This is a genomic window from Micromonospora arborensis, assembly GCF_003205615.1.
GTDB lineage: Bacteria > Actinomycetota > Actinomycetes > Mycobacteriales > Micromonosporaceae > Micromonospora > Micromonospora arborensis.
The window spans coordinates 56,752-110,984 of sequence record NZ_PYBV01000025.1 but is presented as its reverse complement, the minus strand read 5'-3'; the positions used below and the strand labels follow the sequence as shown (position 1 = coordinate 110,984).

Genomic DNA, 54,233 nt, shown 5'->3' with positions numbered 1-54,233 from the left:
GTGACCGACGGTCACCGCCGACTGCCGGCTGCGCCCACAGCCCGGGCCAGGGTCAGGACCTACTCGTCTAGTGCTGGTGCCCGGCGTGGTCGTGGTCGTCGTCGTCGAGCTCCAGGAACGGGTGCTCGTCGAGCCGGCCGACCAGCCGGTCGTCGGCCGCCGGCTGGAACGGACCGACCGCGTCGTCGTCGTCGAACGACTCCAGGTCGACCGGGGTGCCCACCTCGCTGACCATGACCACCCCGTCGAGCGGTTCCAACTCGGGGACGTCCAGCGCGCCGAGCGAGCCGTCGCCGCTCTGCAGCAGCTCCAGCACCGCCTCGCCGACCCCCTCCACCGGTGCCGGCTCGTCGTCCTCCGGGGTGCCCTCGCGGCGGGCCACCTCGGCGACACGCAGCAGCGCGGCCACGCTCGGCACCCGGTAGTCACGGCGCTGCCGCACCGAGATCACCCGGGGGTGCGGGTCGCTGGCCTCGGCACCCTCGGCGCCGCCGAAACGCTCGTCGGCTTCGTCCGGGTCGATCGAGTCGACATCCCACGGCGTCACCTCGCCGAAGGCGTCGAGCAGCCGCTCGTCGTAGGCGAAGGAGGCGTTGTTCAACGCCACGTACGCCTGCCAGACGTCGTCGTCGTCGACGCGGCCCTGAGCGGCGCGTACGGCGGCCAGGTGGTGGCGAGCCGCTTCGATCACCCGCTCGAGAGCGGCGTCCAGCTCACCGTGCTGGTCGGTCATGTGGGGCAGTCCCTTCACGTTGGGGAGGTTGCGCGCCGGCGGCAACTGCCGGCCGCGGCTAGCAGGTGCGGAGGAACCGGTCGAGAACCCGCACGCCGAACTGTAGTCCGTCCACCGGAACGCGCTCGTCGATGCCGTGGAACAACGCCGAGAAGTTCAGGTCGGCGGGCAGCTGAAGCGGCGCGAACCCGAAACAGCGGATACCGAGCTGTGAGAACGCCTTGGCGTCGGTGCCGCCGGAGAGCATGTACGGCACCGGTCGCGCCCCCGGGTCCTCCGCTCGCAGGGCCGCCGACATGGCTTCGACGAGGTCCCCGTCGAAGGTGGTCTCCAGCGCCGGCTGGCGCTGCACGTACTCGATCGCGATGTCCGGGCCGACCAGCTCGCGCAGTTGCCGCTCCAGCAGCTCCGACTGGCCGGGCAGGCTGCGGCAGTCGATGGTGGCGGTGGCCCGGCCGGGGATGACGTTGTCCTTGTAGCCGGCGTCCAACCGGGTCGGATTGGCGGTGTTGCGGATGGTCGCGCCGATGATGTTGGCGATCGGGCCGAGCTTGGCGATGGCCGTCTCCGGGTCGTCCGGGTCCAGCTCGATGCCGAGCACGTCGGAGACCTCGGTCAGGAAGGCCCGCACGGTGTCGGTGACCACCACCGGGAAGCGGTGCCGGCCGATCCGGGCGACCGCCTCGGCGAGCGCGGTGACCGCGTTGTCGTCGTGCATCATCGAGCCGTGCCCGGGGCGGCCCTTGGCGTGCAGCCGCAGCCAGTCGATGCCCTTCTCGGCGGTCTCGATGAGGTAGAGCCGCTGGCTGTCGCTGACCGAGTACGAGAAGCCGCCGACCTCGCCGATCGCCTCGGTGCAGTCGTCGAAGAGGTCACGGTGGTGCTCGACCAGGAAACGTGCGCCGTAGTCGCTGCCCGCCTCCTCGTCGGCGGTGTACGCGAGCACGATGTCGCGCGGGGGTCGTACGCCGGTGCGCTGCCAGTGCCGCACCACGGCGAGCACCATCGCGTCGAAGTCCTTCATGTCGATCGCGCCCCGGCCCCACAGGTAACCGTCGCGCAGCTCACCGGAGAACGGGTGCACCGACCACTCGTCGGCGTCGGCGGGCACCACGTCCAGGTGACCGTGCACGAGCAGGGCGCCGCGGCTGGGGTCGGTGCCCGGGATGCGGGCCACCACGTTGGCCCGGCCCGGCGCGGACTCGTGCAGGACAGACTCCACGCCGACCTCGGCGAGCTTCTCCGCCACGTACTCGGCGGCGCGGCGCTCGCCGACGCTGGTGTCGTTGTCTCCCGTGTTGGTGGTGTCGATACGCAGCAGGTCGCGGCAGAGGTCCACGACCTCTGCGGTGGGGTCCGGTCGGGCGGAGGCCGCATCGCTCGTCATCGGCTCTTCATACCAGCCGGGGCTGGCCGCCCGCCCGGCGCACCGGTGCGGACGGGCCCGCGCGCCGGTGGCCGCGGACCGACCCATCGACGGGCCCGGTTTCGCCGGGAACCCGTTCGGGTACCGCCGCCCTTGACCGCACGTCCCTGCCGGAGCTTCCGCCCGCCAGTCGAGGAGGGCACCATGTCCGCCGTTCCCCTGCCGCCGCTGCCGCCCGCACCCGAACCCGCGGAGGGCTACCGGCCCGGTGGCCCCAACATCGCCGACATCGTCGACCAGGAGCACCGCCAACTGCTGGCGCTGCTGGACCAGCTGACCGGCCCGGACGCCACCGGGCAGGAAGGGCTGGCGGTGCTCACCGCCGCGCTGTCGCGGCACCTGTCGGCCGAGGAGCAGTACCTGCTGCCGGCGGTACGCGCCGCGCTGCCGCACGCGTCGGAGCGGGTGGACGCCGAGATCAACGCCGACGCCAGCCTGCTCAACGCCCTGAAGGGGTTGACGGACGAGGCGGTCACCGAGGTGGCCGAGCGGGTCCGCCGGCACGTCGACGGGGTGGGCTCGCTCGTCACCGAACTGCGCGCGGTCGCATCCGAGGAGGAGCTGATCCGGCTCGGCAACCGGCTGGAGATCGCCGAGGAGGCGGCCCCGACCCGGCCGCACCCGGGCACTCCGGCCACCCCTCCGTGGAACCGGATCGTGGAGCCGGCGGTCGGGGTGGTGGACAAGGTCCTCGACGCGGTGACCCGCCGGCCGACGTACCTGGCGGACCTGCCGGAGCCACCGCGCGACTGAGGGGCGGCGACGGCCGCCAGTGCATTCATTATCACCAATCCGCTCGGGCTATTCCGCCGGCTGACGCGTAGTCCTACCGTCACCCTATGAACCTGGAGCTGCGTCACCTGCGGGTGGTCTGCGCGATCGCGGAGACGGGGAGTGTGACGAAGGCGGCGTCGGCCCTCGGCCTGGCCCAGCCGGCGCTCACCGCCCAGCTCCAGCGCATCGAGCGGACACTGGGCGGCCCGCTGTTCGACCGGGACCGGCGCGGTGCCCGGCCCACCGCACTCGGTGAGCTGGTGCTGGCCCGGGCCCGGGTGCTGCTGCCGGCGATGAAGGGGCTGCAGGACGAGGCGGCCCGTCTGGCCGGGTCCGGCGACGCCCCGCCCTGTTATCGGCTCGGTGGAGTGAACAGCCCGATCCTGGGCCGGATGGTGCACCGGTTGGCGGCCGAGCAGCCCTCCGCCCAGATCACCACGTTCGCCTCCTGGTCGGTGGACGAGCTGGCGCAGTTGGTGGCCGGCGGGCGACTGGACTTCGCGCTCGCCGGTGTGTGCGGCGACGCCAGCCCGTCGGCCGGGTTCGGGTTGAGCTGGCAGGAGGTCGCCATCGACCCGGTGCTGGTGCTGCTGCCGGAGACGCACCCCCTCGCGGCGCACGACGAGGTGCGCCTGGACGACCTGCGCCACGAGCAGTGGGTCGCCGCGCCAGGCGACGGCTGCTTCGCCGACTGCTTCGCCGCCGCCTGCGCCCGCGCCGGCTTCACCCCGCGCAAGGTGTACGAGACCGACATCCGCGGCTGCGTCGACCTGGTGGAAGCCGGCGTGGCCGTGGCGCTGTGCCAGGCGACGTTCCGCCCGGTGGCCGGTCTGGTCACCCGTCGACTCGCCGGCATACCGTTGCGCTGGCGACTCCTGCTCGGCTGGCATCCGGACTCCCCCGCCGCCCGGGAGGCCGACCTGGTGTTGGAGACGGCCAAGGCAGCGTACGTCGACTCGTTGGCGCCGCACCCCGCGTACCTGGCCTGGCTGCCGCGCAACCCGGGGTTCGGCGTCCGGCAGACCAGCGGGGTCCGACCGGGCTGAACGGGGAGGTAACCCGGTCGGTGGCGGTGCGAACCGCCGCTGTCCGGGTATCTGGCGAACATGACCGATCTCTACCCGCCCGCCGACGACCGGGAGCTGCTCCGCCAGGCGGCCGCCGCGCACACCGCCGCCACCCGTGAGGTGGAGGCGTTCCTGCGCCGCCTGCCGACGGTGCCCGACCCGGCCGACGTCACCGAGTACGCGAATCTGCTCACCCGGGAGGACCAGACCCGTTCCGAACGGGACGCTGCCGCCGACGCGGCGGGGTTGACCATCGCCAGCCTGGAACCCGACCAGGGCCAGTAGCCGAACGCGACGGTGCCGTCCCCGCCCGGGACGGCACCGTCGTGCGTGGGACCGCTCAGCGTTCGACGAGCGGGTCGTGACCCAGGTCGAGCAGCGAGTGCCGCCACGTGTCGTCGGCGTTGCCGCGCGACGGCTTGGCGTCCATCAGCTCGCGGATCCGTTCGACCGCCTCCCGCATCACCTCGATGTCCTCCGGGGTGAGGTCGACCTTGCGCTTGTTCAACACCTTGAGAATCTCCCGGCCCGGCTGGGGCAGGTCGAGGTTCGGGTTCGGGCTGAACGAGTCCTCCCCGGACCCCCGGGTCAGCAGCCACGTCCGCAGCTGCTCCGACGGGACGTTGACCTCGGCGTGGAAGTCCTCCCAGAGCACTTCCACCTCGGGGTCGAGCCGCGCTTCGCGTACCATCAGGTCTCCTCTTCGGGCGGCGGCCCGGACGTCTCCGGGTCGTCCTGGTCGGTCTTCGGATGCAGGCCCTCCGCGGGCACCCGCGTCCTGCGGGGGTTCGCGGTGGGCGGCGCCAGGATCGGGTCGGGATGGTCGTCCTCGTCCCGGGGTTTCGCGGACTCCGCCGGCTCGTGCGGGTCCTCGTGTTCACCTCGTCGCGCCGGCCCGCTCATCGCGGGTGTGTCGTCGTGGCGGCGGTGTACCCCCGCTCGCCCGCGGTCACGTCGAAGCTGAGCGCGCCGTCGCGGACGTCCACGACGACCTTCTGGCCGGGTGAGATCGCCGACTCCAGCAGCATCCGCGACAGGTGGTTGTCCACCTCCCGCTGGATCACCCGGCGCAGCGGGCGGGCACCGAACTCCGGCTGGTAGCCGTGCTCGGCGAGCCAGTCGATGCCGGCGGTGGTGAACTCCACCTGCAGGTCCTGGGCGTGCATGCGGCGACGGGTGTCCTCCAGCAGCAGCGCGGTGATGTCGCGCAACTGCTCGGCCTCCAACCGGCGGAAGATGATGACCTCGTCGATGCGGTTGAGGAACTCCGGGCGGAAGTTCTCCTGCAGGCGGCGCATCAGCCGCTCCCGCAGCTCGTCGCTCTCCTGGTCGCTGCCCGGCGCCCCGGCGCCGAACCCGACGCTGCGCTGGCTGCCCGTGATCAGCTCGGAGCCGAGGTTGCTCGTCATGATCAGTACGGTGTTCTTGAAGTTCACCGTGCGGCCCTGACTGTCGGTCAACCGCCCGTCGTCGAGCACCTGGAGCAGGATGTTGAACACGTCCGGGTGGGCCTTCTCGATCTCGTCGAGCAGCACCACCGCGTACGGGCGGCGACGCACCGCCTCGGTGAGCTGGCCGGCCTCCTCGTAGCCGACGTACCCGGGTGGGGCGCCGACCAGCCGGCTGACCGTGTGTCGCTCCTGGAACTCGCTCATGTCCACCCGGACCATCCGGTCCGCCTCGCCGAACAGCGCCTCGGCGAGAGCGCGGGCCAGCTCGGTCTTGCCGACGCCGGTCGGGCCGAGGAACAGGAAGCTGCCCATCGGGCGCTCCGGGTCGGCCAGCCCGGCTCGGGAGCGGCGGACGGCCTCGGCGACCGCGGTGACCGCGTCGTCCTGGCCGACCACCTTCTGGTGCAGGTGACCCTCCAGACGCAGCAGCCGGTCGCGTTCCTCCTCGGTGAGCTGGCTGACCGGGATGCCGGTGGCCCGGGACACCACCTCGGCGATCTCCTGCGGACCCACCTCGGGCACCTGGGAGCTGGACGAGCCGTCCTCGCCGTTAGCGCGACGGATGTCCTCCTCCAACTCGGCGATCCGGTCGCGCAGCGCCGACGCGCGCTCGTACTGCTCGTCGGTGACGGCCTGTTCCTTGTCCCGACGTACCTCGTCGAGTTCCTGCTCCAGCTCCCGCACGTCGGAGGCGGGCGTACGGGTCCGCAACCGCACCCGCGCGCCGGCCTGGTCGATGAGGTCGATGGCCTTGTCCGGCAGGAACCGGTCGGTGACGTACCGGTCGGACAGCTCGGCGGCGCTGACCAACGCCTCGTCGGTGAAACGCACCTGGTGGTGTGCCTCGTAGCGGTCGCGCAGACCGCGCAAAATGGCGATGGTGTCGTCGACGCTGGGCTCGGGCACCAGCACCGGTTGGAAGCGCCGGGCCAGCGCGGCGTCCTTCTCGATGCTCTTGCGGTACTCGTCCAGCGTCGTCGCGCCGATCACCCGCAGCTCACCGCGGGCCAGCGCCGGTTTGAGCATGTTGGACGCGTCCATTCCGCCCTCGCTGCCGGCACCGCCGGCCCCGACCAGGGTGTGGATCTCGTCCATGAAGATGATCAGCTCGTCCCGGTGCGCCCGGATCTCGTCGATCACCTTCTTCAACCGTTCCTCGAAGTCACCCCGGTACCGGGTGCCGGCGACCAGGCCGGCGAGGTCGAGCTGGACGACCCGCTTGCCGAGCAGGGTCTGCGGAACGTCACCGTCGCAGATCCGTTCGGCCAACCCCTCGACGATGGCGGTCTTGCCGACGCCGGCCTCGCCGATCAGCACCGGGTTGTTCTTGGTACGCCGGGACAGGATCTCCACGGCCTGCTCGATCTCGTCGGCCCGTCCGATCACCGGGTCGATCTGATCGTTGCGGGCCAGGTCGGTGAGGTCCTGCCCGTACTGGTCGAGGGTGGGCGTGCCGCGATCCGGCTTCGGCCCGGTCATCGGCCCACGCTCGGCGTTGGCGGCCTGCAACGACTCGGGTTGGATCCGACCGGCGGCCAGCATCCGCCCGGCCGGCGACTCCGGGTTGAGCGGCAGCGCCATCAGGATGTGCTCGGGGCCGATGTAGTTGGCGCCCATCGCCCGGGACAACTGGTGGGCGTCGAGCAGCGCCCGCTTGGCGGCCGGGGTCAACGACAGGTTCGGCGGCACCTCCCCGCGCGGTGCCCCGTCGCCTTTTCCGCCGAGGGCGTTGAGCAGGGTGTCCGGGTCGGCGCCGGCCCGGCGTACCAGGTCACGCAGCGGTTCGCGCTGCAGCGCCGCCCAGAGCAGGTGGTCGGTGTCCAGGTCGCTGCTGTGGCGTTGGGCGGCCCGCCGGGCCGCGTCGGCCAGCATCTCCCGGGCGTCGGCCGTCATCAGGCGGGTGATGTCGACCCGGTGTGGCGGTCGGCGCCCTCCCTCGCCCCGGCCGAAGTACCTGGCCAGGAATTCGTCCCACGGGTCGGAGCCGGTCTCACCGGGTCCCATCATGTCTGTCCTCCGCAGTAGGGCGCGGCATGGTCGGCAGGGGCTACCCGGCGCGCGCCCCGACAAACGCCGCAGGAGGCGGGAGCACCGGCATTCCGGGAGTGGCGTCGGGCCCGCACCGGCCGTTGGTGGCAGGCTGACGGGATGAATGAGACCCCGCTGCTGATCGTGGATGGCGCCAACGTCGTGGGCTCCCGCCCGAACGGGTGGTGGCGCGACCGTGCCGGGGCCGCTGCCCGGTTACGCGACTCCCTCGCCCCGGTGGCGACCGTGGGGCTGCCGGCGCGTCTGCCCGCACCGGTGGAGGTGGTGCTGGTGGTCGAGGGGGCCGCGCGGGACGTGCCGGGCACCGAGGGCGTCCGGGTGGTCTCCGCCGCCGGCTCCGGGGACGACACGGTGGTCGAGCTGGTGGAGGGGGCGCCGCGCCGACGCCGGCTGGTGGTCACCGCCGACCGGGAGTTGCGCGGCCGCGTGACCGCGTTGGGCGCCGAGGTGTACGGCCCGCGGTGGCTGCGCGAAGCACCGACCAGTAACTGAGAAAATCTCGGACCGGGACTCCCACAGAACGGACTCCCGGCACTTCCGGGCCTCTTCCGGACAGGCGGGCAGGAACACCGACAGGGCGGATGTTCTTTCGCGACCGCCGATAGGCTCTAATGGAGATCTCCCCGCCCCCAGGAGGTTCCGCCGTGGCCAGCGTCGCTGAGCTGAAGGCTGCCATCGATGTCGCCCTCCAACAGATCGGCGACGGGCAGACAGCCGTACAGGCCGCCGGCGAGAAACTGGCCGAGGCGCAGCAGACCCTCGCCGGCGCCCTGGAGGGCAGCGGGCACGAGACGGTGGAGGCGGCCCAGGCGTCCCTGACCCAGGCCAGCCAGGAGCTGGAGGAGTGTCTCGCCGCGACACTTGTCGCGGTCGAGCAGGCGCAGCTCTACGTCGCCACCCTGTAGGCCGCCATGTCCATCATCGAGGACGTCGGTGGGCAGGTCCGTGCCGCCAGCGAAGAGTTTCCGGTCGCCCTGCTCGGGCAGGCGCTGGAGAAGTTCGGCCTGGCCACCGAGCGGCTGCGCTGGGTGCGCCAGGAGTCGGCCAACCCGATGGGTGTGCCCGAGTTGTCCGCCGCCACCGAGCACGCCGAGAGCGCCGGCTACGCGCTGCGGGTGGCGCAGGAACAGCTGTCGGCGTACCTGGCCGCGATCGGGCTCGCCGCGGACGGCGCCCCGGCCCCCCGCCCACAACAGCGCGAACCCCGGCACGACAGCCCACCGGCGGCCGGGCCGACCGAAGTGGCCCCGGAGCCGGCCGAGCAGGTCCGGCTGCGCCGCTGGTGGTCGGTGCGGGTCGCGGAGCTGACCGGCGGGCAGGACAGCGGCACCGACGAACCCGACGAGCACCTGGGTGACTCCCAGGAGCTGCTGCGCCGCGTGGTCGGCGGGGTGCGCGCCGGCGACCGGGACCGGCTGCGGAAAGAACTGCGCCGAGCCCCGGCCGACGTGGGGCTGGGCATGGCGGCGCTGACCCCACCGCTGCTGCGTGAGCTGGCCGGTGAGCTGTTGGGGCACCCACCGCGCGCCACCGACCTCGGGCGGCTGCGCGGGGAGTTGGGCGGGCGCGTACGCGACCTGTTGCCGGGGCTCCCGCCGCCGGTGCTGGAGACGCTGCTGACCCGGGTGTGCCGGATGCCGCCGCCACGGGCGTCCGGGGAACCGCCGCACGCCGCCGACTCCGCGGTGACCGCCGGTGTGGCGACCGGGCTGCTGCTCGCCCGCCTCGGTCGGGACCTGCCCTCCGGCGCCCGCCCGCCGGCCGGCGACGCGGGCCAGCCGGGCGGCGGGTCGCAGCCGGCGGGCGGAGGCCGGCCGCCGGGCACGGGACAGCCGGGCGACGTGGGCCAGCGGCCGGGTGGGTCCGGTACGCAGCGCTCCGCCGGGCAGCGCTCCGCCGGGTTGCCGCCGCGCTCGGGTAGCCCGTGGCAGGACGCGCCGACTCGTCGGGGCTCCGATGGCTGACCGGCGCGGGCAGTTGGCCCGCCGGGTCCGGGACACCCTCGCCGAGGCGTTGGGCGCCACCCGTACCCGCCTGTCCGCCGCCCAGGCTGAGCTGACCGCCGGGCGGGAACGGCTGGCCCGGGTGCAGCGGGCGGCGGCCGCCGTACCGGAGCGGGTCGGCGCCCAACGGGACCGCCGCATCGCCGAGATCGACGCCCGTTACTCCACTCGGATCGCCGAGCTGGCCCGACGCGCCGCCGACGCCGCCCGTGCCGAGGCCCCCGGTTGCGCGGGGGCCGACTGGGCGGGGTGGGCACCGACGCCGGCCCGCCGGGCGGAGCCGCCCGGCGCGCTGCGGGTCGGCACGGTCCGGATCGACGGCGTCGACCCGGTGCCCGCACTGGTGCCGCTGCTCGACGCCGGGCACGTACACCTCTCCGGCGACGATCGCGCCGGCTGCGACGCGGTGGTCTCCGCGTTGCTGCTGCGGGCCGCCGGCCGCGCCGACCCGGGGGCGGTCCGACTGATCGGGTACGACCCGGAGCAGCTCGGCGGCGGCCTGGCCGGGTTCGCCCCGCTCGGCACGGCGGGGTTGCTCACCTTCGTCGGCCCCGGCGGGCTGAGCCCACTCCTGGACGACCTGGTGGAGCAGATCCGCCGGATCAACGAGACGGTGCTCGCCGGCGAGTACGCCTCGTTGCGGGAACTGGCCGCGGCGACCGGCCGACGACCCGAACCGTGGCGGGTGGCGGTGCTGCTCGGCGGCGACGAGCTGAACCGGCACGAGCGTGGGCAACTGGACCGGATCGTGCGGGCCGGCGCGGCGTGCGGTGTGCACCTGGTGGTCCACGGTGTGCCGCTGCCCGACGATCCGACGGTGACCCGGGTGGTGGCCGGGGTGTCCGGCGCGCGGATCGGCGGGTCGGCCGGGCTGCCGGTCCGGTTGGACCCGCCGCCACCGGCGACGCTGGTCACCGAGACCTGCCGGGAGATCGCCGCCCGGGTGAACGCGGGCCCACCGCCGACGCCGTTCGGCGACCTGCTGCCCCCGCCCGAGCTGATGTGGCGGGAGGACTCCGCCGACGGGCTGACCGCGCCGATCGGTGAGGGTCCGCACGGCCGGCCGGTCCGGCTGACGCTGGGCGACTATCCCCCACACGCGCTGATCGGCGGGCCGTCCGGCACCGGCAAGACCAACCTGATCTTCGCGTGGATCGGTGCCCTCGCCGCCCGCTACTCCCCCGCCGAGCTGGAGTTCTACCTGCTGGACTTCAAGGAGGGGGTGTCCTTCGCGCGGTTCGCGCAGGGCCGGCGCGATCCGAGCTGGTTGCCGCACATGCGTCTGGTCGGCATCAACGTCAACACCGACCGGGAGTTCGGGCTGGCGCTGCTGCGCTTCCTCGCCGAGGAGCTGCGCCGGCGTGCCGACGCGGCGAAGAAACACGAGGTGACCAAGCTGGCCGAGCTGCGGGCGGTCGACCCGACCGGGCACTGGCCACGGATCGTCGCGGTGGTCGACGAGTTCCAGATGCTGCTGGCCGGCCGGGACGTGGTCGCCCGGGAGGCGGCCGACCTGCTGGAGGACCTGGCCCGCCGCGGCCGGTCGCAGGGCATCCACCTGGTGCTCGCCTCGCAGGACGTGCGGGGCATCGAGGCGCTGTGGGGCCGACCCGCGCTGGTCGCCCAGTTCACCCTGCGCATCGCGTTGCCGAAGGCACTGCGGATTCTCGCCGAACGTAACGACGCGGCGCAGTCGCTGCCCCGCTGGCACGCGGTGGTCAACGCCGAGTCGGGCATGGTGGAGGGCAACGAGATCGCCCGGATCCCGTCGGCCAGCGACTGGGAGACGTGGAGCGGGCTGCAGCACCGGCTGTGGCGGATGCGCCCGGCCGACGCGGCGCCGGCCCGACTCTTCGACGGCGACGCGATCCCCCGGCTGGCGGACGCACCGGATTTCCGGACGCTCGCCGTACCCCCGGACGGGACCGTGCCCCGCAACCCGGTCGCCCTGCTCGGCGAGATCATCGACGTGCAGTCCCGTTCGGCGGCGCTGCGGCTGCCGCGCGCTCCGGGGCGCAACCTGGCGGTCCTGGGCACCCGGGTGGACGAGGCGTGCGCGGTGCTGGACGCGGCTGCCCGGTCGCTGGCCCGCCAGCACCCGCCGGGCACCGCCCGGTTCTCCATCGCCTGCCTCGACCCGGACGCCGACCCGATGGCCCGCGCGCTCTACGACGACCTGGCCGACGACGCCGCCTGGTACGACGAGGAGACCGTGGGCGAGCTGATGGCCGAGACGGCCGACGGGCTGACCGGGCCGGGCACCCCGCACTACCTGCTGCTGTTCGCGGTCGATGCGGCAGCCGGCGCGCTGGCCGCCCGCGCGGGTCGGCGCACCGGCCTGGAGCAGCTACGCCGGATCATGCACGACGGGCCGGAACGCCGGACGCACGTGCTGGCCTGGTGGCGGGGGGTGGCCCGGATGCGCGCCGACCTGGGTGGGCCGGCCGCCCGCACCGACCAGATCGGCGCCTGGGTGGCGCTGGACGCGCACGGCGGTGAGCTGGGCGCTTCGCTCTACCCGGGCACGGGCGGCCCGGACTGGTATCCCCGCCCCTGGCGGGGGCTCTTCTTCGACCGGGCGGTCCACCGCACCGGCCAGGTCATCATCCCGTATGGACCGTCGCGATGAACGAACCAGTGGCCAGTGAGACGTACTCGGCGCAGTTGCGGCGGTTGGCCGACCTGACCGCGCGGGTGCGCGAGCAGCGCGCCGAGGCGCACACCTGGCACGAGCGGCAGTGCGCCGCAGCCGAACGGGCCGTGGCCGAGGCCGCCGAGCAGGTCCAGCACGCCGAGGAGGAGCTGGTCGCCGCGCGCGAGCAGCAGGAACGGGTCGACGCCGAGGTGGCGCACCTGTGGCAACAGGTACGCACCCGGCTGGGCGCCCGCCGCCTCGGCGGCCCGCCCGCCCCGGCGAACGGCACCGGGGCCACCGACCCGGTGCTGCTGCTCGGGCGGGCTCGGGACCTGCTCGACCGGGCCGGGCAGCCGGGTGAGCTGCCCGGCTCGGTCAACCCGCTGCTGGCGCTCTGCGGGGTGGCCGGTGCGGTACTGGCGTACGCGCTGGGAGCCGGCGCCCGCGCACTCGGCGTCGGGTACGGCGGCGACCTGGCGGTCGCGATGCCGGTGCTGGCGCTGGTGGTGACCCTGCTCGGGCCGTTGGTCGGCGTGGTGCCGGCGCGGGTGCTGGCCGACCGCCGGCACGCGGTGCTCGGTCCCCGGCCGATCAGCGTGGTGGTCGGCGCGGGGGTGCTCGCCACCGGGTTGCTGCTGGCACTCGGCCGATGACCGAACTGGTCGAATCAATCCACAAGGGGCTGTCGAATAGCCGACCGCCGGCGCGGCGAAAATCAGAGCGCGATCTTCGATACGGTACGTGAAATGGTCAGCTTCTTGCTCAGCTACCGCGCCGGCGACGACAACGTCGTCGCGCGCGTGCTCGATGACGCGCTGACCGGACGATTCGGCAGCGTCGTTCGCGACGATTCGATGGCGTTCGTGTCCTCCGCCGAGCTTCGGCACCGCCTGTCCGCCTCGGCGGCGTTCATCGTCGTGATCGAACCTCGTCTACTCGGCGCTCCGGCAGGCTGGTTGGAACGACTTCCGGGTAGCGCCCGCCGGACGATCGAAACCGCCTTCGAACAGCAGGTCCCGGTCATCCCGGTGCTGGTGGACGGCGCTTCTCTGCCACCCGAGGCGGACCTTCCCACCGCGCTCAAACCGCTTGCCCAGCAGCACTACCGGCGGGTCGGCACGCACACCGTCCAGGCGGACGTCCGGCACCTGGTCGACGACCTGGTAACCAATTTCGGCGCGGAGACCGACACTGCCGGGCCCGCGATCCCGGTGATCCTCAGCGTGGAGCCGGTGCGCTGGTTCATGCCGCCCCCCACGCACGGGCCGGCGGCGATCGTCTACTCGACCCGCCAGGGTGCTCTGGAGGTCGCCGGCAGTGGCCGGCCGATGGCGTGGTGGCACCCGGGGTTCGTAGCCCGCTACTCGACGCGCTACGAGGTGGACACCGGCAACCACTGGCTCGTCTACGACACTCGGCTGCCCACCAGAGGCGGCGCGTACGCCTTCGAGGCGTCGATCGCCGTCGGCTTCCGGGTGACCGACCCGGCGCAGATCGTCCGACGCGGGATCACGGACGCCGCGGCCCTGGTCCGCGATTTTCTGCTGGACGCCTGCCGGCCCATCACTTCGCAGTACGCCGTCGACGAGGTGGCCCAAGCGTCGACAGCCATCGACCGACGGCTCACTCAGGACACGTCCGCTCTCGGCGGCATCACGCTTCACCTGCGGGACACGCGGCTGTCCCTCGACGAACGAGCCAGTCACTACGTGCGCGAGCGCGAACTGGAGCGGCAACGACACGACCTGGAGGAACGAGCGTCGTACCGGCGGGGACGGATTCGGCCGGACCTGATCGCCCCTGAGGCTGACGCTTCGGAGTCCGCCGACGACCTCGACATGCCGGTGTTGCTCAGCAGGAGGGTGATAACGACGTATAACGGGCCGTCAACCACGTCCTTCCAGGGCGTCACCCGGGCACCGGAGCGGCTGCTGGTGGCGCGCGCGCCCACCCAGGTCCCGGCGGGTCGGGACCTGACCGTCGACGTCCGGCTCGTCACCGAAGGACGGCCGGTCCACCCGGACGCCGTGACCTCGCCGTTGGCGAACTTCCTGGTCAGCGACGACGGCACACCGGTGACGGTGACCGTCCACGCGCCGGCCGGCCTGCACGCCGAGGGCCCGCTCCAGCAGACCGTGCTGGTCCTGCCGGACGAGGATCCGAACCCGATCCGGTTTGGTTTCGGGGCGCGTACCCCCGGTCTGCATCGCATCGACGTGACGGCCTGGGCCGGCGGCACGTTCCTCGGCGAGGTTTCTGTGGAGGTCTCCGTCGCGGACGGTGGGCCGTTCCGCGACGGCCAGCCGAAGACGGCGCCGATGGGTGCCCCGCAGGCACGACCGGGCGAGGTCACCATGGAGGTGCGCTTCGACGGCAGCCGCTACACCTTCCAACTGCGCTCCGACGCGGCGCTGTTCGCGCCGGTCGTCGAGTCGATCACGAACACGCCGAACGCCGCGGTGGAGAATGCGATCAAGGAGTTGCAGCAGCTCGCCGGGGGTGGTTCCCGCTACAACGCGACGATGACCCGCGAGGTCATCCGGTCGGCGGGTATCCAACTGTGGTCGGAGATGGTGCCGGCCGACGTGCGGGACCAGTTCTGGCAGGTCGGCGCCGACATGAGCGCCTTCACGATCGCCACCGACCACGACGTGGTCCCGTGGGAGCTGCTCTATCCGCTCAGCGCGCAGCGGGATGCCGGTTTCCTCGTCGAGCAGGTCCCCGTGGTTCGCCGCACCTATGGTCAGCGCCGCAACGCGAAGGTCGGCCTGCGCAACCCGCGCTTCGTGGTGCCGCCGAAGGCTCCGACCGGCGCGCACGAGGAGATCGCCACCATCGGCGCGATCCTCGGCGCGGCCGCCAGCGAGCCCATCACCAGGGCCGACGAACTCCTCGCCCTGATCAACTCGGGGACGCTGGGTGCGACCCACTTCGCCTGCCACAACACGTTCTCGTCGGACGGCTCGTTCATCGACATGGATGGCGGCCGGTTCAAGCCGGCCCTGCTCGCCGAGGCCAGCATCCGGAAACTGCTGGCGGAGGCCGGCCCCCTCGTGTTCATCAACGCGTGCCGGAGTGCGGGCGTGGCACCGACGTACACGAAGATGCTCGGCTGGGCGCAGCAGTTCATGTCGTCCGGAGCGGGCGCGTTCGTCGGCACCCTCTGGGCGGTGCGTTCGGACAGCTCGGCCCGTTTCGCGACCGCGTTCTACCAGTCCCTCGCGGACGGCGCCACGCTCGGCGCGGCGGCCCTCGCCGCGCGGGTCGAGCAGCAGGACGATCCGCTCGACCCGACCTGGCTGGCCTACACCGTGTACGGCGACCCGTTCGCCACCGCGGCGGTCTGACCGGTCGGCAACTCAACTCGCGCAGAAGAGGTTGGTGCGGCATGGACGTGGTCGACTACAGCGTGCCGGTCGAGGAACTGGTGTCGGCGGTGAAGGACGCGGTGAAGCAGGCCGGCATCTCCACGACCGACAAGGGCCGGGACCTGCGGGTCGGCTCGGTTCAGCTGATCCTGAGCGCGGTCGTGACCACGAAGCTCGGCGGTGGCGTGGACTTCCGGGTCCCGGTGATCGGCTGGAAGGTCAAGGTGGGCGGCAGCCACTCCCGACAGAAGACCCACACGATCGACATCACCCTCGTCGCCGAGGATCTCCACGATCGGCACGAGCTGCGCCACGGCGCGGTCGAGGCGACCCTCGTCGACGCGATCACCACGATCCGCGCGGTGGTCGCCGCCGGCGCCGGGGGTGATGACCCGCTGGTGTTGAAGGCCAGCACCGTGGAACTCGTCTTCGGTGTCACCGACCAGGGCACGATCTCGGTCGGCGCGGAGGGTGAGCTGACCGACGAGGTCACCAACACGCTCCGGATCGAGCTGCTCGCGGCCCCGATCGGCTAGGTCAGGCCGGGACCAGGACGGCCTCGCGGAGCAGTCGACGGGCCAGGGTGATTCGGTCGGCGTCGTCGGGCAGCCCCGGCAGGTCACCGACCCGGGTGACCGTGCCGCTGAGCACGGCGCGGACCGCCGGCTCGCAGTCCGCGGGCAGGGTGATGGTGCGGTCGAACAGCCGAAGCGCCACCGTGTCCGAGCCGTGCGGCACGAGTTGCCAGCGCAGGCCCGAGCGCAGGGTGACCCGGGAGTCGGCGTCCACCGCGGCCAGCGCCTCCGCCTGGGCGAGCGGCCGGATGGGTGCCGGGCGGGCAGCCGGCCACGCGCGTTGCCGCAGTCGCGCGGCGACCGCGCTCGGGTCGGCGCGCAGCAGCCAGTCCCGCAACGCCTCCACCGTCTCGGTCAGCTCCGGCTCGATGGCGTCCGGGTCGGCCACGTCGGTGCCGAACGGCAGGCTGGCCCGCAGCCGCTGGTCCTCGGCGGCCAGCGTGAGCAGCTCCTCGACCAGGGCGTACCGGGTAAGGGCACGGATGCCCACGGTCAGGTGCAGCGAACTCGCGTCCTGCGCCTGCGCGCTGTGCAGCCAGCCCCGGGGCAGATAGAGGGCGTCGCCGGGGGCGAGCACCACGTCCAGGGCGGCCGGGCCCTGTGCGGTGGCGCCGACCTCGTCGGCGCGGCCACCCCACGGCTGCTTCTCCAACGGATCGGGCAGCACCGGCGGGTGGATCCGCCAGTGCTTACGGCCGTCGACCTGCAGGACGAACACGTCGTGCGTGTCGTAGTGGGTGGCGAATCCCTGGCTGCCGGCCGGCGTGAGGTAGGCGTTGATCTGCAACGGTTGGTTGAGCGCGAGGCCCAGGTCGCGGGCGAAGTCGACGAGCGGTGGCCAGATCCGGTGTAGACCCTGCAACACCAGCGTGGCGCCGGCGGCGTACTGCTCCAGGACCCGCTCGTCGAGCACCTGGTCGCCGATCTCGGCGCCGGCGCCGCCGCCGCCGGTCCAGCGCGCCGCGGGCACCAACTGGCCGTCCCTGGCGACGCGCAGGAAAGGGGTACGCAGACCGCGCCGGCTCAACAGTTCGTCGGCGTCGGCGGGGCTGAGCAGGTCGGTGAAGCCGGACGGGTCGGGCAGCTCGGCCGCGCGGGACAGCAGCGGAGTGTGTCCCCAGTGCGCGGCGGCGAACTTGGCCGGTTCGACCGAGACACAGCGCGCCAGGGCGGCGGTGGCGTGGGCGGACGAAACCGCCGGGCGGCCGTGGCCGCCCGGCGGGTCGAGGTGTGTCATGGTGTGCCGCTACCGTGCGCTGCCGTCGGCGCCACCGTCCTGCTGACCCGGCGTCGCACCGCCGTCGGCGGGACCTTCCGCGCCACCGTCAGCGCCACCGTCCTGGTGACCGGGCGTCGCGCCGCCGTCGGCCGGGCCCTCCGCGCCACCGTCAGCGCCACCGTCCTGGTGACCGGGCGTCGCGCCACCGTCGGCCGGGCCCTCCGCGCCACCGTCAGCGCCACCGTCCTGGTGACCCGGCGTCGCGCCACCGTCGGCCGGACCCTCCAGACCGCCGCCGCCCGTGGTCTGCATGTCGTCGTCGTTGAGTGCCATCGGTACTCCCTCGGGTGTGCCGCCCCGCCGTGCGCCGGGCTCCGTCGTGGTGCGGGTGGTACCCCACGCGCGATCTTCTCTAACCCTCACCGTAGACGCCGAACCGGAACGACACGGGCGGTTCGCGAGCGGCGGCGCAGAGTGCCAGGATGGGGTGGTGATCCTGGTGGGCACGTCCGGTTGGCAGTACCGGGACTGGCGAGGCCGCTTCTACCCGCAGCAGCTGCCGCAGCGACTCTGGCTGGAGCACTTCGCGGCCGGGTTCGCCACGGTCGAGGTCAACAACGCCTTCTACCGACTGCCGGAGCGGGACACCTTCGCCGCCTGGCGGGCACGGACTCCGGCCGATTTCTGTGTGGCGGTGAAGATGAGCCGCTATCTCACCCACATCAAGCGGCTGCGTGATCCGGCCGAGCCGGTGGCCCGGTTCCTCGGCCGCGCCACCGCACTCGGTGACCGGCTCGGTCCGGTGCTGCTGCAACTGCCACCGAACCTGCGCGCGGACGTCGAGGCGCTCGACGCGACCCTGCGATTGTTTCCGGCGGAGGTGCGGGTCGCGGTCGAGCCCCGGCACCCCTCCTGGTGGACCGACGCCACCCGGGCGGTGCTGGAACGGCGTCGGGCGGCGCTGGTCTGGGCCGACCGGTTGGGACGCCCGGTCGCCCCACGCTGGCGCACCACCGACTTCGGGTACCTGCGGCTGCACGAGGGCCGCGCCCGCCCCTGGCCCCGCTACGGCCGCGCCGCCCTCACGTCCTGGGTGGGCCGGCTGACCGACGCCTTCGGCGCGGACGAACCGGCGTACGTCTACTTCAACAATGATCCGGGCGGCGCCGCGATCGTGGACGCCATCGCGTTCGCGGCGTTGGTCGGTGCGGCTGGGCAGCCGGTGTCGCGGGTGCCGACCGCCGCCGAGGCGGACACGTCCGGCGGCTGAGCCCGCCCGACAGGTCGTCGGGCGGGCTCGGGGCGTCAGGCCGTCACGGCATCATCGTGGCCAGGTCGGCCGGCATGGTGTCCTTCACGTCCTGCCACTCGCCCTGGGTGACGTGGCGGCGCAGGGTGTCCAGCACCACCTGCGTCACCCGCTCCGGGCCGCCCTCCGCGTCATACGGGAAGCCCTGACGGACCTCGTACAGGAAGTCGTCCCGGTTGAGCTTGACCGGCACGTCGGACGGAACCCAGCCGTCGAAGTAGATCCCCCGGACCAGCACCGGCAACTGCTGGGCGAACTCCACGCTCTCGTCCACCGGCAGCCGGTCGCGCAGCAGGTGCAGCACCGTGCGCAGGGCCGCGTACGACTGGTTGCGCCGATCCTTCGGCCAGCCGTAGGCGTTCTCGATGTCCTTGAGAATGAGGTTCGTCTTGTCCAGCGAGGACTCGAACGCTGAGATCATCGCGTCAGCCATCGGTCGACCCCCGTTCCGTGCTGTCCCACCGTCGGTCGTCGGTGCGGCGCGGCGGCCCCACCGGGCCGCGTCGGGCCCGCACCGGGCTGCCCTGCGGGGCACTCCGGGCGTTGTCGGCCGTGCCGACCACGTGCAGGACGGCACCACGCCGTCGATCCGTCACCACTCGAACCGTCATCCCCCACCTCCGTGTCGTCTCCGGCGTCGGCCACCCTCGGGCGGCCGTACCCACCGCGTCCACCCTGCCGGCGGGTCGGGTGATCCGGCCCCACCCGGATCGGGTGAAGTCAGTCGACGGCGAGCAGACCTGCGAGGGTGGTGGCGTTGGTCTGCGCGTAGTCGCGGTAGCAGTTGTTCATGAGCACGTGGGTCTGGCCTGCCTCGTCGGCCAGCTCCCGCAGCTTCGGCGCCCAGTCGGCCAACTCCCGCTTGGAGTAGTGGTAGCCGAACTTCTCGTGGATGTCCTTGCTGGTCCACTTGTCGCTGTGACCGTGGAAGCGCATCACCGCGAGGTCCGCGGTGGCGGCCAGCACCGGGGGCAGCGACGAGCGGTGGCCCTGCGGCATGTCCACGCAGACGTACGGCAGTTCGTGCTCGCGGAGGAAGCCCAGGGTCTCCTCGGCGTTGTCGCCGTCGAACCAGGAGGCGTGCCGGAACTCGTAGACCGCGCGCAGCGGCGCGCAGCGCTTCGCCACCTCCAGCAGGTACTGCTTGTTGGCCCGCTTGATGGTGAACCAGGGCGGGAACTGGAACAGCAGCGCGCCCAGCTTGCCCGCCTCGACCAGCGGGTCCAGCGCGGACAGGAAACGCGTCCACACCTCCTCGTACGCCTGCGCGGGCAGGTCGTCGGGGTAGACGTTCTTCTTGTCGGTCTCTGGGCGAAGGTCCTTGTAGAGGGCGCTGACCCGGGTGGGATGCCCGGTCAGCAGGCTGAACGCCTTGATGTTGAAGGTGAAGCCGGCGGGGGTGCGCTCGGCCCACAGCCTCGCGGTCGCCTCGGCGGGCGGCGAATAATACGTCGCGTCCACCTCGACCAGCGGGAACTGCCGGGCGTAGTAGGCCAGCCGTTTCTCCGGGGTGTCCGCAGTCTGCGGATACCATCCCGAGTCCAGCAGTGTGCGGTCGGTCCAGGACGCGGTGCCCACCAGGATGTCACCCATGGGTGAAGTCCATCGCGTCGCGGACCGGCCGGCAACCGCTGGCGTCGCTCAGGCCGCCCGCCGTTCGCGGGTCTGCTTGCACGTCACGCAGGTGGTGGCGGACGGGAAGATCTCCAGCCGCTCCACCGGGATCGCCGCCGCGCAGCCCTCGCACCAGCCGTAGGTGCCCTCGTCGAGTCGGGCGAGGGCGTGCTCGTACTGGGCACGGCGGTCGAGGATGGTGCGCAACAGGGACTGCGCGGTGTCCCGCTCGGCCGTCTTGGTGCCGCTGTCGGCCTGGTCGTCGCCAGCGGTGTCACCGACCTCCACGAGGCGCAGCACCTGGCTCTGCAGCACGGCCTGGTCGTACTCGGCGGTCAGCTCGTCGTAGTGCGACTGGAGGGAGAGCTTGATCTGGTCGATCTCCGTCTGAGGACGGGTCGTACCGACCGTGTCGTGGGCGACCATCGCTGCCTGCCTTTCCTGGGCCTGAGGCTCAAGGTGAACCGGGTTCCGGCGGCGTCAGGCCCCGGTCACGGTCGCAGTGGGTGCGCGGGCGACCACCCGCGCTCTGTGAGCCGGGCGAGTACCCGCCGGATCAGCCGCACAAACCGGCGAGTTTTCGGCGATTGTCAGTCGTCGCCGTCGGGCTCCACGAGCGCGGGGCGGCGGGGGTCGTCGGCCCGCACCACCACGTCGGCGAAGCTCGCCGGGACGACCTCCTCGGCGTACCGGTCGAAGGCCGGCAGCGCCCATTTCTGGTCCGGTTCGGTACGCCGACGCAGCGCCGCCGGGGTCATCTCCAGGTGGACGGTGACGTCGAAGGGAAGGCCACCGCCGAGCAGCAACGAACCGCTGACCAGGACGACGCCCCCGGGTGGCAGGTCGACGTAACGGGCGCGGCTGGCCCGATCGGCGTCGGCGTCCCAGAGCGACGGGAGCAGCCGTCCGGTGCCGCCCGGGCCGGCCGGGTCGAGCACCTCCCGACGCAGCCCGGCCTCGTCGACCCAGTTCTCGTAGTAGGAGTCCGGATTGGTGCGGCCCAGCTCGAAGCGCAGCGACGCGGGGCGGAGGAAGTCGGTGGCGCGGATGTGCAGCACCGGGCGGCCCCGGGCACGCAACGGGTCGACGAGCGCGGCGGCCAGACTGTCGACGCCTGCCGCTGGAGCGCCGTCTACGGCCACCCGCAGCCGCGCGGGCCCGGCGGCGGCGCGGATCGCCGCGTCGGCCAGCCGGGCGGTCAGCTCGTCGACGAGCAGGTCGGGCGAGATGGGGCGGATACGCACCGGACCATCCTGCCCGGTGCCCGGTGGGGTCGGTGACGCCGGTCAGCCGGTGCGGTCGATGGTGACCCGGGCATCGTCGGCCAGCCGGTAGCCCACGCCGTAGACGGTGGTGACCAGGGGTACGTCGACACCGACCTTGCCGCGCAGCCGACGCACGTGCACGTCGACGGTGCGTACGCCGGCGTGCTCGTAGCCCCAGACGGCGTTGAGCAGTTGCAGCCGGGTGAACACGCGGCGCGGATGGGCGACCAGGTGCAGCAGCAGGTCGAATTCCAGCCGGGTCAGCGGCAGCGGCTCGTCGTCGCGCAGCACCGAGCGGGACGAGGCGAGGATGTGCAGGGCCGGGATGGTCGGGCTGAGCGCGCGGGTCGGCGACCGGTGGGTCGGCACCTGGTCGGGGCGGCGGTCGGCCGGCACGGCCCCGATGATCACGCCCTCACCTCGCTCGAGCATCTCGCGCGCGGCCTCCAGCAGTCGACGTGCCGCCGGGGTCAGCGACTCCTCACAGGCCAGCGGGATGGACAGCGTCACGGTGAGCATGGGCGCGGCGGTGTTCGCCGGGCGACGCTGACCGCCGGGAGGTCGACCGGGCACCGAAGGTTGGGACGTATGCCATCCGGCGCGCGACGAGGCGGGGCTGACCGACATGGTCCTCCTTGGGCTGGTCCGGGTATCTCCCCACGGCCCGGGACGCCGCTTCATCGATGTTTCCCGGCGCTCGGGCGAGGGTCAAGAGGCGGCCGCGTTGCAGGAATGTGACAATTGACGAACGCATCGGAGCCGGATGCTCGCTCTGCGTACGAGGTCTGATGATTACAGCAGAGCCCTCGAGATGCCCCGATACGGGGGTCCCCGTCCGGTTCACCTGGGCGTTCGCACGATCTCCGGGCCAGGGGTCAGCGGCTGTGGTCCACGCTGATCCGCGCCTCGTCGGCCAGTCGGTACCCGACCCCGTAGACGGTGGTGACCACCTCCGAGCCGGCCAGTTTGGCGCGCAGCCGACGGACGTGCACGTCCACCGTCCGGGCCACCGCGTGCTCGTAACCCCAGACGCTGGACAACAACTGCAGGCGCGTGAAGACGCGACGCGGCCGCTCGGCCAGGAACAGCAGCAACTCGTACTCGATGCGGGTCAGCGCGACGACCCGGTCGCCCCGGCGGACGATCCGCGAGCCGGCCAGGATGTGGACCTGGTCCGCGTCGGCGGACGGCTCGCCGACGGCCAGGCTCGGGGCCGGTCGCGGCCCCGGCGCGACGTCCCCGACGGTCCGCAGCTGCCCCTCCCCCGACTCGGCCAGCTCGCCGAGCAACTGCACCAGCCGGGCCAGCCGCGGGCTCAGTGGCCCCGGGACGAGGTCGAGGGTGATGGTCAGGGTCGGACCGGTGCGCGGGCGGGGTGGGCGTACCCCCGGGTGACGGCGGGTGGGAATGGCGACGACGGACATGGTGCCTCCTGAGTGGCGGTACGCCCGCCACGCCCGGTGGGGCGTGACGGTCAGCGGCGTGCCCACCCGGTGTTGACCGGGGGCGCGAGAGGGGGGGCGCGGTGCAGTGGGGTGGGGCCGAGGGCCGGGAGGCCGGCGATCCGCCAGGCGGCGAACCCGCCGATCACGTCGGTGGCCCGGTGCAGGCCGACGTCCTGCAGGGCGGCGGCGGCCAGCGACGAGGTGTAGCCCTCCTGACAGAGGATGATCACCGGTACGTCGTAGTCGACCGCCTGCGGCAGTCGGGCCGGACAGCGGGGGTCGAAGCGCCACTCCAGCACGTTGCGCTCGATCGCGAGCGAGCCCGGCACCACCCCGTGCGCGGCCCGCTGCGCGGCCGGCCGGATGTCGACAAGCAGTGCGCCGGCACGGCACGCCAGGTGCGCCCGTTCCGGGTCCAATCGGTGGAGCTGGGCGCGCGCGGCGGCCAGGATCTCGTCGATGCCCCGGGAACCCGGCGGCGGCACGGGGGCTGGACGGTGCTCGGCGGTTACCTGCATTCTCGGTTCCTTCCGGTGACAGGGGGTGGGTCGTTGCTCGCCGTGCTCACCAGGACCGGCCGGCTTCGGCGACCTCGGCGATTCGCAGCCGCCCGTCCACGAGGTGGTAGCGGGTCATCCGCAGCAGCGCCGGACGGTAGACGTGCACGCTGACCGCCGGTGTCGCGCCCTGGTTGGTCACCTGGTGCACGTGCCGGGGGCCGAAGCGGCGACCGGCGCCGGCGGGCAGCAGCCGTGGGCGTAGCCGACCGCCGGCGATCGTCTCCTCGGTGAGCGCGCCGGCGACGACTCGGAACGCCCCGGCGGAGCCGCCGTGGTCGTGCAGGTCGGTGCCCTGCCCGGGCAGCCAGCTCAGGGCCCACACCTCGTGGTCGTCGCCGCTGGCGAGGCGGGCGTACCAGCGCTCGGCGGGGTCGAAGCGCAGCGTGACCGGCCAGCAGGCCGGGTCGACCCATCGAGCGGCGACGGTGAGCAGGTCGGACTGGATCATGGCGGTTCCTCGCGGGTCGTTCGGCGGGGTGCCCCCGTACTCTAGACGGCAAACCCTATAGGTTTAGTAGGTAATTCCGCCTGTTGGGACACGGGCTGCCTTTCCGGCAACCGCGTGGGGTGCGGTTTTCCACACCCGGGCTGCTGTGGTCGGCCTGCGGAGGACGGCGGTCGACCTCATGGTCCGGACCGCGGTGAGTCCATAGCGTCGTCGGCATGATCCAGAAAGTCATCAGCATGGGCCGCGCGCCGTTCGCCGCCCGGATCGGCCGGTGGAGCGCCAACCATCCCTGGCTGGCGATCACGGCCTGGCTGTGCTTCGTGGTGGCCAGCGTGGTCGGTGGCAGCCTGGTCGGCACGGTGCAGGCCACCCCGCAGAACAGCCTGCACGGGGAGCTGGCCCGCGCGGACCGCATCGAACAGGCCGGCGCGTTTCCTGACACCCCGGCAGCGGAGAGCATTCTGATCACGGCGCGGGCGGGCGATCTCGATCTCCAACGTGCGCAGGCCGTGGCGATCGACCTGTCCGCGCGGATGCGCGTCCTGCCCGAGGTGGCGAAGGTCGCCGACCCGGTCACCTCCCCCGATCGCGACGCGGTGCTGGTCGAGGTGGAGATGACCGGTTCGGCGAACGACGCCGACGCACGCGTTGGACCGCGGCTGGAGGCCACCACGCAGGCGCAGCAGCGGTACCCCGACCTGTGGGTGGAACAGGTCGGGTCGGCATCCCTGGGGAAGGCGCTGACCGAGACGCTGGCGGCGGATTTCGTCCGGGCGGAGCTGATCAGCGTGCCGGTGGCGCTGCTGATCCTGCTGTTCAGCTTCGGCGCGTTGATCGCCGCCGGAGTGCCCGTCGTGCTGGCGTTGTCAGCAGTGGCCGGTGCGATGGGGCTGGCACAGTTCGCCTCACACATCTTCCCGGCCGGAGAGCTGGTCAGCAGCATCATCCTGCTGATCGGCATGGCGGTCGGCGTCGACTACTCGCTGTTCTACCTACGCCGCGAGCGGGAGGAACGAGCACGCGGGCATGACCATCGCAGCGCGGTCGAGATCGCGGCCGCCACCTCGGGGCACGCGGTACTGGTCTCCGGCGTCGCCGTCCTGGTCGCCATGGCCAGCCTGTTCCTGGTCGGCGACAACACGTTCAGCTCGATGGCGATTGGCTCGCTCCTGGTGGTCGGCGTCGCGGTGGTCGGCTCCCTCACCGTGCTGCCCGCGATCCTGGTCACCCTCGGGCGCTGGGTGGACCGGCCACGGGTGCCCTTCCTCGGTCGGCGAATCCACCGGGCGCAGCGGAGCCGCTTCTGGGCAGCGGCCCTGCGACCAGCGCTACGCGCGCCGCTGGTGACCCTCGTGATCTCCGTCGGAGCACTGGTCATCGTCGCCGTCCCGGCGCTGGACATGAACCTCAAGAAGCCGACCTCCACCGACCTGCCCCGCTCGATTCCGATCCTGCGCACCGTCGACCGCCTGGCGCAGGCGTTCCCGAGCAACGACCTGGGCACCAGCCACGTCGTCGCGGTCCGCACCAACGCCGCCGGCGGTCCGGCGGTGGAGCGGGAACTCACCGAGCTTTCCAGGCGGATCACGGGCGACAGCCGCTTCGCTCAGGACCGTCCCCCGACCGTACGCAGGTCCGCCGACCGAACCGTCTTCCTGGCCAGCGTCCACGTCTCGGGCGCCACGGACAGCGGCGCGGCGACGCAGTCGCTGCGACGGCTGCGCGGCGAGTTGCTGCCCCAGACCGTCGGCACCGTCGCCGACACAGAGTGGGCGGTCGCCGGACGTACCGCCAGCGACGCCGACTTCCGCGACCGGATGGCGGCGGCACTGCCGCTGGTTGTCGCGTTCGTGCTCGCCATGACGTTCCTGATCATGCTGGTCACGTTCCGGTCGGTGGTGGTGGCGCTGACCTCGATCCTGCTCAACACGATCTCCGTGGCCGCCTCGTACGGGCTGCTGGTGCTGGTGTTCCAGCACACCTGGGCCGAAGGCGTGCTCGGGTTCACCTCCAACGGCGCGGTCGTGTCCTGGCTGCCGCTGATGCTGTTCGTCATCCTCTTCGGGCTCTCGATGGACTACCACGTGTTCGTCGTGAGCCGCATCCGCGAGGCGGTCCAGGGCGGCGTACCCACCCGGCAGGCGATCGAGCAGGGCATCGTCTCGTCGGCGTCCACGGTCAGCAGCGCCGCGATCATCATGGTCGCCGTCTTCTGCGTCTTCGCCACGCTGTCGGTCGTCGAGTTCAAACAACTCGGCGTGGGGCTCGCCGCCGCGATCCTGATCGACGCCACCATCATCCGCGCGGTCGTCCTGCCGTCCCTCATGCGGCTGCTCGGCGAAGCGAACTGGTGGGCCCCCCGATTCCGCACCCGCCGCCCTGGGACCGCGGTCACACCCCGCGACGGTGACGCCGACACACAGGTCATCATGGCGGTCGTCGACCGGTAGTCAGGTGGGGTGGCGGCCGGGCACGCGGTACTCGTGACCGGCCGCCATTCGACCCGAGACGACACGAGCTACGGAGGGACGGCCTGATGGCAGAGCGCGCGGCGCACGGTCGGCGATCGTGGATCGCCGCCGTGGCCGGCCCGACGGCGGGCGTGGTGCTGGGCGTCCTCACCGCGGTGGCCGAGGTGCTGTTCCTGCTCCTCGCCGGGCTCGTCGTGGTCGTGGTCTCGCCGGCGCCGGCGGCCCGCCGCCGCATCGGCACCACCACCATCCGGTACGCCAGACGCATTGCCGAGTGGGAGCAGCACCGCCTGGCTGTCAGCGCCTCGCAGCCACCCCCTCCCCCGGTCCGGGCGAGTGGACCGCGCGTGCTCGGCTACCTCGCCGCCCGTCTCCTGCCGGCGGCGCTCGGTTTGCTCACCGCCGGCCTGCTCGTGGTCGGTGCCGTACTCGCCGCCATCGTGGTGCGCTCCTTCGTCGCGGGCACCATGACCGCGGCCGGCTTCCTGCTGCAGGGGCTCATCGGGGCGGCCCTGCTGCTGGTGAACCTGCAAGCGATCGCCAGCGTCGCCACGCTGGACCGGTGGCTGGCCCGCGGCCTGCTCGAATCCCACACCCGGGCGGCGCTGCACCAACGGATCAGCGAACTGACCGTCAGCCGGGCCCGCGTCCTCACCGCGGTCGACGCCGAACGCCAGCGCATCGAACGCGACCTCCACGACGGGCTACAGCAACGCCTCGTCGCGCTCGGCATGCTGCTGGGGCGCGCGCGCCGTAGCCGCGACCCGGACAAGGCGGGCGCGCTTCTCGTACAGGCGCATGAGGACGTTCAACGCGCCATCGACGAGCTGCGGGACGTGGCCTGGCGGGTCTACCCGTCCGCGCTCGACCACACCACCCTGGACGAAGTGCTGGCGATGGTGGCACAACGATCCGCCACCCCTGTCCAGATCAGCTATGACGTGCCGGTCCGGCCCGCCCGACCGATCGAGACCGTGCTCTACTTCGTGGCCTGCGAAGCGATCACCAACACCACCAAACACGCCCGAGCCACCCTGATCACCATCGAGATCGAGAAACGGGACGCGAGAATCGAGATGCGCGTACGCGACGACGGCACCGGCGGCGCCGACCCGCACGGCAGCGGCCTACAGGGGCTCGCCCGCCGGGTCACCGCGCTGGACGGGCAGTTCGACCTGCACAGCCCACCCGGCGGCCCGACGACGATCCGGGCGGTGCTGCCATGCGCATAGTCCTTGCCGAAGATTCCACCCTGCTCCGCGAAGGGCTGGCCCGCCTCCTCGCCGACGAGGGACACCAGGTGGTCGCCGCCGTCGCGGACGCCGACCAGCTCGTCACCGCCGTCGAGCAGCACCGCCCCGACGTCGTCGTCACCGACGTCCGCATGCCGCCCACCAACACCGACGACGGGCTACGGGCCGCGCTGGAGATCCGACGCCGCTGGCCCGACATCGCCGTGCTCGTCCTCTCCCAGTACGTCGAGAAGCGCTACGCCGCGAAACTCCTCGCCGACCGGTCCGAAGGCGTCGGCTACGTCCTGAAGGACCGGGTTGCCCAGGTCGAGGACTTCCTCGACGCGCTCGACCGCGTCGCCGCCGGCTCCACCGCCCTCGACCCCGAGGTCGTCCGGCAGCTCATCTCCGCGACCAGCCACACCGACCCGCTCAACCGTCTCACCCCACGGGAACGCGACGTGCTGCACCACATGGCTCAGGGGCACACCAACGCCGCCATCGCCGAGCGCCTGCACGTCTCGCAGAGCGCGGTCGAGAAACACGTCAACACCATCTTCGACAAGCTCGACCTCACCCACGCCACCGGCTACAGCCGCCGCATCCTCGCGATCCTGCAGTACCTCGGCTCCTAGACGAGCAGGTCCTAACTCACGACGGGGCTGGGGTCGCAGCGAAGGGCGCTCGTCATCCGCTTTGGCTGCCCGCCACGTCGATGTGCTGTTGAGCGGTATACCTCAGAGGTATGAATATGACTCTCAGGTATACCGGTCACTACCGCATCCAGCCCCACGGAGGTGACCGGCAGTCACCGTCGGCCGCTGGCGAGGAAAGCCGATCAGTGCAGGACCGGAGGGTCCACCCGGTAGCCGGGCAGGGACGGCCACCGCACTGTCAGCACCACCGACGCGCGCTCGGCGAACCAGGAGTGGTCCACCCCGCGGGCCCACACCACGTAGTCGCCCGGCGCGGCCAGCCGTACCGTCCGGTCCGGAAGCTCCACCCGAAAACACCCCTCGACGAGTACGAGCAGAGTGGTTCGCCGTTCCCCGGTCGCCCACCGCGACCGGGCCTGCCCAGGCGGATGCACGCCCCACTTCACCTCGACGTCGGTGCTGTGCCGGATCTCCCCCGGCGGCGCGAAGTGCCCGAGCAGCCAGCCGGCGTTGGTGGCACCGTCGACACCCGCGTTGCCCACGTACACCGTCTCACCCATCGGACCCTCCCCAGCGCACCGGCCGAGCAACCTATCAGGGCCGGTGCGACTAGCCTGGACCGGTGACCGACGACCTCGACGCCGAGACGCTGGCATTCGCGCACCGGATGTTCGACCTGGCCCGGGCCGGCTCCACAGCGGAGTTGGCCGCGCAACTCGACGCCGGCCTGCCGGTCAACCTCACCAACGACAAGGGCGACACGCTGCTGATCCTGGCCGCCTACCACTCTCACCCGGACACGGTGGTCGCCCTGCTCAGTCGGTGCGCCGACCACTCGCGGGCCAACGACCGGGGTCAGACCGCGCTGGCCGCCGCGGTGTTCCGCAGCAGCACCGAGGCGGTCCGCGCGCTCCTCGCCGCCGGGGCCGACCCGGCCCACGGCAACCCGTCGGCACTCGAGACCGCCCAGTTCTTCGACCTGGCGGAAATGGCGGAGCTGCTGCGCGCCGGCTGACACCGGCGCGGATCTGCCGGTATACAGGGTCGGTGGAAGATCCCCTGCCCGAGCAGATGCGCGCCGCCAGCACCACGCTGCTGGCCGCGCTCGACCCCGCCACCCGCGACAGCGCCGTGCACCCGTTCGACGACGAAGCAACCCGGCGTTGGCTGGAGTACCGGCCCCGACCTCGCCCCGGCGTCTGCCTCGCCGAGTTGGACGTCGCCGGCCGCAAGGCCGCCCACCGGCTGCTGGCCACCGCGCTCAGCCCCTCGGCGTACGCGCAGGCGATGGCGATCATCGCGCTGGAGGAGGTCCTCGATCGGGCCGAGGGCTGGCACCGTGGGCGGCACAGCGGCGACTACTGGGTGGCCGTCTTCGGCGATCCGGCGCGCGACGACCGCTGGGCGTGGCGGCTCGAAGGACACCACCTGTCGGTGAACATGACCGTGGTGGACGACCAGGTGTCCCCCGCGCCGATCTTCTTCGGTGCCAACCCGGCCGCGGTCCGGTACGCCGGCCGTCCGGTCTCCCGCCCCCTCGGTGTCGAGGAGGACCTGGCCCGGGCCCTGCTCGACGCGTTGGGGCCGGCCGAGCGGGCCGCCGCGATCATCGCCGACGAGGCGCCGGGAGACATCATCAGCGCCACCCGCGGGCGGGTCGACGGACCGCTGGAACCCCTCGGCGTGCCGGCGGATCGGTTGGGGCCGACCGGCCGCGCGTTGCTCGACCAGGTGGTCGCGCTCTACCTGGACCGGCTGCCGCCCGAGCTGGCCATCCGGGAGGCGACCCGGCTGGACGCCGGCCAACTGCACTTCGCCTGGGCCGGCCCCACCCACCCCGGGCAGCGGCACTACTACCGGGTGCAGGGCGACGACCTGCTGATCGAGTACGACAACACGACCGCGGACGGCAACCACGCGCACACCGTGCTGCGCCGCCCCGCGAGCGATTTCGGTTCCGACATCCTGGCGACCCACCACCAGACCCACCCCCACTGACCACCCACCCAACCCCGCTGCGCGGTCGATCATGAAGTCGTGGTGGGCGGCTTGCCTCGATCCGCGACTTCCGCGCGGCACCACAACTCCATGATCGACGCTCGCTCCGAAGTCAGGGGCGGGTGGCCTCGATGAGGAACCGTTGGGCGTGGGCCACGAAGGGGCCCTCGTCGGTGATCTGGCGGTGCAGGTCGCGCAGTTGTTCGCGATAGCGGTCGACCGTGAACCCGGGCACCGTCCAGATCACCTTGCGCAGGAACCAGACCACCGCCCCGATGTCGGAGAACTCCGCGCGCAGGGTGGCGTGGCGCAGGTCGACCACCCGCAGGCCAGCGGCTTCGGCGGCGGCTACCGCGTGCTCGGGGTGCCGCTGGGTCGGCGCCGGCAGTGGCCCGAGGATCGCCTCACTCAGCTCCCGCATGGTGCCCGCACCGATCTGCTGCGACAGGAACGTCCCACCGGGCCGCAGCACCCGGGCCGTCTGCGTCCAGTCGGTACGCACCGGATGCCGGCTGACCACCAGGTCGAAGGACGAGTCGCGGAACGGCAGCGGGCCGTCCGGGGCGACCGCCACCACCGTCGCGCCCACCCGGCGCAGGGTCCGCCGGGCGACCTCGACGTTCGGCGGCCAAGCCTCGGTGGCCGTCAACAGCCTCGGCGGGCGCGGCACCTCGGCGAGCACCTCCCCGCCGCCGGTGTCCACGTCCAGTGCCGCGTCGACGCGCGCCATCCGATCGGCGACCAACCGGGCGTAACCCCAGGGCGGGCGTTCCTCGGTGGCCCGGCCAGCCAGCCAGCCGAACCCCCAACCGTCGACCGGTGCGGCGGCCGCGTCCGCGATCAGGTCCTCGGCCACACGCTCAGCGTTCATGGCGGTCAGCCTCGCCGGCCGGCCGCACGGCCGGCAACTCATTTGCCGCCGGGCCGAAGCGGACCGCCGCAGACCCGGGCCCGCCGCTGACCCGGGCCGCCGCAGACCCGGGCCCGCCGCTGACCCGAGCCGCCGCAGACCCGGGCCCGCCGCTGACCCGAGCCGCCGCAGACCCGGGCCCGCCGCTGACCCGGGCCGCCGCAGACCAGGCCCGAAGCGGACCGGGGCCGAGCCGCGGAGCGCCGAGGCGGTGCAGCCCTGCCGCGGACGGAGCACCGCTAAGAAGCCAAGCCAAGCGGCCAAGCCAAGCAGCCAGGCCAAGCAGCCAGGCCAAGCGGACCGGCCCGGTTAACTCCCAAGGCTCGGGAGGGCCGGTGGTCCGGCGGCGTCGGCGAGCGTGCGCGCCTTTTGTGGGCAGCGGCAGTCTCAGCCGAGTCCCAGGTTGTGCTGTTCGAGGGCGGCCTGGAGGATGCCGAGGGCCTTCGGCCCCATGCCGTGCAGTTTCGCCAGGTCCGACCGGGGGACGCCGGCGAGTTGGCGCAGTGTGGTGTAACCGGCGCCGTGCAGGGCGCGCGTCGCCGGCGCACCGATCTTCGGAAGCGTGTCCAGGGGCGAAGTCATCCGCGGATGGTAGACCGGCCAGTTCAACCGGGGCTGACCCTGCACCCCAGGCCCGGTCGGATCAGGGGCGCGGGCGGACGATCTCGATGGTGGAGCCGGCGAGCGCGTCGAGGGTGCCGGCCTCGGCGCGGCCGGTGTCGAACTCGTGCATCAGCCGGGCGCCGAGGTGCACGCCGACCCCGCCGACGGCCAGCGCTACCAGCTCGGTGATCAGGATCGCGGCTGACGCGCCGCGTTGCGGGGACTGTGACCGGACCAGGCAGGTGAGCAGGAACATGGCGGCCATCACCGTGTTGACCAGGTTGAACGCGATCGCCGTACGGCGGGTGCGGTCACCTGGCACGTCCCACAGGTCGACCATTCCGGCCACGGCGGTCAGCGCGGCGGCGACGAGGGCGGCGACGCCCGTCCAGTAGCCGACCTCGCCCAGGAAGGCCGGCCCGCCGAGGACGTCGATGAGATCGAAGACGGTGGCGCTGACGAAGAGCCCGAGCGGGAACGTCACCAGCATCGGTTGGATTGGGTGCCCCTGCACCCGCAGGCGACTCTGCATCGGTCCTCCCCCGGGTCGACACACCGCACAGAGACCAGAGTGCTACCCGAGTGTGGTCCGGACGAAACGACGCCGCCCGACTCGCCGCCGACCGGGAGAACGGGCACCCAACCGCCCCAGACCCCAGGAACAGCAGGTGATCGACTCCATGTCGGCGAGGTGGGGGTGTCCCCGCGCCCGGATAGCCCCACATCGGCGACCTGGAGTCGATCAAACGGGCACGCGCCAAGCGGAGGCTCGATCGACTCCGTATCGGCGACGTGGCGGTATTCCAGCGCCCGGATACCCCCACATCGGCGACCTGGAGTCGATCAAACGGCGCCCACGCCCAGACGGGCCCACGCCAGACGGCCGGGCGGTCAGACGGCCGGGCGGTCAGACGGTCAGGCGGTCAGACGGTCAGGCGGGCGGTCAGACGGCCGGGCGGTCAGACGGTCAGGTGTCGCGCTGGCGGGAGACCGTCCGGACCAGTCGCTCGGCCACCTCGCGCAGCGGGATGTCCAACGACGACGCGGCGGCCCGCAGCACTTCCAGGGCCTCGACCGGTGGGCACCCGCGCTGCGTCATGATCACGCCGACGGCCTGGCCCACCACCCCGTCGTGCAGCAGCGAGGCGTCCCGTTCCCCGGCGAGAGCGGTTTGTCGACCTCGGTCGCGGACGGCGGCCAGCAGCAGGCCGGCGTGTTCGGCGAGCAGCATCGCGGTCAGCTGGTGTTGCGGGGTGAGCAGGTCCGGCGCACCGGCGTAGAGGTTGATCGCCCCGATCACCTGGTCGTCGATGTCGACGGGCGCGGAGATCACCCCGCGTACGCCGAGGTCGCGGGCGCGCGCCGTCCAGACCGGCCAGCGCGGCTCACCGGTCAGGTCGACGGCGAGGATCATCTCGCGGCGTCGGATCGCGCTCATCGCCGGCGAGTCCGGCCCGTGTCGCAGGTCGTCCAGCTCGGCCACCTGCTCGTCGGAGGCGGCCACGCCAGCCGGTTCGCCGGCGCGAAGGGCGGTGAACCCGCACCAGCGCACCCCGGCCACGGCGTCCCGGGTGACCCGGACCAGCGCGAGCAGCGCCTCATCGAAATCGGTCAGCGCGATCAGGCCGGCGGTCAGCTCGCGCAGCAGCGCGGCGGTTTCCAGGACGCCGAGGTTCTGTAGCACCGGTTCCCGCGTGTCGAGGTTCACCGGTCCGCAGCCTCCGTGCACCCTCGCGTCTGCCCATCGGGCATCGTCACCTGTGTCATCGTCTGCTCTCTCCCGACTTGACCGACCAGCCCTACTACCCTGCGAACACTGGGTCGAAACGGCGCAAATCAGGGCCCCTGCCGCACACGGACGCGCAACAGGGGCCCGACTGCACGCGTCAGCGCGAGGCGCCGCTGAGCCGCCGCCCGATGGACGCGATCAACCGGTCCAGCTCGGAGCCGAACGGGTTGTCGTGCACCAGGTACGTCCAGGTCGCGGTGGGCCGGACCAGGGTGCCGTCGTCCGGCTGCCAGTCCTCATCGAATTCGGTCTCGTTGAAGGTGGCGATGGTGCGGGCCTCGATCTCGGGGATCAGGTCGTTGAACGCGGGCACCGCCGCCCGGTGGAACTCGTCCAGCGGGTCGAGCCGGCCCAGCGCCCGCAGGTGCACGCCCTCGCGGACCTCCGACAGCTCGGCCAGGTGCTCGGCCCAGAGCCGGTCCAGGTGGTAGAGCGCGATCGACCGGGCCGCGCGGGCGAGCAGGTCCTCGTCCATCTCGCCGGCCTTCTCGGGCTCCTTCTCCAGCAGCATCACCGCAGCCACGTCGCTGGTCAGCAGCCGCTCCCGCCGTGCGGCGAGGGCCTTGCGCTGCTGCTCTATCACCACGCTGTAGCGCCAGGTGTTGCGGTGGATCTCGTGGTTGACGCCCTCGGCGACCCGCTGGGCGTGCTCCACCGCGTAGTCGACCTGCTCGTCGGTCACCAGGCCGTCGGCGTTCATCCGCGGCGACGGCGGCACCGCGTCGGCGGCGTGCCGGACGACCAGGTCGTCCTCCAGGCTGACCAGGAAGACCGAGCCGCCCGGGTCGCCCTGCCGGCCGGCCCGACCGCGCAGCTGGTCGTCCACCCGGCGGCTGTCGTGCCGGCCACTGCCGATCACGTAGAGGCCGCCAAGCTCGGCGACCCGCTCCCGGTCGCTCTGGTCGCTGCCGCCGAGCCGGATGTCGACGCCTCGGCCGGCCATCTGGGTGGAGACGGTCACCGCGCCGTACGCGCCGGCCTCGGCGATGATCGCCGCTTCCTCGTCGTCGTTCTTGGCGTTCAGCACGACGCAGGGCACCCCGGCCGCGTTCAGCCCGGCGGCCAGGCTCTCGGACTCCTTGACGTCCAGCGTGCCGATCAGCATCGGCCGCCCCTTGGCGTGCCAGCGCTGGATCTCGTCGATCAGCGCCTCGTCCTTCTCCGCCCGGGTGGCGTAGATCCGGTCCGGTTCGTCCTCGCGGATGCACGGGGTGTTCGGCGGGATCACCGCGACCTCGAGGTCGAAGAACTCCCGCAACTGGTCGCCGACCAGCACCGCCGTGGCGGTCATCCCGCAGACCTTCGGGTAGAGCGCGATGTACGCCTGCACGGCGATGGTGCCCAGCACCTCACCCTCGGCGGTGGCGTCGAGGCCCTCCTTGGCCTCGACCGCCGCCTGGAGCCCGTCCGGCCAGCGGCGGCGCTGGGCCACCCGGCCACGCATCTCGTCGACCAGCTCGACCGAGCCGTCCCGGACGATGTAGTCCACGTCCCGGTTGAGCAGCACCTGCGCGTGCAGCGCCACGTGGACCGCCGAGAGCTGCACGACGTGCTCCTCGTCGTACAGGTCGATGCCGAGCTTGGCCTCGATGGCGGCCAGGCCGGCGGCGGTGAACGCCACGCTCCGCCCGTCCTCGGCGACCGTGTAGTGCTTGCCCTTGCGCAGACCGCGGACGAGCGCGGCGGCGGCGTGCACCGGGTCCTGCTCGCCCGGCACCGCGCCGGCCAGGACCATTGGCACCCGGGCCTCGTCGATCATGATGGAGTCGGCCTCGTCAACGATCGCGGTGGACAGCGTGGGCTGCACCCGCTCGTCGACGTCGGTGACCAGCTGGTCGCGCAGGTAGTCGAAGCCCGCCTCGCTGACCGAGACGTAGGTGACGTCGCAGGCGTACGCGTCGCGCCGCTCCTGCGGGGTGGAGGCCTCGTTGACCCAGCCGACGGTGAGGCCGAGCAGGGTGTACACCGGCTCCATCCACTGCGCGTCGCGGCGGGCCAGGTAGTCGTTGATGGTGAGCACGTGCACCGGCCCGTTGCCGAGCCGGACGTGCCCGTACGCGGCGATCGTGGCTGTCAGTGTCTTGCCCTCACCGGTGGCCATCTCGGCGACCTTGCCCGAGAGCAGCGACATGGCGCCGAGCAGCTGCACGTCGTACGGCCGTTGGTCGAGCCCACGGCGGGCGGCCTCGCGGCCGATGGCGCAGATCTCCTCGTAGCCGACGGCGGCACCCGCGGCCTCGGTCAACTCGGCGTCGTCGAGGGCGGCGAGCTCATCGGCCCGCGCCTCGATCGCCGGCAGCAGCTTCTCCAGCGGAGCAAGATCCACGGTCGAGCCGGGGCGCTGGAGGAACCGCCGGAACTTGCTCTTGAACCGTTGCGACACACCCATGAGCGGCAACGGTACGCGATTCCGGGCGGCGTGCGCGGCCCGGCCGCCGGCAAGTTGGTCCCGACGCGCCGGAGTCAGCCGACGAGCAGCTGATGGGTGGCGAGTTCCCGGTAGAGCGGGTCGGTGGCGGTCAGCTCGGCGTGGGTGCCCACGGCCACCACCCGGCCACCGTCGAGGACGACGATCTGGTCGGCGTCGACCACGGTGGCGAGCCGGTGCGCCACGATCAACAGCGTTCGGCGGACGGCCACGGCGTCGATGGCGCGGCGCAGGGCGACCTCGTTGCGGGAGTCGAGGTTGCTGGTCGGCTCGTCGAGCAGCAGCACCGGTGGGCCGGCGAGCAGTGCGCGGGCGATGGCCAGCCGCTGCCGCTCGCCCCCGGAGAGCAGCACCCCGCCCTCCCCCACCTGGACGTCCAGGCCCTGCGGGGTGCGGTCGGCCAGGTGGCTCAGGTTGACCTCGTCGAGGACACCCCGCAACCGGTCGTCGGTGGCGTCGGGGGTGGTGATCAGCAGGTTTTCCCGCAGTGTGCCGGCCAGCACGGGGGCCTCCTGCTCGACGTAGCCGAGCCGGGCCCGCAGCGCGTCGCGGGGCAGGTCCCGTACGTCGCTGCCGTCGATCCGGACGGCCCCGGCGCTCACCTCGTAGAAGCGCTCGACCAGGGCGAGCAGCGTCGACTTGCCGGCGCCCGAGGGGCCGACCAGCGCGGTGCGGGTGCCGGTGGGCACCGAGAAGCTGACGTCGTGCAGCACCGGTTCCCCGCCCGGGTAGCCGAACCCCACCCGGTCGAACTCGATCATCGGGGTGGGGCCGCGCGGGGTCGCCGTCGCGCCCGCGGGCGCCGGCTGGTCCGCCGTATCCTCCGCCGGCACGGCGAGGATCTCCTCGATCCGCTGCAGGGCGCCCAGGCCGGACTGCAACTGGGTGTACGCCCGCAGCACCTGGCCCAGCGGCAGGGCCAGGAAGAACAGGTACATGACGAAGGCGACCAGGTCGCCGACGGTGATCGCCCCGGCGGCGACCCGCGCCCCGCCGACGCCGAGCACCAGCAGGAAGGCGCCCTGCACGGTGACCGAGCCGATCGGCCCGACCACCGCCTGCACCCGGGCCACCCGCAGCCCCGCCGCGTACGCCTCGCGGGCGCTGCCGGTGACGGTCTCGGTCTCCCGGGCCTCGGCGCGGCTGGCCCGGATGGTCCGGGCGGCGGAGATGGCCCGCTCCACCGCCGAGGTCATCTCGCCGATCCGCTCCTGGGCGGTGCGGGCCAGGGCCCGGACCCGGCGGGCGAAGGTGGCCGCGAAGCCCAGCCCCGACGCCACCCCGAGCAGGGTGACGCCGAACAGCAGCGGGTCGAGCAGCACCATCGCCGTTGCGGCGCCGACGACCATCACCGCCCCGGTGACCGTCTCGAAGAGCCCGGACGTGACGACCGCTCGCAGCAGCGTGGTGTCCGAGCCGACCCGGGAGAGCAGGTCGCCGGTACGCCGGCGGTCGTACTCGGCGATGGGCAGCCGCAGCAGGTGCCCGGCCAGCCATCGCCGGGTGCCCAGCACCAGCCCTTCGGCGGTGCGTTGCAGGAGGTAGTCGCGCAGCCCGCCGATCGCCGCGCCGAGCACCACGAGCGCCACCAGCACCGCCACCAGGTCGGACACCGGGTGGTCGGCGCCGATCCGGTCGAGCACCGACCGGGTGAGCAGCGGCTGCGCCAGCGACGCTGCCGCGCCGACCAGCGACAGCGCACCCACCACGGCCAGGGTGCCGCGGTGCTCCCGCAGGTACGGCAGCAGCGCGGCCAGACCGACGGGCCGGCCCTTCGGGGTGCTCATGCCGGGAACGGTAACCCGCCCCGTCGACCGGCGAGCGCGCTCCGCCCGAGGTCAGGCGGACAGCACCACCTGAAGCTCCTGGCGGCGACGCTCGGCCAGGTCGGTGAGCAGGGTGGGCGCCTCCTCGAACGGCACCACCGCCGAGACGAGGTGCTTGCGGATCACGTCCCCGTACGTGCGGAGCAGGTCGACGGTCTCGGCGGAGAGCCGCTCGCGGTCCCAGGTGGGGGCGAGCCCGCGCGGCACCCGGCCGATCTGCGCGCAGCGCAGCGACAGCCCGTTGTGGTGGAACTCCTCACCGAGCCGGACCGCCTCCGCGCCGCCCTGGTAGAAGGCCAGGTCGATGACGGTGCCCTGGGGTCGTAGCAGCCGCAGGGCGAGCTGCAACGCCCACGCCTGCCCCCGGCACTGGAACACCACGTCGGCGCCCCGGTCACCGGCGGTGTGCGCCCAGCGGGTCTTGAGCACGACGGCCGGGTCGTCGACGTCCGGGTCGAGGGTTTCCAGGCCGAGCGCCTCGGCGACGTCACGGCGTTGCGGGGTGGGGTCGAGCACCACCACCGAGGCGGCGCCGTTGCGTCGGGCGAGCAGCGCCGTCAGCAGCGCCACCACACCGGCGCCGACCACGGCGACCCGTCGGCCGCGTACCCCGTCGCCGAGCGCGCGCACGTCGACGCCGTGCAGGTCGGCGGCGGCGTGCAGCAGACCGTTGGCGCAGATCGGGCCCATGTGCGCGACGTAGACGCCGAGCAGCGGGTCCAGGTCGTCGGGCAGCGCCACGAACCGCTCGGCGACCGGGTCGGCCAGCCAGCCGGTGCGGTGCCCGTACGTCATCGCGCCGACCGTGCCCACCGCGACGGCCGGGGTGTCGCTCTCCACCACCCGACCGACCTGCATGTAGCCGAGGCGGGTCACCGGGTACGGCGTGCTCGCCGCGCCCGGCTGGAACAGCCCCAGGTCGGCGTTCCAGGTGACGTTCAGGTAGGGATTGGTGCCCTTGACGTAGCTCAGCTCGGTGCCGGCGGAGACGCCACTGAACAGCGTCTCGACCCGGAACGTGCCGGGGCGCAGCGGCGCGGCGTCCTGCTCGACCACCTCGACCCGGCCGGGCCCGGTGACCACCACGACCTTGTCACGCATCGACGGCCACCCCCGTGCTCAGCACCGCCGGGCCGGTCGCGGTGGCGAGCCGCACGGTCGCGCCGCTGCGGGCCGAGTCGGCCACCGCGAGGGCCAGCCGTTGGGTGGCCAGCGCCTCGGCGTACGGGACACGCACGTCGTCGCCGATGCCGCGTACGACGTCGATGAAGGCGCGGTCCACCGCCACCCGGGCGGCTTCCGGGTCGGCGGGGATGTGTCGTTCACCGTCGGCGTCCCGGATCGACAGGCCGTCCTCGGTGAGGGCGAGGGCCAGCCCGTCGGCGAGGATCTCCAGGCCGGCGCGGTGCTTCCAGCCGAGCACGCAGGCCGCGCTGAGCGTGCCCACGGCACCGTCGGCGAAGCGCAGCGCGGCGGTGGTCACCGAGTCGATGTCGGCACCGTCGACCGGCGGCGGAGTGCCGTTGCCGTACGCGGTGACCTCGGTGACCTCACCGGCCAGCACGCGGATCAGGTCCAGCACGTGGGCGGCCTGCTCGACCACCGGGCCGCCCGAGCGGTCCCGCCGCGCCCACCACGCCACCGGGGGCACCTTGTCCAGCCAGGCGCCGCTGACCATCCGCACCGGGCGGCCGGCGAGCAGTTCGCGGGCCTCGTCGAGCACGCTCAGGTAGCGCCAGTGGTGCCCGACGGCGGTACGCAGCCCGGTGCGGGCGACCAGGTCGGCGATCCGCTCGGCGGTGCCCAGGTCGACGGCGACGGGTTTCTCCACGAACATCGGCACCCCGGCCTCGATGACCGCTTCCTCGGCGGGGCCGTGCGCGAACGGCGGAACGCAGACGTACACCGCGTCCGGGCCGGTGGCCAGCAGTTCGGCGACGTCGGCGCAGGCCCGCGCGCCGTGCGGTGCGGCCAGCGCGGACGCCGCCTCCGGCGCGACGTCGGTGACCCCGACCAGCTCGACGTCGTCGAACCCGGTCAGCACCCGCGCGTGACGTTGTGCCACTCCGCCGGCTCCGACCAGACCCACCCGGCATGCACGCATCCGACACCCCTCCACAGACGTTTCCTATGTGATGGGAGCAGTCCCCTGGGGTGTGCGCAATCAAACGTTCATCCCCCGGGAACGCGGCAGCGTCACCCCCGTGATCAAGCTGTTGCCAAGAAAGCGGTTAGCGCGCGCTGAGGAATGGGAACAACCAATTTCGGTTTTTCCACGCTCGAACGGAGGGGTGCCCGTGCGGGATACGACACCGAGCGTGTCACCGGTGGTGGAGGCCTGGGCCACGTACCGGACGACGTCTGCTGCGGACTGGCCGGCACGCCGGCTGCTGCGTGCCAAGGGAGGGACCCGGGTCAGCGTGGTGCTGCCGGCACGCAACGAGGAGGCCACCGTCGGCGCGATCGTGTCGACCATCCGGGAGCACCTGATGGATCGGGTCGCCCTGGTCGACGAGCTGATCGTGGTGGATTCCCGCTCGACCGACCGCACCGCCCAGGTGGCCCGTGCCGCCGGCGCGGAGGTGGTCAGCCAGGACGCGATGACCCGCGGGCTGCCCCGGCTGACCGGCAAGGGCGACGCGCTCTGGGCCGGTCTGGCCGCCGCCGAGGGTGACGTGGTGGCGTTCATCGACGCCGACCTGCGGGAGTTCCGGCCGCATTTCGTGAGCGGGCTCCTCGGCCCGCTGTTGACCGACCCGTCGGTCGACTTCGTGAAGGGCTTCTACCACCGGCCGCTGGTGGGCACCGCCAACGTGGAGCAGGACGGCGGGGGCCGGGTGACCGAGTTGATGGCCCGACCGCTGCTCAATCTCTTCTGGCCCGAACTGGCCGGCTTCGTGCAGCCCCTCGCCGGCGAGTACGCGGGGCGCCGCGACGTGTTGGCCCAGGTGCCGTTCGTCTCCGGGTACGGCGTGGAGACGGCCATGATGATCGACCTGCTCGACCTGGTGGGCCTGGACGCGATGGCGCAGGTCGACCTCGGTGAGCGCAAGCACCGGCACCAGGACACGGCGGCCCTCGGCCGGATGTCCGCGCAGATCATGTTGACCGCCTGGTCCCGGTTGCAGCGGCGCGGGTGGGCGACCCCCGGGCTGGCGCCGGAGGCGATGCTGACCCAGTTCCGTCGCGGTGGCTCGGACACGTTGCCGAACCTCGACCGCGAGATCGTGGTGAGTGACGTGTCCATCGAGGAGCGCCCGCCGCTGGCCGAGCTGCGCCACCGGGTGCCCCGCCGGCGGGTGGCCGCCGCGTGACCGCGAGGAGTGAGTCGATCTCGCGAGCCCCGCAGTCGCGAACCGGAGGCACCGTGACCGCGAGGAGTGAGCCGATCCTGCGAGCCCCGCAGTCGCGAACCGGGCGCACAGTAAGCGGCCGGAAGGGACGGGCGGAATGAGCCTGACCGTGCTGATGAACGCCGGCCCGTGGCTGTCGGTGCCACCGCCCGGCTACGGCGGCATCGAGAACGTGATCGCCACGCTGGTGCCGGAGCTGCGGCGACTCGGTGTACGGGTGGTGCTCGCCTCGGTGGGCAGCAGCACCCTGCCGGTGGACGAGCAGGTGTCGGTCTTCGCGGACGGGCAGTTCGCGGCCCTGCAGCGGCCGTACAACCAGGTCTGCGGGATCGCCCAGGCGCACCTCGCCGGGGTGGTTCGTGAGCTGCACTCCCGCGACGACATCGACCTGGTGCACGACCACGTGGAGGCGGTCGGGTTGGCCACCCTCGCCGCGATGGGACCGGCCGGCCCGCCGACCCTGCACACCCTGCACTGGGACCTGGCCAAGCACCCGGCGCTCTACGGCAGCCTGGACGGCGGCGACCGGGTCCGGGTCAACGGCGTCTCCGCGTCGCAGCTGGCCCGGGCCCCCCTGGCGCTGCGGGAGCACTCGGTGGGGCACGTGCACCTGTCCACCCCGCTCGCCCTGGACGCCGACCGGCGGCCCCGACCGGACAAGGGCGAGCACCTGCTCATCCTGGGCCGGATCAACCCGGGCAAGGGGCAGGACGTGGGTGCCCGTCTCGCGCATCGGGTCGGGTTGCCGCTGGTGCTGGCGGGGCCGGTCGGCCCGTACCATCGGCCGGCCGATCTGGCGGCGGCCGGCGACGAGGCGCGGCAGAACCCGGACGTGCGGTTCTTCCTCGACGAGGTGGCGCCGCACGTCGACGGTGACCTGGTTCGCTGGGTCGGCACGGTGGCCGGTCAGGAGCGCGACGACCTGTTGGCCGCTGCCCGCGCGTCGCTGTTCCCGCTGCGGTGGGAGGAGCCGGGCGGCACGGCGGTCGTCGAGTCCCTCGCCCTGGGAACCCCGGTGGTGGCCACCAGCCGGGGCTGCCTGCCGGAGCTGATCGAGCACGGCCGCACCGGGCTGCTCACCACCGACGAGGAGGAACTGGACGATCTCGTACTCTCCGCCGAGTTGCTCGACCCCGACGAGTGCCGGCGGGTGGCCGCGCAGCGGTTCACCCCCGAGGTGATGGCGCAGCGCTACGTCGAGCTGTACGAGCGGGTCCGCCAAGGGACCAGCGCGGCACGGCTGCTCCCGGCCTGACCGTCGGCCCGGCCTGAGCGTCGGCGGCGGTTTGTCGGTGGCGGCAGCGGGTAGCCCGGCAGCGCTCATGCCCGCCGCCCAGCGAGGAGCCGGTGATGGTCGGACCGATGGCGCACTCCCGGGCCCGCCCCAACCCGGCCGACGGCAAACCGCCGGTCCGCCGCGCGGCGGCGTCGGTGGGGGTGCTGTTCCTGTTGGTCGGCGCGCTCGGCTTCGTGCCGGGGATCACCACCGGGATGGACGCCCTGCGCTTCGCCGGCCACGGCTCCGGCGCGTACCTGTTCGGCGTCTTCCAGGTGTCGGTGCTGCACAACCTGGTGCACCTGGCGTTCGGGGTGGCGGGTCTGGTGCTGGCGCGGACGGTCACCGGCGCTCGGGCGTTCCTGATCGGCGGCGGCGCCGTCTACCTGGTGTTGTGGCTGTACGGGCTGGCGGTGGACCACGACACCGCGGCGAACGTCCTACCGGTCAACGACGCCGACGGCTGGCTGCACCTGGGCCTCGGCGTCGGCATGATCGCGTTGGGTCTCCTCACCGGGCGGCCCCGTCGGTGACCTGCCGAGGCGGGCCGTGACCTGCCTCGCTCCGCCGTCGGCCCGGTTTGGTGTCGCGTGGCCTCGGGTAGTTGGCAGATCCCGACCCAGCAGCGAATCGAGGGCGCCGATGTCCAGCCGGATCACCTGCGACGTGCGCGCCACGGCACCGGTGGCGGTCGTCCGGCTCCGTGGCGCACTGGACCTGGGCACCATGCGGTCGGTGCACCAGGCGCTCAACGGCGCTCTCGTCGAAGGGACCGAGGCGCTCGTGGTCGACCTGGCCGAGGTCGACGTTCGGGACCGGCTGGCGCTGTCGGTCTTCGCCGCGACCGCCCGCCGGGCCGAGGAGTGGCCGGCCGTGCCGGTCGTGCTCTGCTCACCCTCGCCGGTGGCCGCGCGGTGGCTGGCCGAGTCGACCACCTGCCGGGTGGTCCCGGTGTCGTCGGACTGCGCCGAGGCGACCCGGGCGGCCGGCGCGACGTCCGCGTTGCGGATGCGGGCTCGGTTGGATCCGGTGGCCGGGGCCTGCCGGCGGGCCCGGGACCTGGTCACCGACGCGTGCGCGCGGTGGAACCTGCCCGACGCGGCCGGCCCGGCCGCTCTGGTGCTCAGCGAACTGGTCGGCAACGTGGTCCGGCACGCCGGCACGCCGATGCAGGTGACGGTGACCCTGCGCCGGCCGTACCTGCACCTCGCGGTGGTGGACGGCAGCAGCGCCCAGGCCCGCGCGGGCGGGACGGATCTGTACGCCGAGGGTGGCCGGGGCCTGCTGCTGGTGCGGGAGCTGACCCAGCGCTGGGGCAGCGTGCCGGCGGGTCCGGGTAAGGCCGTCTGGGCGATGCTGCCGGCGACCTGACCGTTCGAGCCGCTCGCGCCGGTACTGGCGATCTGACCGAAATTCCCGCTCTGGGCTGGTTACATGGTGAGAGGGTCGGGTAGGCACGCCCGTCCTTTCTGCCGTCACGACGGGGTGAGCAGCCATGCCCAAGCGGGTAACCACGGAACCCGGTCGCGATCGGGGCCCGGCGATCCTGGCACCGGCCCGCTTCGGGGGGTTCCCCGGAGCGGTACGGGCACCGGTCCCCGGCAGCTCGTTGATCAAGTTCCTCGCGACCACCGACCACAAACAGATCGGCCTGCTGTACCTGCTGACGTCCTTCGGGTTCTTCCTGCTGGCCGGGCTACAGGCGATGCTGATGCGCGCCGAACTGGCCCGCCCGGGGATGCAGTTCCTCTCCTCCGAGCAGTACAACCAGCTCTTCACCTCGCACGGCGCGGTGATGCTGCTGCTGTTCGCCACGCCCGCGGCGTTCGGGTTCGCCAACTTCATCGTGCCGATCCAGATCGGCGCACCGGACGTGTCGTTCCCCCGCCTCAACGCGCTGGCCTACTGGCTGTACCTGTTCGGTGGGCTGATGGTGGTCGGCGGGTTCCTCGCCCCCGGCGGCTCGGCGGACTTCGGGTGGACCGCGTACAACCCGCTCAGCAGCGTCGAGAACAGCCCCGGGGTGGGCGCGAACATGTGGGTGGTCGGCCTGGTCATCTCCGGGCTCGGCACCATCCTCGGCGCGGTCAACCTGATCACCACGATCCTCACCCTGCGCGCCCCCGGGATGACCATGTTCCGGATGCCGATCTTCACCTGGAACATGCTGTTCACCAGCGTGCTGGTGATCCTCGTCTTCCCGCTGCTGGCCGCCGCGCTGCTGGCGCTGTCCGCCGACCGGCTGCTCAACGCGCACGTGTACGACGCGGCCACCGGTGGCCCGATGCTCTGGCAGCACCTGTTCTGGTTCTTCGGCCACCCCGAGGTATACATCATCGCGTTGCCGTTCTTCGGCATCATCACCGAGATCATCCCGGTCTTCTCCCGCAAGCCGCTCTTCGGCTACACCGGGATCGTGCTGGCCACCATCGCGATCACCGTGCTGTCCATGACGGTCTGGGCGCACCACATGTTCGCCACCGGCCAGGTGCTGCTGCCGTTCTTCAGCATCCTCAGCTACCTGATCGCGGTGCCCACCGGCGTGAAGTTCTTCAACTGGATCGGCACCATGTGGAAGGGGCAGCTCACCTTCGAGACACCGATGCTGTTCGCCATCGGCTTCCTGGTCACCTTCCTGCTCGGCGGTCTCACCGGGGTGCTGCTGGCCAGCCCGCCGGTCGACTGGCACACCCACGACAGCTACTTCGTGGTGGCGCACTTCCACTACGTGGTGTTCGGCACCGTGGTCTTCGCGCTCTTCGGCGGGTACTACTTCTGGTGGCCCAAGATGACCGGACGACTGCTCGACGAACGACTCGGCAAGGCGCACTTCTGGACCATGTTCATCGGCTTCCACGGCACCTTCCTGGTGCACCACTGGCTGGGCAACGAGGGCATGCCCCGCCGGTACGCCGACTACCTGCCCAGCGACGGATTCACCACGCTCAACACCATCTCCAGCATCTTCGCCTTCATCCTCGGCCTGTCCACGCTCTTCTTCATCTACAACGCCTGGAAGTCCTGGCGTTACGGCGCGATGGTGACAGTGGACGACCCGTGGGGCTTCGGCAACTCCCTCGAATGGGCCACCAGCTGCCCGCCGCCGCTGCGCAACTTCGACCGGATGCCCCGGATCCGGTCCGAACGCCCCGCGTTCGACCTGAAGTACGGCCCGCTCGTCGCCGATCTGGGCCGGGACCTGCCCCAGCGCACCACCAAGCCGCCGCAACACTTCGCCGAGGAGTTTCGGTTGGAACACCACGCCCCGGAGTCGCCGGCCGCCGAGGGCGCGCACGGCGCCCAGGACGCGACCGACTACCAGCCGGCGCCGCGCTCCGGTGCCCGGCCGGTGGATGTGCCGGAGCCCGAGGGCGTCCGCCGGCCGAGCTTCGAGCAGAGCGACGCGCCCAAGGACGCCGAGGACGCGCCGAAGCCGCACGAACGCTGGCGCCACCCGCACAGCGACGGCAACCCCGAGGAACACTGACCGGGGTACGCCGTGAGGGCCGACACCCGCTGGGTGTCGGCCCTCATCGTGTCGACGTGCCTGCCGTGGCCTCGGACGGCGTCGGCGGCGGTTCAGTCCCGGGCGGCCGCCAGGCCTGCGGCGGTGAGTGAGCGGCGTACCGCGGGCTGGACCCGGGTCAGTCGCAGCGGCACCCCGGTCCGCTCCGCCGCCTCGTGCCCGGCCATCAGCGCGGCGATCCCACCGGCGTCGAACCCACCCGCGCCGACCAGGTCGACGACCACCTCGCTGGGCTGACCGGTGACCGCCTCCAGCATGGCCCGGCGCAACTGGTCCGCGCCGTCGCGGTCGATCTCGCCGCCGACCTCGACGACCACCCGGTCGCCGTTCTGCTTCACCGAGATCCGGGTCTTGCCCGGGTCGGGTTCGGCGGCGCCGTTCTGCCACGGCGGCGGCGCGTCAGCGAGCATCGCCTGGCGCAGCCAGGTGAGCGCCCGCGACAGCAGCCGGGACACGTGCATCTGCGAGATGCCGAACCGGGCGGCGATCTCCGCCTGGGTCTGGTTGCCGTAGAAGCGCATCGCCAGGATCCGCCGCTCACGCCAGGGCAACCGGTGCAGCAGACCGCTCACCGTCACCCGGTCGTCGACCGATTCCAACGCGTTGTCCGACTCGCCGACGAGGTCACCGAACTCCGCGGAGCTCTCCCCGCCCACCGGTGCGTTGAGCGAGGCCGGGCTGTAGCCGGCCGCCGACTCCAACGCGGCGAGGATCTCCTCCTCCGGCGTCTCCAGGCGGGCCGACAGCTCGGCCACCGACGGCGCGCGGGACAACTCGCTGGTCAGTGCGGCGGTGGCCTGCCCCACCTCGAGGATCAGGTCACGCAGCCGGCGGGGCACGTGTACGCCCCAGGTGCGGTCCCGGAAATGCCGTTTGATCTCCCCCACGATGGTGATCGCGGCGTACGCGGTGAACGAGCCCCGTTCCGGGTCATACCGGTCGACGGCGTTGACCAGCCCCAGCCGGGCCACCTGCTCCAGGTCCTCCAGCGGCTCCCCACGTCCCCGGTACCGGCGGGCCAGCCGCCCGGCGAACGGCAGCGCGAAGCGCACCAGGTCGTCCCGGGCCTCCCCCCGCCGCTCCGGCGGGAGCCCGGCGATCCGGGCCGCGTACGCCAGTGCCGCCGCGTCGAGGTCCTCCAGACCCCGATCGTTGGGCGGTGGTGTGGTCGTGGTCGTGCTCGTCTGTCCGAACATCCGCGCCTCCCTCAGGAAGGTCCCCCGCCCGGATCGGGAAACCGGTCGTGCGCGTGGTCGAGCCACGCACCGGGCCGGAAAAGTGGGTCAGTGACTGGGATGCCAGCGGGCGACACCGCCTCTGCGCAGCGCAATCAGGCCGTCGCAGCCAGCGATGTTCCCGCTCCGTAGGTACTCAATCACGGGACCCCGGGTTCGCGAGGAAGTTTCGACGTGCTTCGCCTCAGGAGACCAGCAACCCCTGGTGGCCGCCGCTGTCGCGGAGCACGGCCAACGCCTCGGCGACCCCCAGCGGGGGCGGCGCGGGCAGGTCGTACGGCTGGGCACGCAAAACCTCGGTGGCCCGGCGGGTGGGCACCGAGGTGACCGGGTAGCCCCGCGCGGTGGTCCGGTCCAACGCCCGACGCCGCCGTCCGAACCCGGCCACCGCCAGCCACTGCGGCAGCCCGGCCAGGGCGGGCGAGCGCACCCCGGGCGGTTCGGGCAGCACGTCCACCGAGCTGAACGCCTCGCTGCCGGCCAGCCACCACTCGGCCTCGTCGACACTGCGCCGGGTGGCGTTCTCACACCAGTACGGCACCAGCCCCGCCCGCACCACCTGCCACGGATCGAGCAACCGGCCGCACTCCACCACCAGCCGGTCACCGGTCTTGCCGGCGCGGCGCAGCCACCGCCGGTACAGGTCGGCCACGCCCGCGCTCAGCGCCGCGGGCCCTGGCACCAGCACCCGGTGCAGCGGGTGCTCGTGCCGTGCCGACCAGTCCCGCGCGGCCAGCTCGAAGCCCGAGTCGACGCCGTGCTCGGCGTAACCCGACGGCACGGACACCTCGGGTGGCTCCCACCGGGCCGCGTCGCCACCCACGGAGCGCAGCACCTGCCGCAGCGCGTGGCTGTCCGGGTGGAAGTCGACCGGGTCGAGCCCACTGGCCGGGCAGCCGACCTGGAAGCTGTGGCCGGGGCCGCGCTCCAGCACCGGCCAGGTGCGCGCGTCCCGGACCAGCAGCACCGGGGCGCCCGGGACCAGCCGGTCGGCCAGAAACTGCGCGTACGCGGCCGGTAGGGCCCTCCACGCGGCGGTCAGCGACACGGTCGCCCCGGTCAGCGGGCCACGGCTGGCTGGGCAGTGCACCTGGCGCAGGTGCAGGTCGGCGTTGCCGGCGAGCAGCCGGGTGGCGAGTGCCGCGCCGTGCTCCAGGGCGTCCGCCGGGCGGTCCACCGCGCCGTCGGACCAGTGCACGGTCATCTCGAAGCCGGCGGGCAACCACGGCACGCCGAGCGCCACCGCGAGGTGTGCGGCCGCACCGTGCGGCGAACCGATGAGCACCCCGGGGTAGCGCCGACGGGGGTACTGGTCGACGAACCAGCGGGCCACCCGGGCGGCGTCCACCTCGTCGACCTGGGCCACGGTGAGCGCGACCCGACCGGCGGCCCGGCTGACCGCGGCGCGGCGTACCGGCTCCGGAGCGCCCGGGAACCTGGACGTCGGCCCGGTGTGCCCGAGGTCGGCGCAGTCCACCCCACGCAGCGCCCGGGCGGTGGCGGCGACCAGCACCCGGGCGGCGCTGCCCGCGGCCACGACCCGGTCGCCGGCAAGACCGGCGCCATCGGCCGTGAGCCCCTCGTGCACCTTGTGCACCGGCCCCACCTTGCCTCGTTCGCTCACCACGCGGCCCGGCTTCCCGTACCGATGGGGTTCAAACGGGGCATCACCCACCCGGCAGCACATTCCGCTGGTCAGCGGGGTGCCCCGGTCATCACCGGCGTTCGGCGACGATCGGCCGCCGGCGGTCGGAGCGGCTTGACCGGGGGCGATCGCCCCGCGACGGCGGCACGGGTTTCGCCGGGGCCAGGGCGGGCACTTCCGGGGCCATGCGCACCGACGACACCAGCGAGCCCGCCGCCGCCACGATCACCCCCTACGAGGACGGACCGTTGCTGGTCCGCGGCGACTTCGACCTGGTCACCCCGGGCGGCGAACGCATCGACGCGCGCCGGGGCACGGTGGCGCTGTGCCGGTGCGGGAAGTCGGCGCTGAAGCCGTTCTGCGACGGCACCCACAAGGTGGTCAACTTCCGCGCGGGCACCACCCGCGAGGGCTGACCCGGTCAGGCGACGGCGGGCTCGGCCGGCGGCGCCAAAGCCGCCGACGCCGTCGTGGCGATAGGCACGCTCGGCAGCACTGCGGACGGCTGGGGTGGCGGGGCGGGCGACCGCAGCGAGCTGCGGCCGGCGGCCCACCTGTCCAGGAGGTGCCCGGCGAACAGCCGGTCCACCGCGAGCCCGGCCGCCGCGCCGAAGAGCACGTCGGGGGCGAGGGCCGGTTCGACGCGGACCAGGCCGCCGCACAGGTCGTGGGCGGCGATCTGCTCGTGCACCGCGTCGGCCTCGACGTGCTCGTCGTAGAAGCGGGTGGCCACCTCGTCGAAGCCGAGCCGGCGCAGCCCGTTGCCGTAGCGCCGGTTCGGCAGCGAGGAGGTCATCTCGAACGCGGCCAGGTGCCCGAGCAGCGCGCCGCGCAGCCGTCGGTGCAGCCCGAACAGCGACATCAGGTTGTTGGTCGCCAGGGTCACCGCGGGCACCTCGTCCAGGTGGGCGCCGTAGGTGATGTCCAGGCCCAGCCGCTGCAGGGTGCACCGGAACAGCTCGGCGTGCATCCGGTCCAGCCGACCGTTGCCGTACTCGTCGGTCTGGATCTCTACGAGGGCGGCCTTGGCCGGGCCGCCGAGGCGGGGCAGGGCCCAGCTGTGCGGGTCCGCCTCGCGCAGGTGGTAGACGGAGCGATGGGTGACGAACTCGCGGAACTGGGTGAGGTCGGCGCGGCGTTGCAGCGTCGCGGCCAGCGGCGGCCCGTCGTCGGCCGCGACCAGCTCGGCGAGGCCGGCCGCCACCCCGGCGGCGGGCACCGACGGCGAGCCGACCAGCCGGCGCAACGCCGCCTCGAACGGTCGTTCGGCGTGGGCCCGCAGCGCGAGCATCGTCGGTTGCCACTCCCACGCCTCGTCCACCCCCCGCCAGCCCCGGTAGTGCAGCTCGTAGCAGAGGAACAGGGTCAGCTGGAGGTCCTCGTCCGTGATCGGGTCCGCCGGGTCGAGGTCGACGCCGAGATCTGGCGGCAGGTCGTGCGGCGGGCGCCGCAGAGCGCCGAGCACCGCCGCGGAGATCGGGCCGCGGGGCCGCGGCAGGGGCGCGGGGCCGTAGCGGCGGTCAGCGGGCTCGGACATCGGACCTCCAGCGTCGTCGGGCCGCTACTGATGCCCGAGGCCAGGGCGGCTAAACGAGATCTTCGGCGTTCGCGGTGACCTCCACCTGTTCGCGGACCTTCCGGGCGGGAGCACCGTCGGCGTACAGGTCCCGCAGGTCGGCGAACGCCGGCTCCGGCGGCGCCAGCGACACCGCCGGGTCGACGACGGCCTCCAGTACGCAGGGACGGTCCGCTGCCAACGCCTCGTCCCAGGCCGCGCCGACCAGCTCCGGGCGGTCCACCCGCACACCGTGCAGCCCGAGCAGGCGGGCCCAGCCGGCGTACGGCACGTCGGGGCGGCGCTGGCTCGGGTCGGAGGACATCTCCCGGCCGCCGCCCATGCCGCTCTGATCCCGGTTGTTGAGCACCAGCACCACCAGCCGCGGATCACCCCACCTCTGCCAGTGGTGCGACACGGTGATCAGCTCGGCGAGCCCGTTGAGCTGCATCGCCCCGTCCCCGAGCAAGGCGATCACCGGCTGGTCGGGGGCGGCGAGCTTGGCGGCCACCGCGTACGGCAGCGCGCAGCCCATCGAGCCGAGGGTGCCGCACAGCTGCGCGTTCACCCCGGGTGGCAGGGTGAGGTGCCGGGCGTACCAGTAGAGGACCGACCCGACGTCGACCGCGACCGAGCCGGTGCCCGGCATCCGGGCGGACAGCTCCTGGAGTACGAGCTGCGGGTTGACCGGGTCGGCGGGCGCGGCGGCCCGGTCGGCGGCGACCTGACGCCACCGGTCCACCGAACCTTCCACAGTGCTACGCCACCGCTGCTCCGGCCGGCCGCGCAGACGGGTCAGCAGCGCCCGCAGCGTCTCGGCGGCGTCCCCGACCAGCGGCACGTCGGCCGGGTAGCGGGTGCCGATCCGTCGGCCGTCGATGTCGATCTGCACCGTGCGGGCCTGCTCGGGCATCGGGAAGTAGTCGGTCCACGGGTCGTTGGTGCCGACCATCAGCAACGTGTCGCAGCCACCCATCAGCTCGGCGGCGGCCGGGGTGCCGACCTCGCCGAGCACCCCGGTGTGAAACGGCAACCGCTCGTCGAGAATCGGCTTGCCCAGCAGTGAGGTGGCCACGCCGGCGCCGAGCCGATCGGCCAGCTCGACGATCTCGACGGCCGCGTCACGACCGCCCTGGCCCACCAGGATCGCGACGCGCTGGCCACCACTGAGCAGTTGGGCGGCGGCGTCGAGGTCCACCTCGTGCGGCAGCACCCGGGCCAGCGGCTCACCCGGGGTCGCCGTGACCACCCCGACGGCGGACGCCTGCAGGTCGGGCACCAGGGCCTCCTGCAACTGCCGGGGCAACACGACGCAGGTCGGGCTGCGCGTCGCCGCCGCCGTGCGGAACGCCTGGTCCAGCAGCGCCGCCACGTGCTCGGGGCTGCGGCCGTACCGGACGAACTGGTTGCAGACGTCGCCGAAGAGCCGACTCAACCCGATCTCCTGGTGCGCGTCGCCGAGCGGCCCGGAGATGTCCTCCCCGACGATCGCCACCACCGGCTTGCTGTCCAGCTTGGCGTCGTACAGCCCATTGAGGAGCTGGACGGCGCTGGGACCCTGGGTGGCCAGGCAGACCCCGATGCCGCCGGTGAACTTGGCGTGCCCGGTGGCCATGAACGAGGCGGTCTCCTCGTGCCGGGCCGGGATGAACGCCGGATCGCCGCCGGTACGGTCCAACGCGTCGACCAGCGGGGCGATCGCCTCCCCCGGGTAGCCGAAGACGCGGGGCACCCGCCAGGCCAGGAGCCGTTGCACCACGAGGTCCGCCACGCGGCGCTCAGCCATTGCCGCGCCCCGGCGTGCTCCGGTCGACGTAGCGCAGCACCGCGCCGACGCCGTCGGTCAGCTCGGGCGCCTCGTCCGCGCCCAGCACGGTCAACGCGGCGTCGGTGCCGACGAGTGCGCGGACCAGCGCCGCGTCGGCGCGTACCCGTTGCGGGTCGTCCACCGACATCGCGGCCAACTGCCCCGGGTCGACGGCGATCTCGGTCGCCTCCGAGCCGATCCACAACTCGCCGTCGGCCGACGGGTCGTCCACGATCAGCATGGTGTCCACCTGGTTACGTTGCAGGGCCGAGACGACCGCGTCGAGGCCGGCGCCCACGTCCTCCTGCACGCCGAACTTGTCCAGGGCGGCGCTGATCCGCTGGTCGGCGATCTCCGCGATGGTCTGCACGGTGAGGTCGTCCAGCATCGTCTGGTCGGCGCCGCCGGCTCGTGATCCGGCGTCGGTACGGACCACCAGGTCCTGCCAGCGCTCCGGCATCTGCGCGGCGATCATTCCGGTGGCCCGGACGTCACCGGCGACCACCACCACGTCCGCCCCGACCCGGTCGGCCAGCTCCACCGTGGCGGCGGTGACGTCACCGGCGTTCTGGTGCCAGGCCTCCATGGCCGCCCTCTGGTAGCGCGACTGCGACCAGCCGCCGGGCTTCGCCCGCCGCAGCGGGTACGCGTCGCGCCCAGCGACGTGCGCCCGCCGGGGCACCCCGCCGGCGCTGACCGCCATCGCGTCGGCGCCGACCCGGTCGGCGATCACCCGCACCCAGGCCACCTGTTCGCCCCGTTGGGCGAGCAGCGGCATCACGTGTGGCAGCGGCGCGAAACTGGCCAGATCGCGCAGTGGCGGCGCGGACAGGTACTCGGAGAGCACCACTCGACCGTGACTGGCGAAGACCGCCAGGCCATAGTCGCCGACCATCGGGTCGTGCCCACGGATCACCCGGTCCAGCGCGGCGATGCTCGCCTCGTCGGCTCTCTGTTCGATGAGGCGCCGCTCCAGGGCTCGCCAGCGCAGGTCCAGTGCGGCGTGGGCATCCTCCGTGTCCGCGGAGGCATCCAGATACACCGAGCACCACGGCCCGGGACGGTCGTAGAGCGGGCGCAGGAAGGACAGCTGCATGCTCGACCCCTTTCCAGCTCGGCCCCCCGCTTACCCTCCTCGCCCGGGATGTCACCTCGCCGCCGTGAGCCCGTGACCAGTTTTCATTCACGTCGTTCAACCCAGGACGTCGATACGATCTGTGAACACAAGCGGACTCTCGGTGGTGGGAATGGACAGCGGACTCGATACCCGACGGATCGTGCACCCGACGGAACGGATCGTCACCGGGCGGCTGGTCCGCCTACTCGACGGCTACACCCGGGAGGTACGCATCGGTCAGCCGGTGCTGGTGGCGGTGCTCGCCGCGGCGGCGTTCGCCCGGCTACCCGCACTGCTGCTGCGCTCGCTCTTCTCCTTCGGCGGTGGCGGCACGCGTCGACGCTGGAAGGAGCTGAAGCAGGGCCCGGAGTACCTGGTCGTCCCGGTGCGCCTGCGCAACACCGCCGGCCAGCTCTGCGAGGTGGAGCTGCACGGTCACCTGCCGCAGAGCGCCCTGCACCCGGCCGACCAGGTGCAGCTCACCCTGCGCCCGCAACGGGATCCGGAGCTGCCGCCCCGCATCGAGCGGATCGTCAACCTCACCACCGGGCAGTTGCTCACGCCACGTACCGCGACGCTCTGGTCGCATCTCGGGCCGCCACTGCTGTTGCAGGCGTTCCTGGGCGCGCTGCTGCTGGCCGGCGTCACGGCCTGCGCCGCGCTGACCTGATCGGTCGGGCAGGCGGTCAGCGGGGTCAGCCGACCGGGATGAACCGACCCGTTCAGCCGACCGAGGCGGGCTCGCGGGCCGGTTGGCGGTCGACGCCGAGCATCCCCCGGCGACGGGCCCAACGCTCGTAGGCCAGGGTGGCGAACGGCGGCACCGCACTGACCAGGGCCACCGCCGTGGCCAGCAGGCTCCACC

Annotated in this window: 54 protein-coding genes (1 of these 54 running past the window's edge); 23 read left to right on the top strand and 31 right to left on the bottom strand. The window is 72.7% G+C overall.

Features of this window, described 5'->3' with window-relative positions; genetic code table 11:
- Positions 1-67: 67 nt before the first annotated feature.
- The gene (locus C7C45_RS20300; RefSeq protein WP_110565262.1) at positions 68-733 is read right to left on the bottom strand and encodes a hypothetical protein; all 666 of its coding nucleotides are present in this window, start codon (positions 731-733) and stop codon (positions 68-70) included.
- Positions 734-791: 58 nt separating this feature from the next.
- Positions 792-2,120, bottom strand: a complete 1,329-nt coding sequence (locus C7C45_RS20295) for a M20/M25/M40 family metallo-hydrolase (RefSeq protein ID WP_110565261.1) — start codon at positions 2,118-2,120, stop codon at positions 792-794.
- A gap of 183 nt (positions 2,121-2,303) precedes the next feature.
- On the opposite strand from C7C45_RS20295, the gene C7C45_RS20290 reads away from it, so the two are divergent.
- The 3 genes from C7C45_RS20290 to C7C45_RS20280 all read left to right on the top strand — a co-directional run bounded on the left by C7C45_RS20290 (position 2,304) and on the right by C7C45_RS20280 (position 4,285).
- Positions 2,304-2,912 carry a hemerythrin domain-containing protein gene (locus C7C45_RS20290; protein WP_110565260.1) on the top strand — a complete coding sequence of 203 codons (609 nt, stop codon included), beginning with the start codon at positions 2,304-2,306 and terminating at the stop codon, positions 2,910-2,912.
- A gap of 86 nt (positions 2,913-2,998) precedes the next feature.
- Positions 2,999-3,979, top strand: a complete 981-nt coding sequence (locus tag C7C45_RS20285; RefSeq protein WP_110565259.1) for a LysR family transcriptional regulator — start codon at positions 2,999-3,001, stop codon at positions 3,977-3,979.
- A gap of 60 nt (positions 3,980-4,039) precedes the next feature.
- Complete coding sequence (locus tag C7C45_RS20280) at positions 4,040-4,285, top strand: hypothetical protein (RefSeq protein ID WP_110565258.1); 246 nt, start codon at positions 4,040-4,042, stop codon at positions 4,283-4,285.
- 55 nt (positions 4,286-4,340) lie between these two features.
- Here the strand turns inward: C7C45_RS20280 and C7C45_RS20275 are convergent, their stop codons facing one another.
- Genes C7C45_RS20275 through C7C45_RS20265 form a run of 3 tightly spaced genes read right to left on the bottom strand, consistent with a single transcriptional unit; the run spans position 4,341 to position 7,458 of the window.
- Positions 4,341-4,691, bottom strand: a complete 351-nt coding sequence (locus C7C45_RS20275; protein WP_110565257.1) for a DUF3140 domain-containing protein — start codon at positions 4,689-4,691, stop codon at positions 4,341-4,343.
- Positions 4,691-4,903 carry a hypothetical protein gene (locus C7C45_RS20270; RefSeq protein ID WP_110565256.1) on the bottom strand — a complete coding sequence of 71 codons (213 nt, stop codon included), beginning with the start codon at positions 4,901-4,903 and terminating at the stop codon, positions 4,691-4,693. Before C7C45_RS20270 ends, C7C45_RS20275 begins: the two co-directional genes overlap by 1 nt.
- A complete protein-coding gene (locus C7C45_RS20265; RefSeq protein WP_110565255.1) occupies positions 4,900-7,458 on the bottom strand; it encodes an ATP-dependent Clp protease ATP-binding subunit in 2,559 nt (852 codons plus the stop codon). The genes C7C45_RS20270 and C7C45_RS20265 overlap by 4 nt, the downstream gene beginning before the upstream one ends.
- A gap of 141 nt (positions 7,459-7,599) precedes the next feature.
- Here C7C45_RS20265 and C7C45_RS20260 point away from each other — a divergent pair, with 141 nt between their 5' ends.
- The 7 genes from C7C45_RS20260 to C7C45_RS20230 all read left to right on the top strand — a co-directional run bounded on the left by C7C45_RS20260 (position 7,600) and on the right by C7C45_RS20230 (position 16,042).
- A complete protein-coding gene (locus tag C7C45_RS20260) occupies positions 7,600-7,992 on the top strand; it encodes a PIN domain-containing protein (protein ID WP_110565254.1) in 393 nt (130 codons plus the stop codon).
- Between the two features lie 152 nt (positions 7,993-8,144).
- Positions 8,145-8,405 carry a hypothetical protein gene (locus C7C45_RS20255; protein WP_030504016.1) on the top strand — a complete coding sequence of 87 codons (261 nt, stop codon included), beginning with the start codon at positions 8,145-8,147 and terminating at the stop codon, positions 8,403-8,405.
- Between the two features lie 6 nt (positions 8,406-8,411).
- Complete coding sequence (locus tag C7C45_RS20250) at positions 8,412-9,464, top strand: hypothetical protein (RefSeq protein WP_110565253.1); 1,053 nt, start codon at positions 8,412-8,414, stop codon at positions 9,462-9,464.
- The gene (locus tag C7C45_RS20245; protein ID WP_110565252.1) at positions 9,457-12,132 is read left to right on the top strand and encodes an FtsK/SpoIIIE domain-containing protein; all 2,676 of its coding nucleotides are present in this window, start codon (positions 9,457-9,459) and stop codon (positions 12,130-12,132) included. Before C7C45_RS20250 ends, C7C45_RS20245 begins: the two co-directional genes overlap by 8 nt.
- Complete coding sequence (locus C7C45_RS20240) at positions 12,129-12,791, top strand: hypothetical protein (protein ID WP_110565251.1); 663 nt, start codon at positions 12,129-12,131, stop codon at positions 12,789-12,791. Before C7C45_RS20245 ends, C7C45_RS20240 begins: the two co-directional genes overlap by 4 nt.
- 93 nt (positions 12,792-12,884) lie before the next feature.
- Complete coding sequence (locus tag C7C45_RS20235; protein ID WP_110565250.1) at positions 12,885-15,485, top strand: CHAT domain-containing protein; 2,601 nt, start codon at positions 12,885-12,887, stop codon at positions 15,483-15,485.
- Between the two features lie 41 nt (positions 15,486-15,526).
- Positions 15,527-16,042 carry a trypco2 family protein gene (locus C7C45_RS20230; protein ID WP_110565249.1) on the top strand — a complete coding sequence of 172 codons (516 nt, stop codon included), beginning with the start codon at positions 15,527-15,529 and terminating at the stop codon, positions 16,040-16,042.
- A 1-nt stretch (position 16,043) separates the two neighbouring features.
- Here the strand turns inward: C7C45_RS20230 and C7C45_RS20225 are convergent, their stop codons facing one another.
- Together C7C45_RS20225 and C7C45_RS20220 are read right to left on the bottom strand one after the other, a co-directional pair.
- Positions 16,044-17,318, bottom strand: coding sequence for a cupin domain-containing protein (locus C7C45_RS20225; protein WP_110565248.1), 1,275 nt, complete (start codon positions 17,316-17,318; stop codon positions 16,044-16,046).
- 9 nt (positions 17,319-17,327) lie between these two features.
- Positions 17,328-17,633: a hypothetical protein gene (locus C7C45_RS20220; protein WP_007459745.1), complete on the bottom strand. Its 306-nt coding sequence runs from the start codon at positions 17,631-17,633 to the stop codon at positions 17,328-17,330.
- A gap of 157 nt (positions 17,634-17,790) precedes the next feature.
- On the opposite strand from C7C45_RS20220, the gene C7C45_RS20215 reads away from it, so the two are divergent.
- Positions 17,791-18,570, top strand: coding sequence for a DUF72 domain-containing protein (locus C7C45_RS20215; protein WP_110565272.1), 780 nt, complete (start codon positions 17,791-17,793; stop codon positions 18,568-18,570).
- A 43-nt stretch (positions 18,571-18,613) separates the two neighbouring features.
- On the opposite strand, the gene C7C45_RS20210 is transcribed toward C7C45_RS20215, so the two are convergent.
- From C7C45_RS20210 to C7C45_RS20170, 9 genes are all read right to left on the bottom strand, one after another.
- Positions 18,614-19,042: a DUF2267 domain-containing protein gene (locus tag C7C45_RS20210; RefSeq protein WP_110565247.1), complete on the bottom strand. Its 429-nt coding sequence runs from the start codon at positions 19,040-19,042 to the stop codon at positions 18,614-18,616.
- Positions 19,035-19,220, bottom strand: a complete 186-nt coding sequence (locus C7C45_RS20205) for a hypothetical protein (RefSeq protein WP_110565246.1) — start codon at positions 19,218-19,220, stop codon at positions 19,035-19,037. Before C7C45_RS20205 ends, C7C45_RS20210 begins: the two co-directional genes overlap by 8 nt.
- Before the next feature lie 109 nt (positions 19,221-19,329).
- Positions 19,330-20,202 (bottom strand): DUF72 domain-containing protein, encoded by an 873-nt coding sequence (locus tag C7C45_RS20200; RefSeq protein WP_110565245.1) that lies wholly within the window; start codon positions 20,200-20,202, stop codon positions 19,330-19,332.
- A gap of 48 nt (positions 20,203-20,250) precedes the next feature.
- Positions 20,251-20,649 (bottom strand): TraR/DksA family transcriptional regulator, encoded by a 399-nt coding sequence (locus tag C7C45_RS20195; protein ID WP_110565244.1) that lies wholly within the window; start codon positions 20,647-20,649, stop codon positions 20,251-20,253.
- Between the two features lie 164 nt (positions 20,650-20,813).
- A complete protein-coding gene (locus tag C7C45_RS20190; RefSeq protein WP_110565243.1) occupies positions 20,814-21,467 on the bottom strand; it encodes a nucleoside/nucleotide kinase family protein in 654 nt (217 codons plus the stop codon).
- A 42-nt stretch (positions 21,468-21,509) separates the two neighbouring features.
- Entirely contained in the window at positions 21,510-22,115 is a 606-nt protein-coding gene (locus C7C45_RS20185; RefSeq protein ID WP_110565242.1) for a winged helix-turn-helix domain-containing protein, read from the bottom strand.
- 248 nt (positions 22,116-22,363) lie between these two features.
- Positions 22,364-22,912 (bottom strand): winged helix-turn-helix domain-containing protein, encoded by a 549-nt coding sequence (locus C7C45_RS20180; protein ID WP_110565271.1) that lies wholly within the window; start codon positions 22,910-22,912, stop codon positions 22,364-22,366.
- A 50-nt stretch (positions 22,913-22,962) separates the two neighbouring features.
- Positions 22,963-23,451, bottom strand: a complete 489-nt coding sequence (locus C7C45_RS20175) for a rhodanese-like domain-containing protein (RefSeq protein ID WP_110565241.1) — start codon at positions 23,449-23,451, stop codon at positions 22,963-22,965.
- A 46-nt stretch (positions 23,452-23,497) separates the two neighbouring features.
- Positions 23,498-23,941 carry a cysteine dioxygenase gene (locus tag C7C45_RS20170; RefSeq protein ID WP_110565240.1) on the bottom strand — a complete coding sequence of 148 codons (444 nt, stop codon included), beginning with the start codon at positions 23,939-23,941 and terminating at the stop codon, positions 23,498-23,500.
- A gap of 215 nt (positions 23,942-24,156) precedes the next feature.
- On the opposite strand from C7C45_RS20170, the gene C7C45_RS20165 reads away from it, so the two are divergent.
- The 3 genes from C7C45_RS20165 to C7C45_RS20155 all read left to right on the top strand — a co-directional run bounded on the left by C7C45_RS20165 (position 24,157) and on the right by C7C45_RS20155 (position 28,279).
- Positions 24,157-26,391, top strand: coding sequence for an MMPL family transporter (locus C7C45_RS20165; RefSeq protein WP_244200466.1), 2,235 nt, complete (start codon positions 24,157-24,159; stop codon positions 26,389-26,391).
- A gap of 86 nt (positions 26,392-26,477) precedes the next feature.
- Positions 26,478-27,644, top strand: coding sequence for a sensor histidine kinase (locus C7C45_RS20160; RefSeq protein ID WP_110565239.1), 1,167 nt, complete (start codon positions 26,478-26,480; stop codon positions 27,642-27,644).
- A complete protein-coding gene (locus C7C45_RS20155) occupies positions 27,635-28,279 on the top strand; it encodes a response regulator (protein WP_110565238.1) in 645 nt (214 codons plus the stop codon). Before C7C45_RS20160 ends, C7C45_RS20155 begins: the two co-directional genes overlap by 10 nt.
- Before the next feature lie 203 nt (positions 28,280-28,482).
- On the opposite strand, the gene C7C45_RS20150 is transcribed toward C7C45_RS20155, so the two are convergent.
- Positions 28,483-28,860 carry a signal peptidase I gene (locus tag C7C45_RS20150; RefSeq protein WP_110565237.1) on the bottom strand — a complete coding sequence of 126 codons (378 nt, stop codon included), beginning with the start codon at positions 28,858-28,860 and terminating at the stop codon, positions 28,483-28,485.
- Positions 28,861-28,922: 62 nt separating this feature from the next.
- Between C7C45_RS20150 and C7C45_RS20145 the strand changes: the two genes are divergently transcribed.
- Both C7C45_RS20145 and C7C45_RS20140 read left to right on the top strand, forming a co-directional pair.
- Positions 28,923-29,315, top strand: a complete 393-nt coding sequence (locus tag C7C45_RS20145; protein ID WP_110565236.1) for an ankyrin repeat domain-containing protein — start codon at positions 28,923-28,925, stop codon at positions 29,313-29,315.
- Between the two features lie 32 nt (positions 29,316-29,347).
- On the top strand, positions 29,348-30,298 hold the full coding sequence (locus tag C7C45_RS20140; protein ID WP_110565235.1) for a DUF3500 domain-containing protein: 951 nt from the start codon (positions 29,348-29,350) through the stop codon (positions 30,296-30,298).
- Positions 30,299-30,410: 112 nt separating this feature from the next.
- Here C7C45_RS20140 and C7C45_RS20135 read toward each other — a convergent pair whose 3' ends face one another.
- The 8 genes from C7C45_RS20135 to C7C45_RS20100 form a co-directional block, all read right to left on the bottom strand.
- A complete protein-coding gene (locus C7C45_RS20135) occupies positions 30,411-31,169 on the bottom strand; it encodes a class I SAM-dependent methyltransferase (RefSeq protein ID WP_110565234.1) in 759 nt (252 codons plus the stop codon).
- Between the two features lie 426 nt (positions 31,170-31,595).
- Positions 31,596-31,790, bottom strand: a complete 195-nt coding sequence (locus tag C7C45_RS20130; protein ID WP_110565269.1) for a helix-hairpin-helix domain-containing protein — start codon at positions 31,788-31,790, stop codon at positions 31,596-31,598.
- Between the two features lie 61 nt (positions 31,791-31,851).
- Positions 31,852-32,343 carry a DUF2231 domain-containing protein gene (locus tag C7C45_RS20125; protein ID WP_110565233.1) on the bottom strand — a complete coding sequence of 164 codons (492 nt, stop codon included), beginning with the start codon at positions 32,341-32,343 and terminating at the stop codon, positions 31,852-31,854.
- Positions 32,344-32,778: 435 nt separating this feature from the next.
- Entirely contained in the window at positions 32,779-33,519 is a 741-nt protein-coding gene (locus tag C7C45_RS20120; RefSeq protein WP_110565268.1) for a GAF and ANTAR domain-containing protein, read from the bottom strand.
- 178 nt (positions 33,520-33,697) lie between these two features.
- On the bottom strand, positions 33,698-35,989 hold the full coding sequence (gene secA2, locus C7C45_RS20115) for an accessory Sec system translocase SecA2 (protein ID WP_110565232.1): 2,292 nt from the start codon (positions 35,987-35,989) through the stop codon (positions 33,698-33,700).
- A gap of 74 nt (positions 35,990-36,063) precedes the next feature.
- A complete protein-coding gene (locus C7C45_RS20110; protein ID WP_110565231.1) occupies positions 36,064-37,815 on the bottom strand; it encodes an ABC transporter ATP-binding protein in 1,752 nt (583 codons plus the stop codon).
- Positions 37,816-37,866: 51 nt separating this feature from the next.
- On the bottom strand, positions 37,867-38,955 hold the full coding sequence (locus C7C45_RS20105; RefSeq protein WP_110565230.1) for a zinc-dependent alcohol dehydrogenase: 1,089 nt from the start codon (positions 38,953-38,955) through the stop codon (positions 37,867-37,869).
- The gene (locus C7C45_RS20100; RefSeq protein WP_110565229.1) at positions 38,948-39,958 is read right to left on the bottom strand and encodes a Gfo/Idh/MocA family protein; all 1,011 of its coding nucleotides are present in this window, start codon (positions 39,956-39,958) and stop codon (positions 38,948-38,950) included. The genes C7C45_RS20105 and C7C45_RS20100 overlap by 8 nt, the downstream gene beginning before the upstream one ends.
- Before the next feature lie 226 nt (positions 39,959-40,184).
- On the opposite strand from C7C45_RS20100, the gene C7C45_RS20095 reads away from it, so the two are divergent.
- The 5 genes from C7C45_RS20095 (at position 40,185) to ctaD (ending at position 45,970) form a co-directional block, all read left to right on the top strand.
- The gene (locus C7C45_RS20095; protein ID WP_244200469.1) at positions 40,185-41,168 is read left to right on the top strand and encodes a glucosyl-3-phosphoglycerate synthase; all 984 of its coding nucleotides are present in this window, start codon (positions 40,185-40,187) and stop codon (positions 41,166-41,168) included.
- A gap of 136 nt (positions 41,169-41,304) precedes the next feature.
- Positions 41,305-42,462, top strand: coding sequence for a glycosyltransferase (locus C7C45_RS20090; RefSeq protein WP_110565227.1), 1,158 nt, complete (start codon positions 41,305-41,307; stop codon positions 42,460-42,462).
- Between the two features lie 95 nt (positions 42,463-42,557).
- Positions 42,558-43,016: a DUF4383 domain-containing protein gene (locus C7C45_RS20085; protein ID WP_110565226.1), complete on the top strand. Its 459-nt coding sequence runs from the start codon at positions 42,558-42,560 to the stop codon at positions 43,014-43,016.
- 109 nt (positions 43,017-43,125) lie between these two features.
- Positions 43,126-43,854, top strand: a complete 729-nt coding sequence (locus tag C7C45_RS20080) for an STAS domain-containing protein (RefSeq protein WP_110565225.1) — start codon at positions 43,126-43,128, stop codon at positions 43,852-43,854.
- Between the two features lie 124 nt (positions 43,855-43,978).
- Entirely contained in the window at positions 43,979-45,970 is a 1,992-nt protein-coding gene (gene ctaD / locus C7C45_RS20075) for an aa3-type cytochrome oxidase subunit I (RefSeq protein WP_110565224.1), read from the top strand.
- 92 nt (positions 45,971-46,062) lie between these two features.
- Here ctaD and C7C45_RS20070 read toward each other — a convergent pair whose 3' ends face one another.
- On the bottom strand, positions 46,063-47,205 hold the full coding sequence (locus C7C45_RS20070; protein ID WP_110565223.1) for a SigB/SigF/SigG family RNA polymerase sigma factor: 1,143 nt from the start codon (positions 47,203-47,205) through the stop codon (positions 46,063-46,065).
- 223 nt (positions 47,206-47,428) lie between these two features.
- Entirely contained in the window at positions 47,429-48,871 is a 1,443-nt protein-coding gene (locus tag C7C45_RS20065) for a hypothetical protein (protein WP_244200465.1), read from the bottom strand.
- Positions 48,872-49,074: 203 nt separating this feature from the next.
- Between C7C45_RS20065 and C7C45_RS20060 the strand changes: the two genes are divergently transcribed.
- Positions 49,075-49,305, top strand: coding sequence for a CDGSH iron-sulfur domain-containing protein (locus C7C45_RS20060; protein ID WP_110565222.1), 231 nt, complete (start codon positions 49,075-49,077; stop codon positions 49,303-49,305).
- A 5-nt stretch (positions 49,306-49,310) separates the two neighbouring features.
- On the opposite strand, the gene C7C45_RS20055 is transcribed toward C7C45_RS20060, so the two are convergent.
- The 3 genes from C7C45_RS20055 to C7C45_RS20045 are packed head-to-tail and all read right to left on the bottom strand — an operon-like array spanning position 49,311 to position 53,347.
- The gene (locus tag C7C45_RS20055; RefSeq protein ID WP_110565221.1) at positions 49,311-50,426 is read right to left on the bottom strand and encodes an iron-containing redox enzyme family protein; all 1,116 of its coding nucleotides are present in this window, start codon (positions 50,424-50,426) and stop codon (positions 49,311-49,313) included.
- Between the two features lie 49 nt (positions 50,427-50,475).
- Positions 50,476-52,230 (bottom strand): thiamine pyrophosphate-binding protein, encoded by a 1,755-nt coding sequence (locus C7C45_RS20050; protein ID WP_110565220.1) that lies wholly within the window; start codon positions 52,228-52,230, stop codon positions 50,476-50,478.
- Positions 52,223-53,347, bottom strand: coding sequence for a baeRF2 domain-containing protein (locus tag C7C45_RS20045; RefSeq protein WP_110565219.1), 1,125 nt, complete (start codon positions 53,345-53,347; stop codon positions 52,223-52,225). Before C7C45_RS20045 ends, C7C45_RS20050 begins: the two co-directional genes overlap by 8 nt.
- A gap of 142 nt (positions 53,348-53,489) precedes the next feature.
- Between C7C45_RS20045 and C7C45_RS20040 the strand changes: the two genes are divergently transcribed.
- A complete protein-coding gene (locus C7C45_RS20040) occupies positions 53,490-54,038 on the top strand; it encodes a hypothetical protein (RefSeq protein WP_208641231.1) in 549 nt (182 codons plus the stop codon).
- 52 nt (positions 54,039-54,090) lie between these two features.
- Here the strand turns inward: C7C45_RS20040 and C7C45_RS20035 are convergent, their stop codons facing one another.
- A protein-coding gene (locus C7C45_RS20035; protein WP_110565217.1) for a DUF3817 domain-containing protein crosses the window boundary here: on the bottom strand, positions 54,091-54,233 show its 3' end. 196 nt of this gene lie beyond the right edge of the window; 143 of the gene's 339 nt are visible here — the last part of the coding sequence; its start codon lies off the right edge, out of view; it ends in the stop codon at positions 54,091-54,093.

Excerpts from the sequence above, each read along its gene's own strand:
- C7C45_RS20265 (WP_110565255.1), bottom strand. The coding sequence starts at position 7,458 with ATGATGGGACCCGGTGAGACCGGCTCCGACCCGTGGGACGAATTCCTG.
- C7C45_RS20045 (WP_110565219.1), bottom strand. The coding sequence starts at position 53,347 with ATGCAGCTGTCCTTCCTGCGCCCGCTCTACGACCGTCCCGGGCCGTGG.
- C7C45_RS20150 (WP_110565237.1), bottom strand. The coding sequence starts at position 28,860 with ATGGGTGAGACGGTGTACGTGGGCAACGCGGGTGTCGACGGTGCCACC.
- C7C45_RS20100 (WP_110565229.1), bottom strand. The coding sequence starts at position 39,958 with ATGCGTGCATGCCGGGTGGGTCTGGTCGGAGCCGGCGGAGTGGCACAA.
- C7C45_RS20290 (WP_110565260.1), top strand. The coding sequence starts at position 2,304 with ATGTCCGCCGTTCCCCTGCCGCCGCTGCCGCCCGCACCCGAACCCGCG.
- C7C45_RS20295 (WP_110565261.1), bottom strand. The coding sequence starts at position 2,120 with ATGACGAGCGATGCGGCCTCCGCCCGACCGGACCCCACCGCAGAGGTC.
- C7C45_RS20250 (WP_110565253.1), top strand. The coding sequence starts at position 8,412 with ATGTCCATCATCGAGGACGTCGGTGGGCAGGTCCGTGCCGCCAGCGAA.
- C7C45_RS20125 (WP_110565233.1), bottom strand. The coding sequence starts at position 32,343 with ATGCAGAGTCGCCTGCGGGTGCAGGGGCACCCAATCCAACCGATGCTG.
- C7C45_RS20270 (WP_110565256.1), bottom strand. The coding sequence starts at position 4,903 with ATGAGCGGGCCGGCGCGACGAGGTGAACACGAGGACCCGCACGAGCCG.
- C7C45_RS20085 (WP_110565226.1), top strand. The coding sequence starts at position 42,558 with ATGGTCGGACCGATGGCGCACTCCCGGGCCCGCCCCAACCCGGCCGAC.
- C7C45_RS20220 (WP_007459745.1), bottom strand. The coding sequence starts at position 17,633 with ATGGCACTCAACGACGACGACATGCAGACCACGGGCGGCGGCGGTCTG.
- C7C45_RS20060 (WP_110565222.1), top strand. The coding sequence starts at position 49,075 with ATGCGCACCGACGACACCAGCGAGCCCGCCGCCGCCACGATCACCCCC.
- C7C45_RS20235 (WP_110565250.1), top strand. The coding sequence starts at position 12,885 with ATGGTCAGCTTCTTGCTCAGCTACCGCGCCGGCGACGACAACGTCGTC.
- C7C45_RS20175 (WP_110565241.1), bottom strand. The coding sequence starts at position 23,451 with ATGCAGGTAACCGCCGAGCACCGTCCAGCCCCCGTGCCGCCGCCGGGT.
- C7C45_RS20135 (WP_110565234.1), bottom strand. The coding sequence starts at position 31,169 with ATGAACGCTGAGCGTGTGGCCGAGGACCTGATCGCGGACGCGGCCGCC.
- C7C45_RS20225 (WP_110565248.1), bottom strand. The coding sequence starts at position 17,318 with ATGACACACCTCGACCCGCCGGGCGGCCACGGCCGCCCGGCGGTTTCG.
- C7C45_RS20090 (WP_110565227.1), top strand. The coding sequence starts at position 41,305 with ATGAGCCTGACCGTGCTGATGAACGCCGGCCCGTGGCTGTCGGTGCCA.
- C7C45_RS20160 (WP_110565239.1), top strand. The coding sequence starts at position 26,478 with ATGGCAGAGCGCGCGGCGCACGGTCGGCGATCGTGGATCGCCGCCGTG.
- C7C45_RS20110 (WP_110565231.1), bottom strand. The coding sequence starts at position 37,815 with ATGAGCACCCCGAAGGGCCGGCCCGTCGGTCTGGCCGCGCTGCTGCCG.
- C7C45_RS20180 (WP_110565271.1), bottom strand. The coding sequence starts at position 22,912 with ATGTCCGTCGTCGCCATTCCCACCCGCCGTCACCCGGGGGTACGCCCA.
- C7C45_RS20240 (WP_110565251.1), top strand. The coding sequence starts at position 12,129 with ATGAACGAACCAGTGGCCAGTGAGACGTACTCGGCGCAGTTGCGGCGG.
- secA2 (WP_110565232.1), bottom strand. The coding sequence starts at position 35,989 with ATGGGTGTGTCGCAACGGTTCAAGAGCAAGTTCCGGCGGTTCCTCCAG.
- C7C45_RS20130 (WP_110565269.1), bottom strand. The coding sequence starts at position 31,790 with ATGACTTCGCCCCTGGACACGCTTCCGAAGATCGGTGCGCCGGCGACG.
- C7C45_RS20210 (WP_110565247.1), bottom strand. The coding sequence starts at position 19,042 with ATGGCTGACGCGATGATCTCAGCGTTCGAGTCCTCGCTGGACAAGACG.
- C7C45_RS20055 (WP_110565221.1), bottom strand. The coding sequence starts at position 50,426 with ATGTCCGAGCCCGCTGACCGCCGCTACGGCCCCGCGCCCCTGCCGCGG.
- C7C45_RS20280 (WP_110565258.1), top strand. The coding sequence starts at position 4,040 with ATGACCGATCTCTACCCGCCCGCCGACGACCGGGAGCTGCTCCGCCAG.
- C7C45_RS20165 (WP_244200466.1), top strand. The coding sequence starts at position 24,157 with ATGATCCAGAAAGTCATCAGCATGGGCCGCGCGCCGTTCGCCGCCCGG.
- C7C45_RS20050 (WP_110565220.1), bottom strand. The coding sequence starts at position 52,230 with ATGGCTGAGCGCCGCGTGGCGGACCTCGTGGTGCAACGGCTCCTGGCC.
- C7C45_RS20070 (WP_110565223.1), bottom strand. The coding sequence starts at position 47,205 with ATGTTCGGACAGACGAGCACGACCACGACCACACCACCGCCCAACGAT.
- C7C45_RS20245 (WP_110565252.1), top strand. The coding sequence starts at position 9,457 with ATGGCTGACCGGCGCGGGCAGTTGGCCCGCCGGGTCCGGGACACCCTC.
- C7C45_RS20155 (WP_110565238.1), top strand. The coding sequence starts at position 27,635 with ATGCGCATAGTCCTTGCCGAAGATTCCACCCTGCTCCGCGAAGGGCTG.
- C7C45_RS20170 (WP_110565240.1), bottom strand. The coding sequence starts at position 23,941 with ATGATCCAGTCCGACCTGCTCACCGTCGCCGCTCGATGGGTCGACCCG.
- C7C45_RS20275 (WP_110565257.1), bottom strand. The coding sequence starts at position 4,691 with ATGGTACGCGAAGCGCGGCTCGACCCCGAGGTGGAAGTGCTCTGGGAG.
- C7C45_RS20185 (WP_110565242.1), bottom strand. The coding sequence starts at position 22,115 with ATGTCGGTCAGCCCCGCCTCGTCGCGCGCCGGATGGCATACGTCCCAA.
- C7C45_RS20230 (WP_110565249.1), top strand. The coding sequence starts at position 15,527 with ATGGACGTGGTCGACTACAGCGTGCCGGTCGAGGAACTGGTGTCGGCG.
- C7C45_RS20195 (WP_110565244.1), bottom strand. The coding sequence starts at position 20,649 with ATGGTCGCCCACGACACGGTCGGTACGACCCGTCCTCAGACGGAGATC.
- C7C45_RS20300 (WP_110565262.1), bottom strand. The coding sequence starts at position 733 with ATGACCGACCAGCACGGTGAGCTGGACGCCGCTCTCGAGCGGGTGATC.
- C7C45_RS20105 (WP_110565230.1), bottom strand. The coding sequence starts at position 38,955 with ATGCGTGACAAGGTCGTGGTGGTCACCGGGCCCGGCCGGGTCGAGGTG.
- C7C45_RS20080 (WP_110565225.1), top strand. The coding sequence starts at position 43,126 with ATGTCCAGCCGGATCACCTGCGACGTGCGCGCCACGGCACCGGTGGCG.
- C7C45_RS20285 (WP_110565259.1), top strand. The coding sequence starts at position 2,999 with ATGAACCTGGAGCTGCGTCACCTGCGGGTGGTCTGCGCGATCGCGGAG.
- C7C45_RS20205 (WP_110565246.1), bottom strand. The coding sequence starts at position 19,220 with ATGACGGTTCGAGTGGTGACGGATCGACGGCGTGGTGCCGTCCTGCAC.
- C7C45_RS20200 (WP_110565245.1), bottom strand. The coding sequence starts at position 20,202 with ATGGGTGACATCCTGGTGGGCACCGCGTCCTGGACCGACCGCACACTG.
- C7C45_RS20260 (WP_110565254.1), top strand. The coding sequence starts at position 7,600 with ATGAATGAGACCCCGCTGCTGATCGTGGATGGCGCCAACGTCGTGGGC.
- ctaD (WP_110565224.1), top strand. The coding sequence starts at position 43,979 with ATGCCCAAGCGGGTAACCACGGAACCCGGTCGCGATCGGGGCCCGGCG.